Genomic DNA, 57,671 nt, shown 5'->3' with positions numbered 1-57,671 from the left:
CAGAACTGCTAATCCTGAATAATAATCGGCTATTATCAACAATTTCTATTCAGATGCCCTGTTCCAATTCTGCTGCCGATAATACCTCTTCCCCACGACGGCACACGCATCGTTTGAGTAAATTTATAGATATAAATATACACGCAAACACAAAAAAACCGTCAGTTCTACTGGAGATGATGATCCTCCTTATTCAACCAAGGTCGTCATCGACACTTCGTTCCATAAAGAGAATATCAAATGCAGTAAAACTCACGGTATAATTTACTTATTATCCCACTTAAATAGATAGTAGAAGGGTAATAATAATCAGAGATCAACAGCTGTGAACATAGCCTCCGAATAGAACATTATTCCCACAACGGCAGCAATCGGTTAACAACCAATTCTTCCCCTGTTATAACGGTCTAATGCCGATTACGTGCCTCTCAATCCCAGCCAAGTCTTGAACAATTCGGATCTTCTCCGTGTAGCCGGCCTGTTCAACTAGTGCAGCCACTTCAGGTGCCTGTCCCTGCCCAAGCTCAAAAGCAAGCATGCGGGGACGTTCACTTAGATGCGATAACATTCCCATAATGCGGCGATAAGGATCCAAGCCGTCCGCCCCCCCTACAAGAGCAGTATGCGGTTCAAAGTCACGAACTTCACGTTGAAGCTCCAGCATATCGGCCTCAGGAATATATGGAGGATTTGAAATCAAAATATCGACAGGCAGCCTCCCCTGTAGCGGCATAATCAAGTCACCCTCAAGCCACTCAATTCGTTCATCAACATGCAGCATCGCTGCATTATGACGTGCCATCTGCAATGCCCCTGGTGATATATCCACTGCAACCAGCTGCCATTCCGGACGCTCGTATGCAAGCGTACAGGCGATTGCACCGCTGCCTGTTCCAATATCGGCGGCTGTCAACGAAGCCAAGTCACCATACAGCAGCTTTGTTTCTTCCAGCACTGCTTCCACAAGCAGTTCCGTCTCTGGACGCGGGATCAATACGTCCGCCGACACTTCAAACCGAAGCCCATAAAAATAGGCTTCGCCCATAATATATTGCGTCGGCTCCCCAAGCGCTCGCCGCGCAATCATGGCTCCGTACGCTGCTGCCGCAGCTTCCGGAAGCTGCTCCTGTAAGCGGCTCAAGTAAGCCGCTCGCTCCCAGCCAAGCGCATGCCGGAGCAGCAGCTCGGCATGATGCTGACCATCCGCCACGCCGCTTGCAGATAAACAAGAAGAAGCCTGTAACCAGGCTTCCCTTATTGTGAGCGGCAGCTCAAGGCGGAACTCGTGTTGAGTTCCATCTCCGTTACCGCTATTGATCATAATTGATTCTCCCGCTCCAGAAGTTCTGCCTGTTCGGTAATCGTTAACGCTTGAACGATATCTTCCATATCACCGTTCAGTACTTGATCCAGCCTATGCAGAGTCAGACCAATACGATGGTCCGTTACACGGCTCTGTGGAAAATTGTACGTCCGAATCCGCTCACTGCGATCTCCCGTTCCGACCTTGCTTTTACGTTCAGCCGCAGACTTTGCTTCTTCTTCCTGACGTTTTATATCATAGATACGTGCACGCAACACTTGCAGCGCCTTGGCCTTATTGTCGTTCTGAGACTTGCCGTCCTGACATGTCGCGATGATACCTGTCGGAACGTGAGTGACACGAACCGCAGATTTCGTCGTATTAACGGACTGTCCACCAGCACCGGAGGAACAGAACGTATCTACTCGAATGTCTTTGTCCAGAATCTCTACTTCAAAGTCTTCGATCTCAGGCATTACACCGACTGTCGACGTTGATGTATGAATACGTCCGCCAGATTCCGTTACTGGAATACGTTGTACCCGATGAGCACCGCTCTCGTACTTCATCTTGCTGTATGCGCCTTTACCGCTAATCATGAAGATAACTTCTTTAAAGCCGCCCAGATCATTAATGTTCGCTTCCATAAGCTCCGTGCGCCAGCCTTGTGTATCTGCATATCGCGTGTACATCCGGTACAGATCTGCAGCAAACAAGGCTGCTTCGTCTCCACCCGCAGCTCCACGGATCTCGACAATCACGTTCTTATCATCGTTAGGATCTTTAGGCAGCAGCAGCACACGAATGCGCTCTTCCAATTCTTTCTGACGTCCGCTCAAGTCTTCAATTTCCATTTTGACCATGTCACGCATCTCGTCGTCCAACTTCTCTTGCATCATGGCTTTTGCCGCTTCAAGCTCACTCATGACATTCTTATATTCCATATAAGCTTCATATGCGCCTTGCAGATCGGATTGCTCTTTGGAATAATCACGCAGCTTCTTCGGGTCGCTGGCGACATCCGGGTCACAGAGCAATTCGCTTAGCTTCTCGTAGCGGTCAGCCAATGCTTGCAAACGATCTAACATCATACGGGGTCACCTCACTTTATATTCTACAGTATACCTACACGAAACGTGCCTGCGCACGCTCTGTCGGTTCCAAGCTATATTTAACACCTACCCTATTAAGTAAGCCGTTAAAATTCAGATCTAACAACCGCGACTGTATCGCTAGACGTTAAATCTGAAATGCATGACGTCGCCGTCTTGAACCACATATTCTTTTCCTTCCAAGCGGAGCTTGCCCTGCTCCTTCACCACGTTCATCGAGCCGCCCGCAACTAGATCGTCAAAAGAAACCACTTCCGCACGGATAAATCCACGTTCAAAGTCTGTATGAATAACCCCCGCTGCTTGCGGTGCTTTCATGCCTTTGCGAATCGTCCATGCGCGTACTTCTTGCACGCCAGCTGTAAAGTACGTGTAAAGACCAAGCAGGCGATAAGCAGCTTTGATCAAACGGTTCAAACCGGATTCTTCAAGACCAAGCTCCTCTAGGAACATGGTACGATCTTCTCCTTCAAGCTCTGCAATCTCGGCCTCTACCTTTGCACTGATCGGCACTACTTCCGCGCCCTCTTCAGCAGCAAATTCACGGACTTTGGCTACATAAGGATTGTTATCCGCAGTTGCCACTTCATCCTCACTCACATTGGCTGCATACAGAATAGGCTTGCTAGTCAACAAATGCAGCTCGCGAACAGCCGCTTTCTCATCTTCTGTAAGATCCACGCTGCGAACCGGTTTATCATCGTATAAAGCATCTTTCAGCTTCTCCAGCACAGAAGCCTCAAGAGCATATTTCTTGTCGCCGCTCTTCATATTTTTCTTCGTACGATCAAGACGCTTCTCGACGGACTCCAGGTCAGCCAGAATTAACTCCAGGTTAATCGTCTGAATATCACTGATTGGATCTACTTTGCCGTCGACGTGTGTAATGTTCTCGTCTTCAAAACAGCGTACCACATGCACAATCGCGTCTACTTCGCGAATATGAGCAAGGAACTTATTGCCTAGTCCTTCCCCTTTGCTTGCGCCGCGAACAAGTCCCGCAATATCAACAAATTCGAATGCTGTCGGAACCGTACGATTGGGAACTACAAGTTCCGTCAATTTGTCCAGACGCTCATCCGGTACTTCAACTACACCTACGTTTGGATCAATCGTACAAAATGGATAGTTTGCAGATTCTGCACCCGCTTGTGTTATTGCGTTAAACAAAGTCGATTTCCCGACGTTAGGCAAGCCTACGATTCCTGCTTTTAATGCCATTTCCCATCCCACTCCTCAGCTGCGTATATGATATCTCCATACATTCGTTATCCATCTCACGGTTATGAGTGTTTACGAAGTGAATTTTTACGATTTCTTTAACAACGTATCCAGACGTTTCCTACTAGCTACAAAAAAAATTCCTTAACCATTATAACCAACCACATAAAAAAAACCTAGCCATTGACTAGATGTATTACTTTCTATGCAAAATGAAATTCTTCACTCTTTCTTTATTATATCAGAATCAGCGGAGATTGCCCATACTTTCACTTTAATGAACCGTTGTATGCAAATCCGCGTTTCCACCAAAGCCATAAACCTGTACCTGGTATCTTTATCAACAAAAGAACGCATAGTTTAATCCTGCTCATCCCACACTACAGTTAAGCGAGCCTAGGATGGCTTTGGCTTAATCAGTCAAGAAAGGACTTGAACTATGGAAAACAAGACCCATCAAGGCAATTACGTCGGCTCAACCAATATGAAAGCAAAGAACCAAGACATGGCATTTGTCAACGATACGTTAGAACAGGCTAAGACAGCCGTCCCTTTTAAGCAAAAGCCAAAAAAAACAGATTAATTCTGAGACAAAGAAGAAACTCCCATGTGGACAGCCACATTGGGAGTTTGTTATGGACAAGTGCTTCACCATTTAGATCTTAAAATTCAATGGGTACAGCAAATGCTTCACACCATACTTCGAAGCGTTAGGTGATTCGATTTGCTGATGAGCAAGTACCTTTAGTGCTTCACGCACTGCTGTACATTGCTCGTTAAATGCACCAACCGCTTCTCCGTCCATAAACAGCGATTGCAGCATATTGTCCGCAATAAGCATCGGCCCATTCCAATTCCATTGCAGCCATTCTTCATCCCACTGCACTTCAGCTTGACCGCATTCCCATGTAATCGTCCGCGACCTCATACGATGAGCCTTGACGGTCTCACTCAAGCACTCTTTCCACCACCAAGCGCGCTGATCCCGTTCCCAACCCATTCGAGACATCGCAATACGTGCCGCCTGTGCACAACAAGCTGCTGGCGAACCGTCTGCCCAAGGGAAGGTCATCCGATCAATTCTTGGCAGTTCAACACCTCTGAGCAGGTGCGACCAATCATGTGCTCTTACTTGCTGCCCCGCTGTCAAGCACATACAGACCGCTCGCATCGCTTCATACAGCGCATCGCTGTGCGCCTGACCGAAAGCAATCGCCGGATTATACGGCTTCCCGGCTCTGCGGCGCCAGTCGGTCAGAGCTAGCAGCCCGTTCAACCGGATTCTTGCCGATTTTGTATGCAAGGTTGTCTCAAGTAGTCCAGCCTCAACACGTTCATCCTCACTTTGCAGCAGGTGAAGCGCGTAGATCGTCTGGACAGCAGTTGCCTCGTCTTCCTCCAGAAGCTGCAGCAGATCGCCCAACCGTTCAATCATAGCTGTACGCCATACTTGATAGCGGCAGCTTGACTGTTGACTGGCAGCCGCTATGGACGGCGTCACTCCAAAATCGGGATATACGTCCATATCCTGTACCATCAATCCTGTCATTCGGTTAAGCACATATGCTTTGGCAACGGACTTATTACGGACACATAGCAGGTCAAGCAGCGGATGAATCAAGTAAGTAGCCTTACTTTCGCTAGCTTCCTCCATACTCAAAAAATCAAAACATTCTTGGGCCGCTTCTGATGATTGTTCCCACGTACCATTTTCCATCACACAGAGCAGTTCCTGCAGATTAACCGCGGAATCGAATGTAAAGTACATATCGACTCGACTTGTTATGCCCATCAGTTCTAATCCTCCAGATGACGCGCCACCATGGCGTCGTGGTTTTATCACCCATTATAGCATGTGAATATAGACGGTTCGCAATTCGATTCGAACATTTTTTGTATATTATGTTGCCAAACGGATTCAATTTAGCAAATGGAGGTAAAAAGAATAGCATGACAGCCCCATTATTTCATTAATAACAGTAAAAACAACCCCAACCGTTACTGTCCGAACGGCTGGGGTTGTCTAATCTCACTTCTATTATGGCTGAACTACTACAAGTACCGCGTTGCTTATTGCCGGGATTGATCTGGTTGTCATCAAGGAATGGAAACCTACCACCTTAACACCTTTTGTAAGATCGCTTGTTTTAAGCTCTTGTCCATATACATCTACGATCTTTGTATCTCCTGTAATGTTCAAAATGATATCGTTCTCCAGCTTGTCGTCAGCCTTTACGTCAATATGAACGCGGCTAGTGTCGCTTTCTTGCTTCGCAGATTCGGCTACCACACCTTCCACACGAGCCGTCTCGCCCAATACAACGATGCTTTTAGCACCACTCATTGGAGGCATGCTCATCGTCATAATTGGACCGTACTCTGCTTCAATGCGCGTGTTGGATTTCAGCGCGCTTTTATCCAATTTGTTACCATTGACGTCTGTAATGACAGTCTCATCGGTTACGGTAAGAATGACAGGACTAGTACCAACTACAACAAGGCGGTTATCCTTTGCTTCAGCAATGACGCCTGTTGATTTAATAGCTTTTAATTCCTCTACACGCTCGATAACAAACTTTGTAGCTGATGCTTGTGGCGGGAGGCTCTTTGTCATTGCCGGCCCATACTTCGCTGTTACCTTCCAACCCTTCTCCAATGCTTCGAACAAGTCAGCCTTCTTGCTGTCCTGGTCGACAACCAATGTGTTCTTTGTAAAGTTCAGACGAATCAAGTCCTCGCCTTGCTTGGCTTCCTTACCCTCAAACATCATATATGCACCATTTTTAGTGTAAACGATTTGTTGGATCGTTCCTGTCTTACTTATTTCCTTAACCAGCTCTACCGTTTCAGCCGGCTTCGAGGAAATAGGCTTTACCGCCTGAGCACCTGCCGTTAACGGTATTGCTACCATAGCTACTAGGCCAGTTGTTACGATAAATTTAGTCCATGTTTTCATTGTTGTCTCCTCCTGTGTGTTGAATAAATAGTGAATATAATGGTAATCCTCCGCATTCTTCTGCAGTAGAAAGGGAAGATAGATAGCTTGGTCCAGCTTTACACCACCCTAGACGCCAACTCCCAGCAAAAAGTTGCACCCCTCGACATCTTTTTGAGAACCACTTCATATTTATACACTTATTCAACATATTAAAATCCCCACCATACATAAGTATGATGGGGTCTATTGGACTGAGAAATGGTGAGCTATACTCGTTAGCCTTTTATACCGGAATGCATAAAACTGCTAATAAACTGACGCTGGAAGAGCAGGAAGAAAACAAGCAGCGGAGCGACGACAATCAAGGTGGCCGCACTGACCTCCGACCATTGAGCACCGGTTTCAAACGACTGGGCAAATATAGCCAAGCCAACCGTTAGTGGGCGGTTTTCTACCGAGTTGGTGACAATAAGTGGCCAGAGGAAGTTGTTCCACTGGTAGCTGACCGATACAACGGCAAAGGAGACGTAGATCGGTCGCGTTAATGGTACGTAGATGCGCCACAGAATACCAAGACGTGAGCTTCCTTCCACTACGGCTGCCTCTTCAAGTTCATATGGAACTTGCTTAAAAGCTTGCCGGAGTAGAAAGATTCCAAAAGCAGAAGCAAAATAAGGTAGCATAATACCAAGCTTTGTATCGAGCAGACCAAACTCTTTTAACACGTGGTAATTAGAGAAAATAAGAACATCTGCTGGTACCATAATTTGCACCAGAAACAGCATAAACAATACTTCTTTCCCAAAGAAGCGCAGTCTGGCAAATGCATACGCCGCTAGTGTCAGCGTCACCAGTTGAACAAGCAGCACGCCGCCTGAGATCGTTAACGTGTTCATATAATATTGGGCGAAAGGGGCCCCATTCCATACTTTTATAAAATGATCAAACGTCCATTGCCAGGACAACACATTGCTAATGATTGCTTCCTTCGGCCGGAACGCCGTCCACAGCACCCATATAAATGGGATTAGCCAGAACACGCCAACCACCATCATAATGAACGTCCACAATGCTTTTAAAGCTTTGCTGCGAATACGTTCGTTACGAAGCTCACGTTCGGAGCGTATCATACGCGGCTCGGGCCGGTTATGCCAAGGGACATCTATCGGTTGAGTCATGCAGCACCCTCCTATTGATAATGGATTTTTTTGTCCCATCCGAAAAATTGCAAAGAAGACAGCACAAGCAGCAGTACAATCATTACGACAGTCATAGCAGCACCCATGCCTTGATCATAGAAACTGAATGCCGTGTCATAAATGTGATACAACAGCAAACTGCTTGCATTATCAGGGCCACCTTTGGTCATAATCCACAGATGATCTACAAGTTTAAAGGCGTTGGTTAACGCAACTATAGCCACAAAAAGTGTCGTCGGCATCGTTAACGGAATTGTGATCCTGCGCAGCACCGTCCATATGCCAACCCCGTCTACTGCAGCCGATTCGTAAAGATCCTTCGGAATATTCTGTAGGCCTGCCAGATAGAAGATCATAAAATAACCTGCCTCTTTCCAGATCAACATGACAACTAACGCACCCATAACCGTATCAGGATGGCCAAGCAGACTCAGATCGGATTGACCGAACCAGGAGGCAAATCTCGCAAGCAAGCCATACTGCGGTGTATAAATAAACAACCATATATTCGCTACTGCTATCATCGGAATCATATTCGGATAAAAGTATGCAAAGCGTACGAATCCGCGGCCGCGCATTGCCTTGTCAGCAAACAGCGCCATTACAAACGCAAGTGCCATTGAAGTGGGCACCGTGCCGATGGCAAACCATATATTGTTCGTGAACACTTTTTGGAACACTGCGTCCTGGAACATCGTTATATAGTTATCAAAGCCGATAAACACCGGCTTTGGAGTAGCCAAGTCCGATTGATGCAAGCTGAGCCATACAGTCTTCAGCATTGGATAATAAGTAAACAAGCCAAGAAATATGAGCGAAGGCAGAAGGAGCGCCCAAGCAAATCCATTACGCTTTAACTGCTCGCTCCACTTAGCAGTCATCATCAATATCGCCCCTTTACAACATACAAAGTATACGACTATTTAACAGTCTAATTTAAGAATATCGACCTTTTCCGATCCCCGAGGTGAGCGATCTTTCCTGATCCCTCCACATATACAAACCGGCAGAACGACCTGTGTCGCTCTGCCGGTTCGTCATGACCTCACTCACCCGCAGCCGTCATAATCTGTTAGGCATGTGAGGTTGTTACTTTTACTTATTAAATGGAGCCAATGCTTTGTCTGCATCCTCTTGCGCTTTCTTCAGCGCAGCTGCAGGATCTGTCGTACCTGTTAAAGCGGCTTGAATCTGGTCCGTCAGCGCCTTGGATACTTTGCCGTTATTGTGCGTTGACAGCTCTGCGTGTGCATGCTGCAATTGGTCACGTGCGACGAGCGCCTGCGGGAACTCGGCAGCATACTTTTTCATAAGCTCAGTTTCATAAGCAGACTTGCGTACGCCTACGTATCCTGTATCTATGCTCCATTGTGCAGCCATCTCTGGCTCTGTCATAAACTTGATAAATTCCCATGCTGCTGCTTGTTTTTTCGGATCGATATCTTTAAAGATATAGAAGTTTCCGCCGCCAGTAGGGGAACCGTACTGTTTGCTCATTGGCAGGAACGCAACGCCGAAATCAAACTTGGCGTTATTTTTGACGTTAGTCAAGTTGCCAGTTGTATGAATCATCATGGCCGTCTTGCCTTCGATAAAGTCTGTTGGCACCGTTGCCCACTCAATCACACCTTCTGGCATAACTTTATGTTTCTTAGACAAGTCAACCCAATATTGAAGAGCCTCGACATTCTCCGGTGTATTAAAGAATGCTTTTTTGCCATCTTCCGACATCAAATTCTGATTAACATCCTTCGCATTTTGCAAAGCGAACAACTGGAACATCCAATAGGCGAATCCAGAGCCTGGGATCTCAATGCCTTGGCGTCCGTCTTTCTTCAGCTTACTAGCGTACTGAGCAAGCTCTTCCCAAGTTGTAGGCGGCTTCTCCGGATCTAAGCCAGCTTCTTTAAAAGCAGCTTTGTTATAATAAAGAACGATTGTGCTGCGTTGGAATGGAATGCTGTATGTCTTGCCTTCTACCTGAGAATTCGCCATAAATGCCGGATAAATATCCTCTTTATTAAACGAGCTATCTTTTGCAATAAAGTCGTCCAGCGGAATAACTGCGTTCGTATCCAGCATACTGAACAGCTCTGTCGACAGCATTACGGCCACATCTGGAGGCTGCTGCGCTTGAATACCAGCTTGAATCTTCGTTGTCGTATCCGCATAACTGCCTGTGTATACCGAATTCACCTTAATATTTGGGTGTTTTTGGGTAAATTTAGCCGTCATGTCCTCAATAACCTTTGTTAACGGACCACCAACCGCAATCGGATAATAAAATTGAAGCTCAATTGGCTCTTCTGCTGCAGGTGTAGTCTGGGCCTTTTCAGGCTCTTTGTTTGCACTTGCTGACGTGTCTGCTGTCTGTGACTTTGCACATCCGAGCAGCATCGTAAAGCACAAAACAACAAGCAGCATCCATTTTGCACGCATTTGCATCTGTTCTTATCTCCCCTTCTGAACTTCCGGTTCAATGATCTGCGGGCTTGTTCGCCCTACCGTTCCAATGTAACGCCCAATTAACATCGTCATGTTATCGGGAGATGAAGGTTTCGTTAAGGTGAAACCTGAACTTCCACAGGCGCACTTATGAATTGCCATGTTCCACCCGCCGCAGTACCAGTTACCGCCGCCATGACAATCGCCTTTCCTGGGCTGCTGGCCACGAGCTCGGACAAACCGGTCTTGGGATTCACCTGTTGAATCAATGAGTTGACAGGCTGCACTACAACCCACTTTACCGAGGGCGCCTCTACAACGACCTTTCTTCCGTCCCTAGTAATCCGTTCAATAACAGGTTGGAACGCATGGCCAATCTTTAGCTCCAACTGATCGGTCCGCAATTGGACGCGTACGGTATCATCCTTTAGTTGGTGCATGAGATCCGTAATAATTCCGTGAACACCAAGACTAATCAATTGTTTCATTTTGTTCAGATCATTAACTGTCCATGTCCAGAACGTAAGACCACGGCTGCCACCATATGCAGCTAATTCTGGATACATGCTCCCAAAGCTTGGCGCCGACATGGATTGAAGCGCCGTATAATATTGCTGCTGCTTCATCGCCTTATCTAATGCAGCACTTAAAGGGGGTGTCTGTGACTCTAGCAAACCTCTGCCATAAGCTGGTTCTATATCACGTGAATGACGCAAATGCTGATCATTAAAGCTTTGAATCAAGACCTGAGACTCTACGCCTTCCTCCTTAATGATCTGAATAATCTGAGCTTCCAAACCGTCTTCCTTTGGTTCAGCCAGCATGATAACAGGACGTCCCTTTAACTGCCGCAGCGCCTCACGTAATGTAGGAATACGCTCCCCCTTAAATGACGGTCCGAACCAACTTCCTGCATCCAGCTTCTTTACTTCCTGCAAAGTCATATTTCGCAGAAAACCCGTTCCATTCGTTGTACGGTGCACGGTCTCGTCGTGAAGGAGCACCAATTCACCATCTGCGGTGCGCCTGATATCGTTCTCCATCACTTCGCTGCCGAGCTGTATTGCCTTTTCATACGAAGCCAGAGTATCTTCAGGGGCAACCTGAGGCGCACCACGATGGGCGATCAGGATCGGTCGATGAAGCAGCGTGACCTTCGGGTACACGTTCCAAGCGCCCCTAACCTTCGCAGGCTGAGAAGTAACAATCCCTCTCGCCCCAGATACCAATGCGGCGTGTATTCCTAAGTCGCTGTTATCCGTGAGCACCCAGGATGCCAGGCCTCGTACAGCCAAGTAGTGCACGTTCTCCTGCGTGGATACAGCCTGTGGCAGTACAACGATGTTCGCGCCAACCGAATGCGCATCCATGCTTATCCTGCCAAGCTGACCTTCTGTTAACAGAGAGGTTGCTGTAACGGTATAAGCGCGGCGCAGCTTCAGATCTTTTTGTCGTATGCTGCGTAGTAATTCAAGATCAGAGCTTGCGAGATGGGCATCTTGGATTCCTTCCTCTTGGAGCAGCTTTCCGATTGCTTGTGCTTCATTTGTGTGAGCCGGCTCCAGCATAGGGATAAAGTTCCCTTTTAGCTTGTGCAGCACATCAGATAACAGCCCGATCCGATAGTTTCCGCTATACGCTTCGAGCTGCCCATCATTATTCTGCTTTATTTTCAGCCATACGGTAGTTGTGCCTTGGTTTGCAAGCTTCATAAGCTGCTCCAGAGATTCAACCTCGGTAACTGCCAGATCGGGGGTAAATACTAGATTAGTGTTAGGCTTGATCGGCTGATAGGCCTTGGCTTTAGAAGTAATGGGGGGTAGCAACGGGGGATTCAAAGTAACCTTTACATTGTCAAAACGAACTTGGACGCCGTTCGCCTGAAATCCTAAGCGGCCATCGGCATGTTCGCCTGCACGGTCCGTATCAAGCAGCAACTCGCCGTCTACATATTGACGCACTCGCTCGCGAGAGGCCACCACTTTCATGTGATAGGTTTGATTTATAGCAAATGACGTACTGTGCGATGTCTTCTCCCGCACGTCCCAGCTGTTCTGCGGTGTACGGTACGCGAACTCAATACCGTTTGCTGCGGTTGCGCCTTGACGAAAAGCAAACTGATAATAAGGATAATGCCCTTTTTCCTGCATCGACTGTATCCGGTACATAAGAGAGGCCCAACGGCTAGGCTCAACCACACTCAGAAACGTCATATCCGTTTCAAATATCACGTTGCCGTCTCCTTCGATACCGGGCGGCAGCAAAATTCGAGCAGGACTTACGCTCGCAAGCGAACGGCCAACTAGCGCTCCGCTGCGAACTTGAAAGTCACCTTCTATTTTCTCCCAGCCTATTGGGAGTTGACCATCGGGTATGTTGTCAAACGTCTCCTCCATGAGGGTTGAAGGAGAAGTGGTTAACACCGACTCGGACTGCTCCTCGTCAGCCCCCTCCGGACCATACGTAGTTTCCCTCACCGTAAAATGCCTATCTTGGTTTGCCGCCAAACTCACGCCTGCTCCCAGCAGCCCTTGACTCGAAGCATGGGGTACATCCGCTGCCTCCGCCATGGACAGCCCACTCGTGGCATCATGAAATACGGTTAGGAGTACAGCCATCAACAACCCCAAGATCAACTTACGTCTCATGTGACACAACGTCATTTTAAACAATATTATTCCTCCTTCAACCGATTGATTAAGCAGATCCGATGCCGACGATTGCTGTTTTGAGCAGCACAAATTACACCCATTCGTGCGCATTCGGAACAAGCCTGCGATAACTGCAGGCCTTATATTCCCGATACACGCAAGAAGGGTGTTCTCCTCTTCTCAACCCGTCTGCGACATCACAATAAACCTTTGATCTGCCAATACATCCACGTTATCACACAAAATCAAGATTCGTATCAAGTAGAGTTAAATAGGATGTAAATCAAAAAAAGACCACACCCTGTCAGGCTGAACAACAGTGAGATGGCCAAAATCCTCAAATGATTTTTTTTGGCCTATCAGCTATCGTTCGCAAGAACAGAACATGGTCTACTTTAGGGTTAAACAGACGTAAATGGATACCAGAATGTACCGAAACCGCTAATGCGCACGGTAATTGCAGCCACCATCACGATGACACAGATCACGGCGATCCAATAATCCGCTCGCTGCCATGCCGTCGCTGAGAACCAGGTCCGACGCCGATGGCGGCCAAACCCACGCAAATCCATCGCATTGGAAACGGTCTCGATGCGATGTAAGGAGGATTGCACAAGCGGAATTGCAATCGACACAAAGTGCTTAAAGCGTTCCTTATAGGAACCTTCACCTTTGCCAAATCCCATGCCACGAGCTTGCATTGCATTAGAGATGTTACGGAATTCCGTCTGAAGATCTGGTACATATCGAAAAGCAATACTGAATGCAAAGGCAATCTTGTAGGGTACACCGATTCGGTTCAAACTGCTCGCAAACCGAGTTGGATGTGTTGTAAAGATAAACAATAATGTAATCGGCATCATCGACATGTACTTTAGGGTTAGCGTCAACACATAAAAAACCGATTCCAGTGTCAGCACGTTGTAGCCCAAATTCAAGATGACGGTCGTCGTTCCCCACACTTTACTACCATAAGCAGGTGTAATAAGTAAGGTTAACACGCAATTCATCAAGTTAAATACAATCATCAACCACAAGAAGAAACGAATTCGTTTATAAGGCAGCTTCGCTGCAATTAGCAGTCCGATCCCAAATAGGAAAAGCGGCACGAAGATACGAATATCCTGAAACAGAAAGACAAATACCGTCCAAACAGCAAACATAAACAGCTTTGCCGCGCCGTCCATACGGTGAAATAACGAGTTGCCCTCAATGTACAAAGTTCCGGACTTACTCATCGCGCTTCACCTTCTTCTCATGCTGAATAAAATGCTGAACGAACCGTTCCGGCTGCGCGACTCCCGTACTGCGGGCAAGCTTGCCAAGCGATGTCTCTTTGAGATTGGCCTGTGCAATTGCCTCGATATTCGTAAGCACCTGTGAGGTCGTTCCCTGTGCGATGCATCGCCCGTCATGAAGCACCGCGGCACGATCGGTATACTCCAGTGCCAAATGCATGTCGTGGGTAATAAATAAGAATGACGTCCCTTGGTCTGACAAGGATACGATAAAATCCATAAACTCCGTATAATGCTTGTAATCCTGCCCTGCAGTTGGTTCGTCCAGAATCATAATCTCCGGCTGCAGTGCCAAGATAGATGCGATCGTTACCCGTTTCTTCTGTCCATAACTCAATGCAGAGATTGGCCAGTTCCGATAACCGTACAATCCACATGTGCGCAGCGTCTCTTCCACGCGTGCTGTTACCGCGTCTGCAGGCATTCCTCTCATGCGCAGACCGAGACTAACTTCATCCGCTATCATCTGCTGCGTAATCATATGATTTGGATTCTGCATTACATAGCCGATATGTTGACCGCGCTTTCGTATAGACCATTCATTAATACGTTCCCCACCGTAAAGCACGTTGCCTGACGAAGGTTTAGCAATCCCAGTAAATAAGTGAGAGAGTGTAGACTTTCCAGCGCCGTTGTTCCCGAGCAAGGCCACACGTTCACCACGTCCGATATGAAGCGATACCCCTTTTATTATGTCACGTTCACCATCGTAGGAGAACTTCACGTCCTGTAAGGCTAGGATGGGTTCGGATGGGCTTTTATCGGCTGCATCCAACTCTTCTCCTAACCATATACTTAGACGTTCACGTACTTCGCCACGTGAACTTAACCGCTCCAGTGAAGAGGGATGATCTTCCTTATCCAATTCCACACCAGCATATTTGAGCGCGGCAACGTATAATGGTTCGCGCAAGCCATGGGCCTGCAGCATACTGGAGGCTAACAATTCATCCGGCGTCCCAATCGCGACAATTTCACCTTCGGCCATCACTACGATACGATCGATAGGCTGCTCGAGCACGTCTTCCACACGGTGTTCGATAATAATCATCGTCTTGTTGGACTTCTGGTGAATATCCTCCATTAGCTCGATCGCCCTTTTCCCACTGGCTGGATCCAAATTGGCAAGCGGTTCATCAAACAGCAGAACCTCTGTGTCCATGGAAATGACGCCCGCCAGGGATACACGCTGTTTCTGGCCGCCCGACAAATCATGCGGGCTCTGGTTGATAAGTGGAAGCATATCAACCACCTGCAGCGCCTGCTCCACTAGCGGGCGCATCTCAGATTGGGGCATGCATTCGTTTTCAAATGCAAAAGCAACATCTTCACCGACCGACAGGCCAATAAATTGCCCGTCCTGATCCTGCAATATCGTGCCAACTGTCTGGCTAATCTCAAATATGCTCAGATCGGCAGGACGTTTCCCCTGAAGCGTGTAGTCGCCTGTAATAGTGCCACCATATGTAAAAGGAATGAGCCCATTGATACAATGGGCTAAAGTAGACTTGCCAGAACCACTTGGACCAGCGATTAATATTTTCTCCCCCGGATAAATATCGAGGTTGATTCCTTTAAGCGTGGGTTCAGACAAGCTGCGATATTGAAAACTAAAATCTCGAAAAGAGATAATTGGTTGGTTCATCTATTCAATAACTCCTGTCGTTGTCATGCTGTGGCAGATGCCTATTTCATTACTTTAAGGTTGGAATTGCGACGGTTCAGCTTTAACAAGCCGAGCACAGCCGGAACACCTAATACCAAATGAACAATAACGTTAGAAATCGTAGCAAAACCATATTGTGCCCACATCTTATCAGGCGCTTCTCCGTACAAGTACACGTCGAGCACACTGGACACACCAAAACCTACGGCAAGCGCTAAGCTGCCTGCTACAGCTAGCGTCACGATATGTGATGTGCTGGAGCTACCTTCATTTACATTAAAGGAACGGCTCATAGATACAAGTCCCATTCCCAGACCCGTAACAGCAGAACCCACTACCCATGTCCACCAGATCTGGCCGCCGCCCCACGTTAAGTCTGTGATGATGTGACCGATAAAGCCGCTAAGCAAACCTACCACGGGTCCGAACATGGCACCAAAAATGGTCAAAATCGCAATAGCCGGCCGCAGTGCCGTCTGGGCAATAAGAGGGATAGAAATATTACCGAGCAAGCCGTATAAAGCCGCTCCGATACCGATAGCAACCACCGTCTTGGTGCTGAAGTTGAAAACTGATTGTTTCATCCCGACAACCTTCCTTCTATAAGTAAGTATGTATCGACGCTCGCTCGTTCGGTATCGATGCATGACCAAATAACAAATGATAATTCCGAACGTTAGATTGTGATTTCAAACCTAATATAAAGGATTTTCCATTGTATGGGTACAGGTTTTATTTCCCAAAATTAAATAAATATTTACTTTTTTCACGCTTAATGGTCAAATTCAAGCGTTTTCAACACTTTTCGGCACAAAAATAGTAACTCTGTTTGACCATAAAATACACCGTTAGCAAAATGCGAACTAGAATAAGCGAACAATCGCCTGAAGTGGTCATGATGACCCGACTTTAAAAGTATCCGCTGCTTACAGCGTACTACTTAAGACAGAGGCATCCACAAATCTTTCAGGTTAATAAAATGTACTGCAAAGCCACTATTACGCACAGCCATCAGCCTTTAGCTAACCTGGTCGTCCCTCGCAGCTCTAATAACGATGCTGCACCGATGCCAAACATCGCTATTTTGAGTTCCAATTCGACCTGTTCCAGCATCTCGTATACAGCTTCATCGGTTTCAACCGCAGACGCTAGCAGCGAGCGGCCATAACCGGCGAAGTTTGCACCCAAGGCTAATGCTTTGGCGGCGTCCACACCATGATTCAGTCCCCCGCTGGCAACGAGTGCCATGCCTGGCAGCGCATCGCGCACTTGAATTACGCTATCTGCCGTCGGGATGCCCCAATCTGCAAACACATCGGCTGCACGGCGACGCACACCTACCTTTGAACGCAGCTTCTCCACCTGGCTCCAGGATGTGCCGCCAGCTCCGGCTACATCGATAAAGGATACGCCAGCTTCTGCAAGCAGGCAAGCTGTGTCAGCAGCTATGCCCCATCCCACTTCCTTTACACCGACTGGTACGCCTAATTGACTGCACAGCGCTTCAATCTTAGGCAGTAGACGGGAGAAGTTAACATCGCCCTCCGGCTGAAATACTTCTTGCATCGCATTTAGATGCAGGACAAGCGCATCCGCCTCTACAATGTCAACTGCACGACGGCAATGGTCAACGCTCATCCCCATGTTAAGCTGTACAGCACCTATGTTAGCCAGCAGTGGAATCGTCGGTGCCACATCACGCAATCGGAACGTCTCAGCGACCGTCTCATCTTCAACCGCCGCACGCACAGACCCCACGCCCATGGCCCAGCCCCTAGCTTCGGCTGCAGCAGCCAAGCGGCGATTGATTGCACCCGTTCCATGACTGCCCCCAGTCATCGAGCTGATCAGAAACGGGGCTGCCATCGATTTGCCAAACCACTCTGTACAGATATTAATATCATTAAAGTCAATCTCAGGCAGCGCCTGATGGACAAAACGATACTGTTCGAGGCCAGTCGTGATCCCCACGCCATTCACCTGTTCTTCTAAGCAAATGCGCACGTGCTCCGCTTTACGCTGCGCGGTCACACTTTCTTGCTGATTTCCCTGCACTATATGTAGATCCTGCTTAGACATATCAAGTTGCTGCCCCTTTCGAGGTTCTATGTTTGCTGCTTGCTTATAAAGGATTGCTGATTGTCTTGTTCGCTTTCACACACACAACCTATTTCTATCTGCTCTTGTATACTCTGCTTATTGTGTACTTTAACTTATACTAATGCGTTAGGGTGTATTATGTGCAATCCACACCTGATCTATAGTAACGAACATGGACTGTAGTTGTAAACGGAACAGGCCAAAAATTTAATAATAGATAAGAACTACTTCGACTAAAACAACAAAATAACCTTTGCCTAAGTTCAACTGAACAGGACAAAGGTTATTTTATCGTTCTTTATGGCTTTTGGGAATCTGCATCGCCAAATATCTCTTGCTTCAGCCGCTTGCCTGTAGGTGTTGCGGCAAGCCCGCCCAACGCAGTCTCCCGCAGTGCAGTCGGCATCGTCTGCCCGATGCGGAACATCGCCTCGATCACCTCGTCGCACGGGATCGTGCTCGTGATGCCAGCAAGCGACATATCTGCGGCTACCATAGCCACAGCCGCCCCCATTGCGTTGCGCTTTACGCATGGCACCTCGACAAGGCCCGCAACCGGGTCACAGACGAGGCCAAGCAAGTTCTTAAGCGCAATTGCCATACCTGTCGCGGACTGCTGCGGTGTACCGCCAGCAAGCGCCACGATCGATGCCGCGGCCATACCTGCGGCAGAGCCAACTTCGGCTTGGCAGCCACCTGCTGCGCCGCTGATCGACGCGTTATTCGCCACTACCATGCCAAAGGCGCCGGAAGTGAACAAAAAGTCGATCATCTGCTCACGAGTCGGATTCAGCTTGTCACGAAGCGCAAATAATACGCCTGGCACAACACCAGCGGAGCCCGCAGTCGGCGTTGCACAAATAAGACCCATAGCTGCGTTGACTTCATTGGTTGCAACTGCCTTGCTAACAGCGTCGAGAATGGTGTGTCCGCTCAAACCTTTACCGCTGGCTATATAGTGATGCATCTTGACCGCGTCCCCACCAGTCAATCCCGAATGGGACTGCACGCCGTTTAATCCGCGTTCCACAGCCTGCTCCATCACGTCCAAATTGCGGCCCATCTGCTCGCGAACCTGCTCGAGGCTGCGACCTGATACCCTTACTTCTTGCTCAATCATAATATCGGCAATTGAGCACGAACGCTCTTCAGCCAAGGCAACTAATTCAGCTACGTTACGAAACATGTAAGCGTTACCTCCTTTTTCGTTACTCCATCCGTTCACTCTAGTCCCAGAGCGTATACACAGTAATTCCGTATATACTCAGCATTCGCTGCCCTGATTACGGATCAAATTCGTTGTTAAGATCTGCATCGGAACTTGATCTAATCCTCCATGCGGAGAACTCGGCTCACACCTGGAAGCTTGCGGATTTCATCTATAATCACTTCATTCATCATCTCATCCGTTTCAATGACCATTAGAGCCATCTTCCCTTTTTCCTTACGTGACACCTTCATATTGCCAATATTCACTTGTTGCTGGCTTAATATGTTCGTCACACCAGCAATGACGCCGAAACGGTCATGGTTCACAACCAGTATAGCTGGGCTCTGCCCAGACAAATTCAACTGAAACCCATTCAGCTCGCAGATCTCCACCTTGCCGCCGCCGATCGAGATTCCTACGACCTCCATCTCATCCTGGTCGTCTTTCATCAAGATACGCGCTGTGTTCGGGTGCTCTGGAACGGCCTCTTCAGTCGTAATGTTAACTTCAACGCCTGCTTCCTCTGCGTATTTCGGAGCCTCAGGCAAACGTGGATCATTGGTATCATAATCCAGCAAGCCAGCTATTAAAGCGACGTCTGTCGCATGCCCTTTAAACGTTTCGGCAAACGACCCATACAATGAAATGTGAACTTGTCGGGGCTGGCGCCCGAAGATGCTGCGAGCCAATCTGCCGATCTTCGCTGCTCCCGCCGTATGGGAGCTCGAAGGGCCAACCATAATCGGACCAATAATGTCAAAGACACTGCGGTATTTCATACCGTTCCTCCTCCATCTGAATAACCCGAGTACAGCTTATTACCCTAGTGTATGCAGATATTGTCCTCTTACCAAAGACATTTTCAAGAAAAGCGTACGTGTTAATTAACAGGTTGTCAATAAATAAACGCCTGTTTGCAGCAAAAAAAGCCATCTTGCATACCAGGATGCAGGAGATGGCTTCACCGTACCAATATCACTTCATCTTTCCTTATACAGCGCCTACCAATTGTGGAGCATCACACTGCTCCAACAATTCACAATTAGCAGGGCACATCCGCCCCTTGCCACGCGGTACACACATCGGTGTGCCAAATAGCGGATCAGAGCAGATTACACATTCCATATGGAATACATCTTTTACCAGCTGCGGTGTCAAGATGCTCTCCGGCGCGCCTTGATTATAAATCCCTTTGTCACGTACAGCAATAATATGGTCCGCATAACGACAAGCCAGGTTCAAGTCATGTAGAACCATCGCAATCGTACGACCTTCCTTGCGATTCAATTCATACAACAGATCAAGGATCTCGATCTGGTGGCTCATATCCAAGTATGTAGTCGGCTCATCCAGCAAAATAATGTCCGTGTTCTGTGCCAATGTCATCGCAATCCATGCTCGCTGACGTTGTCCACCTGACAGCGCATCAACAGAACGATCTGCAAAAGGCTCCATATTAGTCACCTTAAGCGCGTAACTTACCAGCTTCTCATCCTCTTCAGACCACTGCTTCAGCCATGTCTGGTAAGGATATCGTCCCTGCTTAACCAACTGATGTACAGTTAACCCTTCCGGTGCAACGGGGCCTTGGGGCAGGATCGCCATCTTGCGAGCAACTTCCTTCGTGGCCGACTGGTGGATATCACGTCCATCCAGCAACACAGATCCTTGGTTAGGCTTCATAAGCCGAGCAAGCGAGCGGAGCAGTGTAGACTTGCCGCAGCCATTGCTTCCAATAAGCACCGTAATCTTACCTTCTGGAATTTGCACGGATAAATCTTCTATTATGTTGGTATCCCCGTAAGACAACGTTAACGACTGCGTCTGCAATACTCCCATTGTCGTTCCTCCTTGCGCTTGAACGCCACTATACTTGAATTCTATAATCAATAAGCTAAATACACATACGTAAAATCCTAATTCAGCAGCAGCGTTATTACGCTAGCCGAACTAACCGAAGATGATAATCGTTCTCAAAAATAATTATCTCTTATGATGCCACAAAGATTACCATCCGTCAATCCATACGGCCTTGATCGTTATGCAGGAGTACCCGCCGCTATAAAAGCGGCGAGAACAAGCGGGCCACCGATTCCAAAAATCGTGTTGCCATACGTCTGCGTAAAAACTGTTCTTCCCGAATTCGCGTTGCCGACTGCAAGTCTCGTTCAAAGTCGCTCACCAAACGCTGAACACTCTCGGTACGCAGCAGTAACGCATTCACTTCAAAGTTCAAGTAGAAGCTGCGCATATCCATATTGGTCGTGCCGATCGTAGCCAGCTCGCCATCTACAATAATAAGTTTAGAGTGCAGGAAACCTTTTTCATATTCATATATACGTGCCCCAGCTTCGATTAATCCAGTAAAGTATGAATGAGACGCTAAAAAAGGAAGCCACTTATCAGGCTTGCTGGGAAACAGCAGCTTTACTTCGATGCCAGATAATGCAGCCACTTTGAGTGCCGTAAAAATATCTTCATCCGGTATAAAATAAGGCGTCGCAATCCATATCGATCGTTTGGCAGACGTTAGCATGGAGAAGAATACATTTTTCATCGTCTGGAATTCCTGATCGGGGCCACTGGCTATTATTTGAACCGCCCCTTGCTCCTCAACACCGGAAGAGCACGCCACGAAATACTGCGCCCCTGTAATATGCTGCTCCGTCATATGTCGCCAATCCTGAAGAAAGATTACTTGCAGCGTCTGCACCGCTTCTCCTCTTACGATCATGTGAGTGTCTCGCCAGAACCCATAGGTTTTGTTGCGGCTTAAATATTCATCACCAACGTTGAGCCCGCCAATAAAGCCGACATTGCCATCTACAATGACAATTTTACGATGATTGCGATAATTTACTTTACTTGAGAAGACACGCAGCTTCACAGGGCCAAAAGCAGCAACCTCAACCCCAGCACGACGCATCTCCTCGACAAAAGGTTTCTTCAAATATAAGCTGCCTACCGCATCGTACATAAAGCGAACTTCTACGCCTTGCCTCGCCTTTTCCATCAATATCTGCTTAATCTCGCGGCCAATCTCGTCATCTCTATAGATGTAATACTCCATATGAATATGATGACTTGCTTTTTTTAATTCTGTAATGAGTGAGGCAAACGTCTCCTCGCCATTCGTTAACACTTCCGTGTGAGAAGAAAATGTAACGGGACTTTTGCTCATACGATTCGTTAATTGCAGCATCAGACGCTGGTCTGGCGTGAATTCCGCATATCGCGGGTGTCTGGCCATTTGCTCTTTATCAAGAAAGCCGTAGCTGTGCTTATCCCGTTTTGCCTTCTGTGAATACTTTCTTCGTTTGCGATAATTTTGACCGAATAACAAATAAAAAAAGAACCCGACAACAGGTACGAGCGCAAGCATCAGTATCCATGCCACCGTGCTGGAAGGATGACGATTTTCCATAAAAATAGTAATCACCAACGTGATAACCGCCAATGTGGTCAGCAAGCTGAGTGCCCAAGCAATCGTTTTGCCAAATGTATCGTTCACATAATATCCGAGCGTAAGCAGCATGATTATAAAAATAATAACTTGAAACGTCCTTCTCATCGTGTACCCCCTCCCCGAACTAACCCATCTCCATATTACGTACCCGACAGCTGCGGGTTCGAATAAATGAGCCTCGAAGCGCTGAATATATATGTATGCTGTGCTTTCATTATGCCCAATGAACGATTTAATTGCTATACCAATATCATTTTGACGTCTTCATAATTGACACGTCCTTCATCCTGTGAAATAATAACTAACGAACGGTAGGAAGGAAATTAAAATTATTATCGGAGGTAAAAATGGTAACGGCTAATCGTATTCATCAAGTCGCTTTAGCTCACTTTGCCGAATACGGCTATGACGGGGCTTCTATGGCTAAGATCGCTGAAGAGGTTGGGATTAAGAAACCTTCTATTTATGCACATTATAAGAGCAAGGAAGATCTATTTCTGCACGTTCTTCAAGGCGTGTTTCAGGAGGAACTCGATTACGTCGGTGCTCTATTACGAAGGAATGAGCAAACTGCTCTTCACGATCAGCTCAAGCAGGTGCTCACCTTGTATAAAGAAAGCTATGCAAAGAAACCTGAATTGAAATTTATGCTGAGGATGTCATTTTTTCCGCCTGCCTCTCTCCATGAACAGGTAATGGGACAGTTATATGCGTTTCTTGATCGTCTTGAAAGTGGGCTCGTACCGCTCATGGCCCAAGGTATACGTACACGGGAGATTGGAGCTGTGCACCCAGAACAGGCTGCGACGGCATTTATGTGCATTCTGGATGGATTGTTTGTAGAACTGCTGTACGGAGGTCCTGAGCGCTTTGAGCGCAAGCTGGAAGCCTCCTGGGCCTTGTTTTGGAGAGGGTTAACTTGTGAGTCTAATGGGGGTATACAACGTGAACAACAACAATAAGCACTGGCTCCTTGTCGTCCTCGCTGGCGTCATTGAAGTTATTTGGGTAACGGGGCTAAAGCATTCCACCCTCTGGTGGGAATGGCTCATTACGGTCATTGCAATTATAATCAGCTTTAAAGTATTGATTGATGCTGCCAAGCATCTGCCGCTCGGTACGGTGTATGCGGTATTCACAGGACTAGGTACTGCAGGTACTGTATTAACAGAGATGCTTGTGTTTGGTGAACCCGTCAAATTATTAAAATTGTTATTTATCGCCACATTAGCAGCCGGGGTCATCGGCTTGAAGCTAGTCACCACGTCACACACAAAGGAGAGTGAGGTCTAATGGCTTGGATCGCCCTTATCGTGGCTGGTCTATGTGAGGTTGCTGGTGTGCTTGCCATTAAGCGTGCGACTACGAACCCTCACTGGACCTCTTATGTATACATGGCGTTAACATTTGGCGTTAGCTTTTCCATGCTGTCATATGCCATGGAGAGCATTTCCATGGGGACCGCTTACGCCATCTGGACCGGTATCGGAACAGCAGGCAGCACTCTGCTTGGCATGTTTGTCTTTGGTGAGCAGAAGTCTGCCGTCAGAGTAGGATGTATTGCCTTAATTGTAGGTTCTGTAGTTGGATTAAAATTGATTGCCTAGTGCCTTATTTCTTAGCTATCAATAACCATCTTGCTCTTATGCGCAGCATAACCAATTCTTTCATTAAAGGATCAACAAAAAAGACGGGTTCCCTAGATAACGGGTCCCGTCTTCTTGTATGTGCATGCGTCGCTTATAAGGCGACGCACTGAGTTGTCCTTCATGCCAAGCTAGTCTGCTAGTTGGCAGCCCAAGCGGCTTCTTTCGCCAAGAAATCCTGCAGCATAATGCCAACTGCGACATATACAGGATGCTTCGAATGCTGTTCCAGATCCTCCCCGAAACGAGCGGCCCAACGTTGCAAGTGCTCTCTAACAAATTCGCGTTGTCCATTCATATAACGATCATAACGCTCTGCTGTCATAACCGTGTTCAGCATCTTCTCAATGATAACGGCCATAAATTCCAATTCGATTGCGATATGATCATCGGGTTCGCCATGCATCTTCTTAAAGTACAGGCTAAAATCGGCGTAAGTCTCGCGTACTTCTTGGGCGTAGGACTTCGGCAGCATCTGTTCTGAAGCGCGGTACATGGACTCGCATGGGGTAACTGGCAATTCGCCACCCCGGCTAAACAATCGCACGTACTCGTCGCGCATCGAAGAGAATACCGCATACAACTCGCTCAGCGACATCGACTTCAACCGTTCGCACAGCAGGCGAGCCCCCTCGGATATTTCAGACAATCGAGATAGTTCCGGATGATTCTGCCAAGACACAATCACTTCAAGCGTCGGTTGTTCTCCTAGAAAATCGACCAATAGTTGATAAGCAGCTTTCCGAGTTTCCAATCTTTCAACGGCCTGTTCATTCCAGTGGGCTGGCTGTTCCGTCGTCGTTAGCATCGTCCTTCCCCTCCGTAAAGTAAATCCTTTTTTCTTCCTTGCACTTCCATTTTCCCATATGTAAAGAGGGAAAACTGTGACAATTTGCAGACATTATGACCCCAGTGTGACATTGCTGTGAATCCCAGATCAACTTTAGATTATACTGTTCTCAAAGTGATAAAAGTTCACCACTAAAACGATGTAAAAACAAGCTGCAACCTTTCTACAGGTTGCTTCATCCGGGCCATAACTATTCCAGATCGTCCAGTCCAGAAATAATCCCTGTCCATCTTGTTGCCGTTAAACCATTAGATCACCCGAAAACAATACAGTCTAATCTTACAAATTACCATACAAGTTGCCTATTACAAGTTACATATTATAAGACTGAGTGCTTCCAATATTACACTTCAGGTACAATCGCTTTCACGCAGGAAGATAATAACGATACAATAGAAACAATAGAAGCTGCGTTCATCCATGTGTACAGCAAGCAGCTGAAAGGCAGGCGTTAATATGAATACCCAGACCGTCTCCGCTTTTAAACGAGCCAATACGATCTTGAACCGAGCCACTGTGCAGCTATCCGGACCCGGCATTCGGTTAAAAGTACTTTACTGGGGTTTTATGCCAGAGCATTATGACAATACACCACACCGCCATTCCTTCTTTGAAGCCTGTTATGTCATGGAGGGACAAGGTATATATATGGAAGACGATCGAGAATATGAATTACTGGCAGGTACAGTGTTTCTGTCTCGACCGGGAAAATGGCATCAGATACGGAGCAAAAATGGCATGGCACTCTGTTATGCAGCATTTGAGCTAATTGAGGAAGGAAGCACCTCCTCCTATATTCAAGCCTATCGCCATTTAGCTGAAAAAGGGGTGCCCGTCTTGCAGGATGCTGCCGCGAGTCCCACAGCCAATCTGTGGTCGACTATTGTCTCTATGTTCAAGGAGACGTCATCATTCCCTGCACTGGCTGTGCACCATACCGCATTAACTCTTCTGATTTCACTGCTACCGCTCCATGGCGGCGGTCAGGATACGTTAAGCGAGACAACACAAGTAAAAAATGAGGGAAATCCTCTTTTTCGCCAAGCCAAGCTATTTATAGATGACAATATAAGTGAAAACCTAACGCTTCAACTGGTCGCTCAACATTTGCACATTTCATCGCGGCATTTAACACGCCTGTTTGCACAGGAGATGAATCAGACCTTTGTCCATTATATACAAGAACGGCGCGTGCAGTTGGCCGCAGAGATGCTGCTGCAGGAGGAACTAGAGATCAAAGACATCGCCTCCCGCTGCGGATTTGAATCCGTGCACTATTTTACCCGAGTATTTTCACGCAAGCTCGGTGTGGCACCTGCCCGTTTTCGTCGTGCCCAGTTCACGGAAGGGAGATCAGGCTCTCAGCACTTTCCAGCACCGCCATCAAACCCCACCTCAACATAAAGAGGTCCTGATCGTACAAAAGGCATACTTGTTTGTGTAAATACGCCTCTGTATCCGCTGTTTACAATAAGAGCATAACAACATGCGCTTGGCGGAAATGGAGGCGTTCACCGTGCCAGCAGCCTATCAAGGACAGTTACCAACACGTCCCTTTCAGACCTATCCCTTTAACATCGTACACCTAAGTCAGTATAATTCGGCATGCCAACAAGGCGAAAAAGAGACTAATGCCACCTTTCATTCCGGTCATAACTCGAAATGCATAACTGTAGGCTATCAGGAATGGGCCGAATCTGTCGTTCAATCCTTTAATACTGAATCCGTCATCCAAGCGACAACTGCATACAACCATCACAGCACCTCTACGCAGTCAGAGAGCAATGACAACCGCTCAAGCCGCTGTAGACTCATTATGGATGGTACTCATGGAGCTGATTTTGATGCGGCTCTAAATGCCTTGTATGAGGTTAGCACGCATCGCGGCATTTCCGTGGTTACTTTCTGTACGTACGACTATATGAAGAGCTCGAGTCAACTGAAGCGTCAATTCAAGCGATATCTGACAGACAACCGCGCATTTGGATATATGGCTGCAGACGTCTCAGTCCATGATTATTTTCGTGATACGGCCCGAAACGAATGGCAGTCCGATGTAGATGCCAAATTACAAACCCACAACACATGTGCACTAGATTCTGTTAAATGTACGGGACTAGCTGCCCCAGAACATCAGGCCGATAATGCAGCCCCAAATACACTGCTTGTTATTTACGGCCCAGGCGCACTTTGGCTGCAGGCAGAATCTTGTACCGCGACAGCGACCAACTTGGCCTGTTATTTAGATTTATCCCGAGAGAATCAGCAACTGCTGCATAAGCAAGGCATGGGCAGTCTTGGTATAGACGGTTCAGTAGACTCTGTCACTACCTACAAGGAAGCACTTTTTCTGGAGTGGCCAGTATGGGAGCGATACCGCAAAGAGCATCTTGCTGCATTTCATACTTATGTAGACATGAATGATCGCACAGCCCCTGTTGCTGTCCCTACTCCTATGCTAATGGCAATGCTGCACGAGGCTGCACGGCAGCCATTTAGAGTGAAGCCGTTTTTTGCCCCCGGTATATGGGGCGGGCAATATTTAAAAGAGCTGTGCGGTCTACCAAAGGAGTGGCCAAACTGTGCATGGAGTTTTGAGCCGATTGCACCGGAAAATACACTCCTGCTTAGGTATGGTGATTATACAATTGAAGTACCGTTTACACTTATGCTGCAAGCAGAAGCTTTGGCTGTATTGGGACCTAGAAATGTAGAATTGTTCGGTGATTACTTCCCGATTCGATTCGACTACTTGGATACCATTGACGGTGACAGCTTGTCCTTGCAAGTTCACCCAAAGCAGCATTACGTAGAATCTGAATTTAACGAGACTATGACGCAGCAAGAATCCTACTACATGATGGAACAGAAGCCCGACTCCACACCAAAGGTTATACTTGGCCTGAAAGAAGGTGTCACGGGAGAACAACTGCTGAGGGCAGTAGATGCAGCGCATGCCACTCAGGTGCCACTGGGACTGGAAGATTACGTAAATGAGTGGGCAGCCACAAAAGGGGATCTGTTCCTGATCCCGCCTGGCGCTGTGCACAGCTCGGGCCGGGATAATCTGGTGTTGGAGATTTCATCAACGACGTGGTGGTTCACGTTTAAGATATATGATTATTTGCGGTTGGACAAGGATGGTCTACCACGGCCGATTAATCGCGAACATGCTGCTTGTAATATCGACGATAGCATAAATACGACGATGGCACGCCAAGAGCTGATTGCTAAGCCTGTCGTACATCGCACACAAGGGGCCAATGTAGAAGAGCTGCTCGCTGAACGCGACGATTTGCTGTTTCAGGTGCGGCGGCTGAAGCTCGCCGATACATGGAACGACGACACAGAGGATGCATTTGTGATGCTAAATCTCGTAGAAGGCGAACGTGTCCGCTTAATACCGGAAGCGGATGCATCGAAGACTGTGGAGTGGGGTTATGCCGAGGCTTATATCGTACCAGCCAGTGTTGGACGTTATCGTTTGGAAAATGCAGGTGAGACGCCATGTACACTCATCCGTGCGCAAGTGGCTCCAAGTTGGCGCACGCCGCTGCTTCCTCACGGCTGGCACCATGGCCATGAGGTAAGGGAATGACCGCGTCTTTGCATCAAGCCTCGCCTGTGCGTACAGTCACGCTGGCTCTTGATGCTGGAGGCACAACACTTAAGGCAGCATTGCTCGAAGAAGGCCGCTTGCTGCCTCATTTGCGAATCGTACAGCCATCCCGTTCAGAGCGGGAAACACATGTAATAATAGCAAGTCTTGCCAACGCATGCATCGAACTACTGGGGTCGTATGAGGCGACACGTCATACCTCACGCGCCAGCTCTACACACGATGAGGCTGACGTTGCAGCTGCCGAGCGGGCTCCAATTAGCGCACGTCAGAAAGCCCCTAGCCGAACAAGCGACAGTGCTTCCGCTAGACCATGCAGATCTTACGATCAAACCAAAGCTTGTAGCATACTCCGCGAAGCCCCGTTACGGCCCGCGGCGCCAAGCTATAAGGTACGTATCGGCTTTGCCTTTCCTGGGCCGTTCGATTACGAGAACGGCGTCGCCTTGCTGCAAGGCGTAAGCAAGTATGAGCGCCTATACGGAATGAACGTCGGCGAGCTGCTGCAACGTGAACTTCGACGGCGCGCTTCTCTGCGAGCTGCACCAGCGTGGATGCGGAGGCTGGCTGAAGCGGACATCCGCTTCGCGAACGATGCCTCGCTGTTCGCGCTTGGCGTGAGCCGCCTATACCCGTCCGAGCGGCTTATCTGCCTGACGCTTGGCACGGGGATAGGCTCTGGATTTGTCGACCACGGCAAGCTGGTGGCCGGCCGCGACGGAGTGCCGCCAAGCGGCATGCTGTATGCAGAGCGCTACCGCAATGCCGCGGTTGACGAGCAGTTCGGCCGACGCGGCATAATCGCGCTCGCCGACATGTACGGCGCACGTCATGCGCAGCAGGACGTGCATGAGCTTGCATCGGCAGCACGCATCGGCGACAAGCGGGCTGCCGATGCGTGGGCCGAGTATGGATTCCACCTCGGCCGCATGCTTGCGCCGTATGCGGCGCGCTTTAAGCCAAACCGCCTCATACTGGGCGGGCAGATTGCCAAGAGCTGCGACCTGTGGCTTCCATATCTGGAAGTCAGCCTTGGCAATCAGGGTACTGTCGTTACGCATCAAGGTGACCTGATGGAGCATGTTTTTGAGGGTATAGAGCTCCTATTCCCATAACCGGACTTTTAGTCGCAAGCTTAATTCTAAATGGGGACGATTTTGATTCCTAGACCGCACGCTACTGTACACTACAGCACAAAGCTGAACTAACCCTAAATGAAAAGGAGTGCATCACCATGGACTTAATACAGCAAATTAAACAAACATCTATCCAGCAACCATCACGCCCTTGGACGATATATGCTATTCATCATTCTCATACTGATATCGGGTATACCGAACGCCAAGAAAAGATCGAACAATATCATGTCGACTTTATTCGTCAAGCACTTCGTGTGGCTACCTCTGCCCACGATGGAAGCAAGCCAGAGTGGAAAGGTTTCCGTTGGACTTGCGAAACATTCTGGGCCGTCGAACGCTTCCTAGAAGAAGCATCACCCGCAGAACAGCAAAGCTTTGCTGATGCTGTATTACGGGGAGACATTGAGCTCTCCGGCACTTATTTGAACATGACGGAACTGCCTGATTATGACTTATTGCAGCGCATACACAGCAAGGCCCAAGCATATGCCGCATCCATCGGGCACACGATTGATAGTGCCATGACAGCCGATATCAACGGATATAGCTGGGGCTACGCACAGAGTCTGCTGGATAATGGGATCCAGCACTTATTCTCCTGTATTCATACGCATCACGGCATGTATGCGCTTGGCCGTAAGCAGCAGCCGTTCTGGTGGGAAACCGCTGCAGGCGATAAGCTGCTCGTCTGGAACGGCGAGCATTATATGTTTGGTAATGAGCTTGGCCTCTGCCCGGATGCGCTTGGCAAATACATGATTCAAGATGAATTCCAGCATCAGCTCTATGAAAATAAAGACACGCACGACCAATTGGCCCGTATCCGCCTTAACCGTTACGTGTGTCAGCTTGAGGCCGAACAATATCCTTTCTCCTTCGTGCCTGTGATGTTGTCAGGACTGGCGACGGATAATGGTGCCCCTAACTCTGCGATAGCGGACTGGATCTCGGAATGGAATACACAATACGGTGATTCAATTCGCATCGAAATGACAACGTTATCTGCCTTCTTCGCTCGCTTGAAGCAGGAGAACTTAACCCAATTGCCAGTGCATCGCGGAGACTGGCCCGATTGGTGGTCGGATGGCGTCAGCTCTACTGCCATGCACACACAAATATACCGTGATGCGCAAAGAACACTGCGCAAAGTTAAACGTCTAGACCCTGACCGTGCAGCTGTTACCGATCAAGAAATCGGAGCAGCGGAGCAGGCACTTATCATGTACGCCGAACATACCTGGGGCTATCACTCGTCCATCTATGAACCTTGGCATCCAAATGTCCAACTGCTAGAAGTCCGCAAGCAGACCAACGCCGCTGAGGCCAGTCGATTAGCATACCGTGCGTTGGACAAGGCTCTGTTGGCCCAAGGGACGTCAACACTGTACCCCAATCGTCCTTACCGCTATCGTGTCGTGAATTTGGCGGATACTACAGCAAGAGATATGATTACGTTGTCACTGGATGGCTGGGAACCTGCTCATTTCCCGCACGGTCTGGAGGTTGTATGTGAGGAAACTGGCAAGGTATTGCCGCATCAAGCCCCTCACCAACAGTCCATTATAGTGGACATTGAGCTGCAGGCAAAAGGAGAATGCACGCTAACTTTGCGAGCAAGGCAGGACAGCAGCAAACCCGTAGGATCAATGACGTCCAATACTCGTTTAATGGGCAGTGATCGAGTCTACGACATGGAGGATATGTTCCCAAAAGTGACGGCAGCAGACGCAGCGCTGCCTATCCATGTGACACAGCATGGTGTGGAATCTCCCTATATACACATAAAGTGGCAAGAAGGTACAGGCATTATGTCTTGGTACAACAAAGAGACAGAGCAAGAAATGCTGCGATCTGACCGGAATTACAATGCCTTTACGCCCATTTACGAGGTAACACCACCCGACAACGAAGTGGACCCCTCACAAGTCTGGGCAGTCCGGAGTCAAATGGGACGCAATCGCAAAGGTATAAATGTGAAGCGGTCAGTCGGACAATTAGTCCGCATACGCACCTTGGAGAACGGACCTCTTTACGCAACGGTTGAACTACTGTACAAAGTAGAGGGCATGAGCTATTATGCGTTGTTCCTTAAAGTACATGCGTGTTCCAATCGTGTGGATGTCTCCATAAGACTGCACAAAGATAGCGTATGGAATCCGGAGAACGTCTATGTGGCGCTCCCATTCACGAGCGGTAACGCAGCTGAAGACACCGTGTATGCTGACAAGGCAGGCGTACTTGTACGCCCATGGATCGATCAGCTGCCAGGCACTTGTCTTGACTACTCGTGCATTCAAGAGGGTATCGCTTGGCAGGATGCATCCAACACACTGCTGCTGGGAACACCCGATACACCTCTCATACAATGGGGATCGTTGGAGTATGGTCGCCGGCTCGTCCATTCCCAACAGCCTGCAAATGCGAAGCCGGAAACTTATGCGTGGCTGATGACCAACTATTGGGAAACAAACTTTAAGGCTACGCTCGGCGGATTCTATGAATTCCGCTACCTGGTATCTTCAAGGATCGGCTTAGAGACGTCTAATATCAAGCCAATGCTTGATTCCTTAACGAGCGGAATTCTCGTATCACGCGTCCATTAAGGCAGCCCTGCTGCTAACAAATAGACCGCCCTTCTTACCTGCTAGAGATAAGAAGAGCGGTCTGTCTTTTATTTAAGAATTAAGCATGAATTACAGAATCATGATCATCACAATTCTATAAACCTGAAGTCTGATGATCAGGCAAATTCAGCTTATTTTTTTAATAAGCGAACGATTTTCTCTTTTACGTTGTCTGCTGTAAAACCGTATTGCGGAAGCAATACGGACGCAGGGGCTGATGCTCCAAACGTATCAATTCCAAGCACATCGCCATCCAGCCCGACGTACTTGTGCCAGCCAAAGGTTGCACCCATTTCAATAGCAAGACGAGCTCTGCAGTCATTAGGCAGCACAGACTCTTTATATTCCGCAGATTGTGCATCAAACAGTTCTTGAGAAGGCATGCTGACTACACGTACATCGATGCCTTCGATGATCAACGCGTCTTTTGCTTGCATTGCCAAGTTCACCTCGGACCCCGAAGCAATCAAAATAGCGTCAAGACGTTTGGATTCTGCTCCAATAACATAGGCACCGCGGCTTACCAGCTCCAAGCTGGACGTCTCCATCACTTCTAATGGCTGACGTGTCAATACGATTGAAGTAGGCGTACTCTTAGACTCCATCGCCAGCTTCCAAGCCCCTTGTGTCTCGCGAGCATCTGCAGGGCGAACCACGTTCATATTCGGAAGGGCACGCAAACCAGCCAACTGCTCGATCGGCTCGTGTGTAGGGCCGTCTTCGCCAACCGCAATACTATCATGTGTAAGTACGTAAGTCACTGGCACACTCATCAATGAGGATAAACGCATAGCCGCTTTTAAATAATCGCTGAACACGAAGAATGTGCTTCCAAATACACGCAAGCCTTTGTGAACCCCCATACCATTCAGCATCGCACCCATCGCGAACTCACGCACGCCATATTGCACGTTGCGGTTACCTGGTTCTGCTGGTGTCAGCAATCCTTCCCCTTTAATCGTGGTCATGTTGGAATGAGCCAAGTCAGCGGAGCCTCCAAGGAAGTAATTCACTTTAGACGCAATTGCGTTAATCGCATCATGGCTCGAGTTACGAGTCGCTTGTTGATAACCTGCTTCATGTGCAGGAAGGCTGTCAAAAGCATCCGCTGGAAGCTCGGACTGGATTGCCATCTGCAATTCGTTGTACAGCTCAGGATAAGCCGCTTGGTACTGTTCCATCATCGTTGTCCAAGCTGCCATTGCTGCTTGTCCACGTGCTGCCACTTGGTCTGCATAATGTGCGTACACGTCTTGTGGTACTGCAAAAGGCTCTTCTGTCCAATTATAAGCAGCCTTCGTTAACGCCGCTTCTTCAGCACCCAGCGGAGCTCCGTGCACAGCATTCGTACCTGCCTTGTTTGGAGCGCCAAAGCCGATTACCGTCTTCACTTCGATCAACGTTGGACGTGTCGTGTCGCGCTTAGCTTCTTCAATAGCTGCATGCAGCGCATCGATGTCGTTGCCGTTCTCAACGAGGATCGTCTGCCAACCGTATGCTTCATACCGTTGACGTGTCTGTTCGGAGTACGCTTCAGACAAATCGCCATCCAAGCAAATATCATTGGAATCATACAGCATAATGAGCTTGCCCAATTGCTGATGCCCTGCGAAAGAGCTCGCTTCCGCTGATACCCCTTCCATCAAGTCGCCATCTCCGCAAATAACATAGGTGTAGTGATCCACGATTGACAGTTGATCACGGTTGTACTTCGCTGCAAGATGCTGTTCAGCAAGTGCCATACCAATTGCCATTGCTACACCTTGGCCAAGCGGGCCTGTAGTAGCATCTACACCAGCCGTATGACCGAATTCAGGATGGCCTGGTGTCTTGGAGCCGTCTTGGCGGAACGCCTTGAGATCATCAATGGAAAGATCAAAGCCTGAAAGGTGAAGCAGTGAATACAAGAGCATAGAACCATGTCCTGCGGACAACACAAAGCGATCGCGGTTAAACCATTCTGGCGCTTGTGGATTCACTTGCAAATGCTTTGTCCACAACGTATATGCCATCGGCGCTGCACCCATAACGATACCCGGATGGCCCGATTTGGATTTCTCTATAGCATCAATTCCTAATGTACGGATGCTGTGAATAGCTTGTTCTTGGATTGTACTCATAAAGTCGATTTCCCCCAATTTCTAACTTCACTCATTTGGCCTTGCTTATTTTTGTACACGTAGCTGCTGCAAGAAGCTTTCGCCAATGCCCGGTGCTGTCACACCGAAGTTCTCAGCGATAGTCGCTGCCAGATCGGCAAATGTTGAACGTGTGCCGATAGACGCGGCTTCCTTGGCAAGCAGCGGGTTATAGATCAGCACCGGTACATACTCGCGAGTATGATCGGTACCTGGATGTATAGGGTCATTGCCGTGGTCTGCAGTAATAATCAGCAGATCCTCTTCTCCCGTTCGTTCCATTAATTCCGGAATATATTGATCGAACTCCTCTAGACATGCTGCGTATCCTTGAGGATCACGACGATGTCCGTATAAGGAATCAAAATCAACCAAATTCGTAAAGAGCAATCCGTTAAAAGGCTGCTCCAACAAGCGGATATTCGTCTGAATACCGTCCAAGTTGCTCTTTGTCGGATGAGAAGCCGTAATACCTTGACCTGTAAAAATGTCATTAATCTTACCGATCGATATGACATCGTGTCCTGCCTCTTTTAAATGAGTCAGCACAGTATCACCAAATGGATCCAACGCATAATCATGTCGGTTTGGCGTACGTTTAAATGCGCCTGGCTCCCCTACATATGGTCTTGCGATAATACGTCCAACCACATATGGATCGTGCAAAGTCATTTCTCTCGCAATCTCGCATGCACGATACAACTCTTCCAAGGGGATAATGTCCTCATGGGCTGCAAGCTGGAAGACGCTGTCCGCAGATGTATAAACGATCCATGCCCCTGTCTTCATTTGCTCCTCGCCATACTCATCGAGAATGACAGTACCTGAGGACGGTTTGTTTCCGATAACTTTGCGTCCTGTCAACTCTTCAAACTTGCTGATCAATTCTTCCGGGAATCCGTCAGGGTACACTTGGAATGGAACTTCGACCTTCAGTCCCATCAGCTCCCAATGGCCAGTCATCGTATCTTTACCTACCGATACTTCAGCCATCTTGCCATAGCTTGCTTGCGGATGTTCTACTGCAGGAACAGCAGATAAAGGCGCAATGTTACCAAGACCCAACGCTGTCAAATTAGGCAGCTTTATTGTCGGCACCTGCTCACAAATATGTCCAAGCGTATGGCTGCCTGTATCTCCAAAGTCAGGAGCATCCGGGAGCTCGCCAATTCCGACACTATCCATCACAATGACATTAATCCGTTTGAATTTCATATAACATATCCCTCCGTTTGATAGAGTGAAATCTAAAAAATAAGCCAGCTTGGTGTACGCCATTGATTTGAGACTATTTATTTTATACTAGAATGATAAAAAAATCGCGGACAAGTGTCCTGTTATCGCTTACATAAATGAAGTCGCAAAGCGCCTTCATGAAGGCCAGCATGGCTCCACTATATCAGCAATTTCTTTATTTCTCAGTTATCCCTCTCACGCTTATTTTGTTAACTGTTTCACATAAATCGAGCTTATCTCCTTACATGAAAAATGGACCAACGCCTAAATGTTCCACGGGGAACGTGAAACATTTGGAAATTTCCCTCCCCCTTTCTAAGATTTTGGAGCATCGTATCGCCTTATATCCTAACACTAATTTCTTCTTTGAGTTTAGATGATGATCTGTTGTCTAAATCCCTGCCAGTATCCCAAACCTGAGCTATTGGGATAGTGACGCTAAGATAGAACAAAACGGGAACTAGACGAGAACTAGAAGGCAGAAGATTAAATCGGCATCAAGGTAAGCGTTCCTCCATAAGTCTCCAACACGTACGGACAACTCCAAAATAACTACTTTCTACTGTCATCACCGACTGGAGCATGCTCAGCTATTCGCATTTTGTGAGTGAACATGGTATCTTCGAATTATTGTACATAAGCCAGCCGTTACATTTCACGCAGAAAGGATGAATCAAATGAGTCATACGTTAAATACGCTGATTGCCACGATGGAGGCCGAGCATTGGGACGCGATTCTAGTCACAGACCCGAAGCATGTTTACTACATTACTGGCTTCGCCTGTGATCCACATGAGCGCTTCCTTGGAATCGTGTTGGCAAAAGGACAAGAGCCTGTATTAATAGTACCCGCGCTTGATGCCGACAAAGCAGCAGCTATATCATCCATCACACGTATTGCCACGCATTTGGATACAGATAACCCTTATGACATTTTAAAGCAGCAATTGCCCGACACGATAAAAACATTCGGCTTGGAGAAAGCCCACATGACCGTACAGCGGTATGAATCGCTTCAAGCTGTCGTGCAAGCTGAACAGTATGCGGACATTGGGGCAGTATTGCAGTCGCTGCGTGTCATTAAGTCAGAGGAAGAGATCGAGCGGCTGCAAGCCGCAGTGGATTGCATTGAGACGGTGCTTGACAATGTCGTCCGCCGAGTCCGTATCGGAATGACGGAGGCAGAAGTAGTAGCGGATCTGGAATATGAGATGAAGAAACAAGGTGCGGAAGGCCCTTCTTTCTCTACCATGGTGCTGGCAGGAGATAATTCTGCCTTGCCGCATGGCGTACCTGGGCAGCGTGTCATTCAAGCGGGCGACCTGCTATTGTTTGACTTGGGCGTGTACTTGAATGGCTATGCCTCTGATATTACACGGACTTTTGCCGTTGGGGAGATTAGTGATGAGCTGAAGGAAATATATAATACGGTGCTGGCTGCCAATGAAGCGGCAATTGCCGCGGTGCGCCCAGGCATCACGTACGCCTCGCTTGACCAGACAGCCCGGCAGGTTATTACGGATAAAGGCTACGGCCCTTATTTTAGTCACCGTCTCGGCCACGGGCTCGGCATCGATGTCCACGAATACCCATCTATTCATGATCAGAATGAAGCTTTATTGGAACCGGGACATGTATTTACTATTGAACCTGGGGTCTATGTTCAAGGAAAAGGCGGAGTTCGAATCGAGGATGACGTTGTCGTCACCAAAGAAGGTGTACGAGTACTCACGTCCTATCCCAAGCAATTAACCATCATCGGATAATCACTGTTAGTTCATGTCACTCTTATATGTATAAAGTGGTGTGCTCCTCGTATGTACTGTGGGTAGATTTAGCTACAGTACAATTACGATGAAGCACACCATTTTGTTTTAATTCCGTCCTGCTTCGACTAATTTACGGGCAACAAGTTCTGGGTCATTATGAAACGGTGTCATATGGTCGCCATGCGCCGTGATGAGTCGGAACAAGCCGAGACGGCTTGACATGTGTGGATGCCACCCATACTGCTCTCCTTGAGGCAGGGCGATGTCATCCGTGAGATACAAATAGCTGCGTGGCGTGGTCAGTTGATAGAACTTGGCAAGATTCAGCTTCTCGAAGACAGGACCTGCTGGCTCAGGCGTCACCGTCTTATATACAGCTTGGGCAAGCCCTAGGTCAGCGTTGTTCATAAACGTCTCTCTCCAGACCGGAAATGGAAGCATCACGGTGTTATCCTTTGAGGCGGCAGCAGCGTCTGCCCACTGCTTTTTCACCTGAAGTGGAGCTTCATCTGCTGCACTGTAACCATCTCGAACAACAAATGCATCCATAAAGACCATTCGCCGCAGGCGATCAGGTATTTGCTCCGCTGCTTTGGCGATGACAGTCCCACCAAAACTGTGACCAACAAGGACGATGTTCTTCAAGTTATTCCGCTTGATGGGGTCCAATACAGCCTTTACGTAATCAGCGTGAGTAACGTTCTTATTAGCATCTTTGCCATGGCCAGGCAAATTCGGCGTATAGACGGTATGTCCCAGCTTACGCAGCTCGGCAGCTGTTTTATCCCAATAGCTGGAGTCGCCCCAAGCCCCATGTACTAGGACAAAAGTTAAAGGTTCCTGCTTCGTATCAAGCACAAGCTGATGAGCACCTGCATAATTCAGCGCTTGTACATGTAACGGACACACAGGGAGCAGCAGCATACCCAGAATCAGCAAGCTCATGACTGTGACAGCAGATCGCATTTTGTTCATGTAAATTCCTCCTTAACCTGTAACTGCATCACCTATAAATTGCACAACTTCTCGGTTTTTACTCCTATGCCCCATTATTCCTGACATTAAGCCCACACATCGTTTGGCAAAATACAAAAAGACCGCTCCCGGCAGCTATGCCGCCAAGAGCAGTCTTGTTATTGAAATGGGCCAAGTTATGCCTATTTCTTATTGTTTTTTGACGCCCACCGTAAAGATTTCAGCCGAGCCAAGATCAACAGATACTTCTTGCGAACTGTTCGTATACAGTGCCTCGCCCAATACTTCCATCACGTTACTACGATAGAAACGTCTAACGCGTTCAGGCAATTTCACAGACAGCTTACGCGGCTCATGTGCCATGTTGTACCAACGAGCTACCATATCGCCTGTTTCTTCTGCCATCTTCAATGAGGAAAACGCCACTTGCTCGCCTTCCCATGCGATAAAGGCATACTCAGCCGGGAATTGACCAGCATGAACATCCGTCTGACGAGTCAGGAATGGTACAGGGAAGCTGTACGCCTCTGAAAATGCACCTGATGTAACCACATCAGCCTCGTGCGGAATGATCGCATATTCGGCCGTATTGATACCTAAGCACTGGGCTTCTGGTGTTGGGAAGTAACCCCAGTCACCAAGCTCGCCCGATGAACGAAGCAGTGTAACTGCAATCGTATTTTTGTTGTCCTGTGACACTTCGTATTCACAGAGACCTTTGTTAGCAACTGTTAAGCCAAGCTTGCCATCACTTACGCTGACAAATGCTTGCTGATGCTGGTCGTTGCTAGGGTTCTGCCACTCCTTCGCTGGAACGTTGCTACGGCTAGCCACTTCGAAGATCGAATCGGCTACATGCGTCTCCGCTTGGAAGCCGGTCGGGAACAATGCGCGTACGCGATGATCCTTCGATTTGTTATCCATCGTTACATGTACATCCACACGTTTTGCACCGCGGTCCAGCGTATAACGAGTCACGATATGGAACGGTACCAACTCCGTTGAGCGCTGCGCTTTACGAGTAGGGAAATCCACGATATCGATTTGTTCTTGCTGCAGCGTCTCATCTGCTGAAACCGGGATGCTCCAATTATGCGTAACTTCGATCACAGCACGGAACGGTGAGTTCTCAACTACTTTACGTTCAGCTTTCACATCTGCTGTCGTAAGCGGAGTAGATCCCTCTGGCATACGGAACATATACTCGTTACCGATATCCCCGGCATCTTCGTACACGTTAATGCCTTCATATACATGACCTGTCTGTTTGTCCGTCATGCGAATGGATCCGTTCTCAAGCACTTCGGCCTTCAAACGTTCGTTTTCCAGCGCAAAGTCTTCTGTCGCCAAGTTAGCCACTGCCTGCTTCGCTGCTCCTGGAACCCATGCCAACGTCTGGTAACCAAATGCCGGTACGTCAGATGCTTGCACACGTACTTTAATAATACGTGCCATGTACGGTTGACGGAATTTGTCTTTCGGCAAGTCATAGCCAAACATTACACCCGCATCTTCCCATTCACAATCGAGCACATTACCAGCTGCGTCAACCACAGCGCCTGCCTCAACTGGCTCTACCTTCATTTCTTTTGCCAACACAGTAGGGTGAGCTTCGCTGAAATAACGACGCTTCAATTCAAGCGTAACTTCGACTACACCATTGCGGTTATATCCCGCTGTATTAAATACCGTGAACGGAATAGCTTGCTTACCATCAAATACGCTTGTATCAATGGTAGGCATTAACGCATCCAAAGACTCGTTAATTATCATTTCCGTCATATGCTTTGACTTTTCAAAACGAGTCACCATCTCGCGATGAACTTCGTCAACCGAACAGCCACAAATGCTGTCATGCGGGTGGTTCTGCATCAAAGTCTTCCACGCATACACAAACAGGTGATGCGGGTAAGGCTTGCCCACTTGGTGTGCGATTGTCGCTAGCGGCTCTGCCACTTTCTCCAGCAGCGTCTGGTTCTCGGCGTTCATCTGCTTCAAATACACACGGGAAGAAGCAGTGTTCACCAGTGTGTACCAGCCATCTGTACGTTGGCTGCGCAGTTCGCCTTCCACTGTCTGCAAGTTCTCAGGAAGCTCCTTAAACACGTCATCCACGTATTCATTAAAGCTGGAATGAACAAAGTCCGTATCTGGGAACAATTTCTTTGCAACCTCAATTGCCTTGGACAAATCTGTTTGAATCGGCTGATGGTCGCATCCATTCATAAACAACAGATGGTTTGTAGAAGCAAATTTCTCCGCATCTGGAATTCGTTTCTCCCAATAAGCGAGCGCCTGCGGCTCGTCAACCGGCACTTCCATCCCGTTACAATACCAGTTCGCGAACAGAATACCTACAACGCGGGAACCATCTGGCGATTGCCATACCATCTCAGAATATGGAGATTCGTAAGAAGCATCATCAGACACTTGGTTGTTGAAGCCTGTCGGTTTTACTCCGCGACCGAATACAGCCACATCAATGTTAGCTTGCTTCAAGATTTGCGGCGCTTGTCCCATATTGCCGAAGGAATCTGGGAAATAACCAACCTTGGAGATCAAGCCGCCATATTGCTTCGCGTCTCGGTGACCGATTTGCAAGTTGCGGATGTTGGACTCACTGCTTGTCAGGAACTCATCTTGCAGGATGTACCAAGGTCCAATCTGAATGCGTCCCTCACGAATATAATGCTCAACTTTGTCTTTCATTTCTGGTCTAACTTGGAAGTAATCCTCCAATATGATCGTCTGTCCATCCAAATGGAAGCTTTTGAAATCCGGATCACGATCAAGCGTCTCCAGCAAAGTGTCCATCAACTCAATTAGAAGTGCATGATGATACTCATAAGGCATATACCATTCGCGGTCCCAGTGGGTGTGCGATATAATGTGTGCTGTCTTTTTAGCCATTGTTATAACTCTCCCTTCTGCTCATGAAACCTATATCAATCGAATTAGTTGTTCAACCAGTATGTGCGGTAAATCAATTCTGAAAACAAGCTGTTGGACCATGCAAACCATTCGCGTGTAAATACTTTGGCATCATCCGCATGGAAACCTTCATGCATATATCCTGTATCAGCGTCAGTTGTTGTCAGCAGCTTGATCAATCCTTCAACCTCATCCTGCTTATCTGCCGTCAAGCCTTGCATAGACAAAGCAATATGCCAGATATGGCGATCAGGAGTATGCGGGCTTCCGATTCCTTGTGCCTGCTCTCCACTGAAATAATAAGGATTGTCTTCGCTCAGAATAAAGCGGCGTGTATTTTGATAAATCGGATCATCCGCTGTTGTATAGCCCAAATAAGGAATCGCGAGCAAGCTCGGCACGTTAGCATCGTCCATCAGGTTGTAATTGCCGAAACCATCTGTCTCGTATGCATATATTTTGCCGTATTTCGGGTGGTGGAAGATACCATAAGTTTGAATGCCTTCCTCAATCTCATCCTTCAGACGACGTGCTTTATCCGCAAATGGACCATCCTCATAAATCTCAGTTGCAATTTCTTCGAGGTAGCGCAGTATGACAACGGCAAACATGTTTGCTGGAATCAAATATCCAAACGTACATGCATCATCACTAGGACGGAATGCAGACCATGTCATGCCTGTGTAGTTAACCGGCATACCCATGCCGTTATTTTTGAGTGTATCTGTCTTGCGGCAGTCCATCCGGCTGAAACGGTAAGGAGACTGTTCAAAGTGATGCTGCTCCGTCGTCCACAGATTCATAATGATCGTCGCAACCGTCTTGAATTCACCTGTGAAGAGAGACGTATCACCTGTTGTCTTCCAATACAAGTAAGCCAGTTGGATCGGATAACAAAGCGAATCAATCTCATATTTGCGTTCCCATACCCAACCATTCAGCTCCGTGTTATCACGGTGATGAATCTCATCTAGTGCAACAGGCGTTTCATTAAACGCATTTGCATAAGGGTCGATTTGGATGTATTTCATTTGCTTGCGTACCAATCCTGCAATGATACGGCGAATATCAGCATCATCTTTTGCAAGCGGCAAGTATTGACGTACTTGTGCACTGGAATCGCGCAGCCACATTGCTGGAATATCACCAGTAAATACGTAAGAAGTATCATCATCATGCAGCTTTGTAGTCGTTTGCAGCGTATTAGGGAAGCAATTAAGGAACAATTGCTTTAATTTCGGATTATCAGACAATTTCGTATTGGCTTCTTCCATCACACGAAGCACGGCTTGGGGTAGACGTTCCATGTCGGCTCTCTCCTTATCTCTAACCATATCAATATTAATCTATTAGAGTATATGCTCATTTCTACTCTTGAAAATGAAACACAATCAGGTGAAGCGAATGCTCCACCTGATTGCACGGGATATTCATTTCGCTTTTGGCATATTGTTCATTCCTGTTGTCAAATCTGCAAAGGTGAAATGAATGCCGTTATGCTAGCCTGCTAATTATTTCTTGGTTGCTTTCCAAGCATCCAATTGTGTTTGCATTTCAGCTTGAACTTTATCAAGACCAGCAGCTTTGAATTTCTCAACTGCTTTAGAAATGTAAACCTTAGGATCAACAGAACCAGTATATAAGGATGCAAAGAACTCTTCTTTAACGTTTTGCAGAGCAGCAAGCTCTGTTTTTACGTTATCTGCATTAAAGTAGAATCCGAGTAATGGGGCATTTTTTGCAGCATCATTAAATTTAGCAAATTGCTCCCACTTGTCTTTCGGGTCAGTAGGCAACTTGTCTAGAATAAAGAAGTTACCTAATGTAAATCCAGGCAAATCGTAGCCTTCAGTTTTTGCTGGCAAGTATTCAACAGTTGAATCATCGATACGTTTGTAATGCTCTCCTTCAATACCGTTGTTAACTAGATTGCGGAGGTATTTGTCAGAGTTAAGCAAGTTAAGGAATTTCATTGCTTGCTCAGGGTATTTGGAATTAGCAGAAATCGCATGCATGGAACCTGTTACAGACCAGTTGTAAACATATGGTTCTGTGTAAGGTACAGAGACAACTGGGTAACCCAATGTTTGGGACCATTGATTGTCAGCAAATGGTTGTGTATCAGGCATGTCAACAAGCCATTTACCTGTTTTCATCTCATCGCCATTTTGCGCTGTAGCTGCATCTTTCTTTACATAACCTTTTTTATAATAATCGTGCATTGTCTCAAAACTCTTCATCATATCTGGTTGTTCAAGAACATTAACGATCTTTAAATCTTGAGTATCAGATAAAGAAACACCAAGTGGCAAGTTTTCATTTACCAAATCATAAGGTACGCCAAACTTAAATTGTTTATCAGCTGAGAGTGGGTACAAACCTGGTTCACCAGCTTTTACTTTTTCAAGCAATGGCTCAAGATCTTGTAATGTTTTTACGCTGTTAATGTCAAGATTGTACTTGTCGACAAATTTTTTGTTAAAACGGAATACTTTTTGTGCTGGAAGCTCTTTATTAACTGGAATGGCAAAGGTTTTACCCTCCACTTTAGCTCCTTCAAGGAAAGATGGATGCACAAGTTTCTTAATGTCTTGGCCATATTTATCCAACAGCTCATCCATTTGATAGAAAGCGCCTTTTTTAGAGTTGGATACATAGTCGAATGCCCAAGATGACGTGAAAGCGATATCATAAGGTTCACCAGAAGCAGCGATTACGCCCATCTTTTGGTTGTAATCACCCCAGTCGAACATTTTCATTTTGATCGTAACACCAATTTTTTCTTTTGTGTACTCGCTGACTTTTTCCATAACTTTGTCTACGTCTTTTTGCGGAGTACCTATTGAGTACCAAATCAGTTCAACCGGTTTTTCCGGTGTACCTACTTCCGCACCAGATCCTGCTTCATTTTTGTTGCCTCCGCATCCAGTAAGAACGAGTGAAGCGACCATAACGAGGCAAAAAGTCATCATAAGCCATTTTTTTGCTTTTGCCATTTTGTTTCATCCCCTTTTGTAAAATGAGCATGCTGTTGATGATTTATTATTTCCGGAGGCTGCCTTCATTAGACAGCCTGCCGGCTATAACCATAACAATTATTCTTTTACAGCACCAATCGTTAAACCTTGTACGAAATAACGTTGGAAGAACGGATATGCACATGCAATTGGCACGGTGGCCAACACAACGAGTGCCATTCGTGTAGCTTCCTGCGGCAGTGTACGTAACAGTTCAAGCGATTGGCCCGAAGTACTGAGTTGTGCATTGCTAAGCAAGAACTGCATACTGTTTTCGATCCGCATTAACATGGATTGAAGCGGTACGAGCGCTGGATTGTCGATATACAGCAAGGCATTAAACCAGTCATTCCAGAAGCCGAGTGTTGCAAACAATCCAATCGTTGCAATACCTGGCAGCGAGATCGGAAGAACAATGGTAAAGAAAGCTCGAAGCTCGCCTGCACCGTCAATCTTAGCTGATTCGATAATAGCATCTGGCACCGTTGTGTTATAAAACGTTCTCAGGATGAGGACATAGAACGCATTCATGATCAACGGCAATATCAAAGCCCATACCGTGTCTTTTAAGTGCAGTACTTGTGTAACAACCATGTAGGTTGGAACAAGACCGCCATTAAACAACATCGTAAAGAACGCGATAAAGGAGAAGAAATTCCGATACGTAAAGTTCTTACGAGATATTGCATAGGCATATAGAGCAATAACGATCAAACTGATTAGTGTACCTACAATTGTAATCATGATGGTAACGCCATATGATCGAAGCAATTGGTCGCCAGCTTTGAAGATGTATTCATAAGCGGCGAAGCTCCATTCTTCAGGCCAGAAGGCGTAACCATTCTTATTCAGCGATGCTTCGCTTGTCAGCGAGATGATAATAACAAAGATGAATGGAAACACACACAGGAGTGCAAAGCCACCTGCTATGATATTAAACAGTACATTCAACCCTGGTGAGAGATGGTGAGCGTCGCGATGTTTTTTTGTGCGCAAGGTCAGTCCCCCCTAATTTAGAACAACGCGTTGTCTTTGTTGAATTTGCGTACAATCCAGTTCGATGTCATAACGAGAACGAATCCTACAAGCGATTGATACAAACCAGCCGCCGTACTCATTGAAATCTCGCCAGTTGCTTTCAAACCGCGATATACATAAGTGTCGATAACGTTGGTAACCGCGTACAACGGTCCAGAATCACGTGGAATTTGGTAGAAGAGACCAAAGTCCGCATAGAAGATACGGCCGATTGCCAGCAGCGTCAGAATCGTAATCAACGGTGTGATAAATGGAAGTGTAATGTTGCGAATCTGCTGCCATTTGTTAGCGCCGTCAATCATTGCTGCTTCGTAGTACGTTTTATCGATACCAACGATCGCCGCCAAGTAGACAACGCTGGAGTAACCGATACCCTTCCACATGTTCAGGAAGACGAGAATGTAAGGCCAGTAAGTCGTATCCGAATACCATGACACCGGATCTTTGCCCATCCAAGTAAGTACCTGGTTCATAACGCCTTTATCCACGCTCAAGAAGCTGAATGTGAAGTAACCGACGATTACCCAGGACAAGAAGTAAGGTAAGAACATCCCGGTTTGATACACTTTTGCAAGTCGTTTGTTAACGATCTCACTTAAGATAATGGCCATCCCTACAGCAAAGATCAGGCCTAGCACGATAAACACAACGTTGTACAAGATCGTGTTCCTTGTAATGACATAAGCGTCATTCGTGCTGAATAAATATTCAAAGTTCTTAAATCCTACCCACTCGCTCTGCTGGAGACTCGCCAAGAAGCCGTCACGGCTAAAGCGGTAGTCCTTGAAAGCGATAACAGTACCGAACATCGGAAGGTAAGAGAAGAACAAAAACCATAATGCCCCTGGCAGAACCATAATCAAGAAGATTCGGTTTTGGTTGATGTTCCTTAAGATGTTCTTGATGGTTTGCATCCGATCATCCCCCGTTGCTTTGTTTGCAATTGTTTGCTTGGTGTACTCTTAGAGTATCCGAAATAAATCGCTTTCAACAGTCAATAAACTTTAGATTTGGTGTACAAAATAAAGAAAGGGCTTACACACGGTGCATTTGGTAGATGCAGACCATGGAAGCCCTTTACTATATTGGACAACTAACGGAAAATTATACCCTGTTAATGTATTTCCCGGTATTCCTTGGGAGATATGCCGACGTACTTCTTAAATTGCTTATAGAAATAACTTTTGTCCCAATATCCTACCTTTTCAGCAATGTCGGTCATCCGATAATTGGTTTCAATCAACATTTGCTTAGCCATCTTGATACGGGTCTTATTCAAATAATCCGAAAACGTGCACTGCACTTCTTTCTGGAACAGTTGGCCCAAATAAACCGGGTTAATATTGTACACCTGGCTTAACGTCTTGAGCGATAATTCTTCCGCATAACGGTCATCGATATGCTGAAGCACCTGTTTAACGACCGGTGACATATCCTGCGGCTGATTAAGCAGGTCTATCAGCTTCACAGCTGCTTGCTCTAGATGCTCCTTCAGTGCCTGAATGGACTGAATCCGGTATACAGCATCAAACCAATCCTGCTCCCCCTCGGATGCGTGCAAGGCTTCATCATTTATCGACTGCTTCCATGCAATGAGCAGCTCTACCGCAAAGTTGCGAATGTCGCGCGGCTCAGCGCCTTCAACCACGCGCAAACGTTCAAAGTCGTCATCCAGCAGCCGATGAATGCCTTCTTTGTCCTTCGCGTATAACAGCTTCACATACGGATTAATGTCCGGCTGCACCGAAGAAGGACGTGAAGAACGGTAATTTAACGTTTCTTCATAATCAATGATGCTATCCTCATCTTTAACCAGATGGTAAGGCTGGACCTGTTTGGCATGGGAGTAGCTGACGGATGCCAGTGCATAACCCGATTGGACGCTGCCAGTTGTCACCTGCAGCGCTGTATCGTGCTGTTTCTCCATATCCAACTTCCAGAGAATTAATCGTTCTGCAATCAAAGTCTTGTCAGCAAGCTGATTTAGACCTATGACTAAGGCGATCTCGCCGTCCCATTCCCGAATACAATACCCCTCGGCGAACTCTTTTACAAACGCTTGCGCACCCTTAGCCAGCTTCTCCTGCTGCTTGAGATCCATATCCAATTCCAAGCCGTTATCGCTTTCCGTTCGAATCAGGATCGTCCAATAATAAGGATGGACAAAGCGGATGCCAAGCAATTCTGCCCGCTGCTGCAGCTCTTCCAAATGAATCTGGTCTCTTATCCAGCGATAAAGGACATTATCGCGCAAAATGTCACGATTATGCTGCTCCGCTTGCTTATGCGAAAGCGTCTGATCCAGTTTCTGTACTGTCGTTTCCAACGTAGAGCAGAATTCCTCCAAATTGATCGGCTTTAGCAAATAATTTTCAACACCGAGCTTGATGCCTTCCTTAACGTATACAAACTCATTGTAACCACTCAATATTATAAATCTGGTCTGTGGATGCAATCCCTTTACCTTCTCGATTAATTGAAGACCCGTCATCTTCGGCATCATAATATCTGTAACAACCAGATCCACGGGCCTCTCCTGAAGCTGCTTCCACGCTTCTTCCCCATTTTCGGCTTGTCCGACAATGGTAAGACCATAATCATTCCACTCTAGAATAGACTGCAATCCCTCTATAATGAACGGTTCATCATCCACTAGAAACACATCATACATATCGTATCCCCCCATCGTTGGTGCCTTCCGCCTCCGACATCAGTCTTATTGAAGCGGTACGCGCAGCGTAACGACAGTGCCCGAATTCACGACGCTGTCAATGGTCAAGCCTGCTTGTTCTCCATATAATATTTTAAGACGATCATGCACATTTTTTAATCCTAAAGAACCATGATCGGTTAATTCAGGATGATTCAGATCGTTTTGAATCTGCTGCAAGCGTTCAGGCGGTATGCCTTTCCCGTTGTCTGACACGGAGATGACGAGACAATTGTCTGCTTTTACCGCCTCAATCAGTATGTGGTTGTCCGTCCTTTCCAGACCAAGGCCATGTACCAAATAGTTTTCAATGATAGGCTGAACAGATAACTTCATAATATTGTAGCCGCCCAGATGTTCATCCATCCGAATGGTGTATTGCAGCTTATCTCGGTATCGCAAACGTGTTAGTTCCAGATAACGCTTACTATTTTCAATTTCTTCATACAGTAAAATCATCGTTTTGTCCTTGACCATGTGTCTGAAAATAGAGGCCAAATTGTATATCATGTCCCCTACATCGTGTGCTCCCTTAGACACAGCCCGCATCCGAATAACTTCAAGTGTATTATACAGAAAATGCGGCTTGATTTGTGCTTGCAGCGCAATCAACTCAGCATGCTTCTGTTTCAGCTCTGACTTGTAAAAACGATTAATGTACTGCTTTAAGTCCTCACACATCCGGTTAAAGCTCTGAGCGATAAGTCCCAACTCATCTTCTTGGTTGACAGGTATCCTCGTTTCCAGATTGCCATCCTGTACTTTCTTCATTGCCATGACAATGGACTGTGTCCGGCGGGAAAGATGGATGACAGAAAAATAGGTCAAGGACACAACCGCAATAATGATAAGCGCTGTCACAAACATGATGGTGTTACGCAGCCCTGACAGATGAGAGGTAATACTCTCTTGCGGAAGCAAGGCGATCACCGTCAAGCCCAACTTGTTCATTTGAGACATGTTTACATATGTTGTACCATACCCATCAAGCTTAATGGGTTCAGAATTGTTGCGGTCTTTAGCAAATACTTTGCCGGCGTTCTGTTCAAAACGCTTCATGTCCCACGTCTTTGAATAGTAGATCATCTGGCCATCACCATTCATCACCGCGTATTGAGCTTCCCGCTGCTCGTAGTCGATGTTACGCTCAATACCGCTCGTATTAAAATCGATACTAATCTCACCGGCGGTCATAAGTGTCTCTTTGTTATTTATACGGTTATTGATCGTTACAAATGTGCGTTCAGAGGTTACCGCTACCCCACCTGTATCACTTATCTTGTTATTACTTATGCTTTCCTCTACAGTAGCATACCCTCTCAAATCAAACACATTGCTCGGGGTATCGGTTAAGGTGTTTGGCTGTTTAATTGGAGACTTTCCAATTCCCACGTACCTGTCAACGATAAATTCAGGTGTCTCCTGACCAGGCCCTTTCCACTCATACAACTTCGGATCCCCTTTACCACTAAACATATAAGCAAAATGCTGTTTTTGACTATACAATATGATGTTGCGGATGTCGGAATCTTTCAAAAATTGGTTGGCATAAAAATCCCTGAAATCCCTTGTATAAAAACTGTTACTCTTGCTATATGCGTCTAGACGAAATTTCAAATAATTCTCATAGCTGTGCTCCAGTAAATAGATCGTATCTTCAATCAGTGTATTATCCTGGTACAACTGCTGCATCATGGCTTGCATGATCTCACTCTTCTGATCGAAGTAACGATTAATGGTATCAACTGTACGCTGTTGTTCCATGACTGCCGTGTTGATATCTTTACGCGCATAAAATTGATAAGCAAACACTGACAAGGTCACTAGCGATACAACCGCAATTAAAGAATAAATAACAATAAGCTTATTAAATAGTTTGCGCTTGAAGTACCTTTGATAGAAATGTCTGAACATGATCCTTTTCCTTTCATTTACTGCATTCAGATACCTTTTCTATTGTAAACGTAATCTATATCTTCGTATAGGTTCGCAACCTCGATAATATTACATTCCTTATTTTACCTTATATTATGAATACAGTGCTCCTTACATATAAAAGAGGCAGGTGCCGAAACGATATCGGTCTGCCTCTCCCTAGTATATCCCAATTATGCGAGTTCCCCTCTTCTATTGAAGAACCCATCATACAATATTAATACGCCTTAATAATATGCCAACCTACACAAGGTAAAGCTCTTTATCCTTGCTCACATTTTCCCCTATCCTATCTTGATGCTGACGCGGCACCTGCGGTGAAGAAGTCTGATCTACAAATCGAATGTTAATCTCTGAACTGACGGTACGCAGCAGCTTGCTGCCATACCGGACGGCTTGAAACATCTCAACACGCGCAGCATAGGCAATACCTTCTGTACGTAAATAAAAGGTCAGTTGCTGAATATGATTGTATTCATCCAAAGCATCCTCTACTTCAATACCAAGATGCTGAATGGTCCATCCCTGTTTATCTGCGTATTGTTGAATGGAGCGCCCTAGACAGGAAGCAAGTCCTAGCATCCATAGTTCTGAAGGACGAAATCCAGCATCATCATCTTCGCTGACCGTTCTTTGATCGATCATGATACTGTGTGTATGCGCCACTCCCAGATGCTGATCAAGCTTGACTCTTCTAAGTGATACTTGCATGGCAATATGCCTCCCTGTTCATCGATTATAACGATTTCCAGTGTTCAGATAGTTTAAGCGCCACTATCAAGGCTTATTACCCATCGCACCAAGGAAACAAACGTAAAACAGGCCCTTATCCATAAGGATAGTGACTCTGTTCACAAATCTGTCTTATATCGGCGCGAAATACGTATCGTCCTCATCCTAGAACAGCTGAAGGAATACATTTCCTATGCCTAATCCTTTGACAAGGTTACAACTTTGTAAGATAATTTTTATAAATTACAATTCTGTCATAAATGGTTCTCCCAGACTATTGGTAGATTTACCATTGATATGGTAGGATCGTGTATGTCGACAGAACGTCGCACACTACATAACACAGATGGCAGACAACTATTAGGAGGCGATGTTTTGAAGGTTGCAGTACGAGCTGCTCTTATTGCGAGCGCTGTTTTTGGATGCATGCTCTTGTCAGACGGCGCGCTCGGCACAAAAGCTTATGCGGATACAAGCGCAAAAAATATTTCGATGACAATCAATAATAATACGGTTCAGTTTTCTGGAACAGTTCCAATTCTGGAAGGCGGGGAGAACCTTTATGTTCCCCTTCGTGCATTTGCGGATCAAATGAATTATGACCTGGAATGGTCTACTATAGATGAGGATCACTTGGAGATTACGATTACCGACGGCAGTAAGAAGCTTCGCTTTCGTACCGGCGACAGCCAAGTATTAGTGGATGGACAAGCTGTCCAAATGGGAGATGGACCGTGGTCTTACCAGAACAATACGTATATTCCGTTTCGTTTTCTAATTGATCAGATGAATCTGCAATATAAGTGGGACTCTTCTTTAACGAAGTCCCTTCCATCTGTAAGTCGTTACAAGGAGGTGCCTGAAGTTACAACAAGTTCAGTGGCGCCTACTACTAAAACGAATAAAATCCTAAATTCAGCATACAGCTATCTCGGTGTACCTTATGTATGGGGCGGTACTTCACCTAACGGTTTCGATTGTTCTGGATTCGTTAATTACGTATTCCGCAAGAATGGCACAGCATTACCACGCACGGCGCATGATATTTATAAATCATTAGGCACATTGATGAAGAATCCACAAAAAGGAGATCTTGTCTTCTTCTCTTCTGGAGGAAGTCGGATCACTCACGTTGGAATCTATGTCGGCGACAATAAGTTCATTGAAGCAAATTCGGGTTCTGCTCGAAGTGTCAAAGTATCCAGCATGGGTTCCAGTTGGGCGCAGAAAACATACGTTGGCGCCAAGCGTGCTTAGTAATTAGAAGAAGGACTGATGGACTGATCTTTGTCAGCCAGTTCTATTCGGTCATCATCATGAAAATCCACACATCCTACCCGCAACATGACATCGTATGATTCCACTATGAATCGTTACCCGAATATCTTACCCTATAAACAACGCCGTAGCCCTCAGCTACGGCGTTGTTGGTGTATGAGCAAATTGCGTCTTCTCCATCGTATAATGCGTTGGCTGCGAGCGATAGACAGAGTTGTGCAGCTTCTCTCTCGCAACCGCAATCCCGTTAACCAATTTAATTCGATAGGTTTCAAGGACATAACCAGCACGTCCCTTTTGTAAGACATGGGTTTGCTTTTCTTTTGTAACGTCCTTGAACTCATATACTGAAGCAGGCTCCGTTTCCTTCACGAGTCTCGTTTCTATTTGATACGTCGTGCCAGGCTCTTTCTGTCCGTAAAGCCGGATCGTAAGCTTATGATCCTCCACTCGACTGACCCAGACGACGTCGCCTTCTGTATTGTTACGCACCACAAGATCGGGGCCATTGTCCGAATACGTCGCATCCAGCCCCAAGGGAACATAGCCGACTGGGAGCGAATGGGATTGACGCTCCACAATCTGAAGCCCACTCTTCAGCGCCGCATTGTACATCGTCGTGGACGTCTGGCACAAACCACCGCCAATGCCTTCTATGAGTTTGCCCTTCTCAATGACTGGGGCTTCCTGCAACCCATATTTCTGCTCCGTCTTATCCGCAATATCTTGATACCTTACACGCTGACCGGGACGGAGAACTAGTCCATTCAATACTTTAGCACTCGCCTCAATGTTATGATAATGTCCCTTGCCGCTATCCGCGATTCGGGTCGTATATTCTGCGAGAAGTGCATTCGGCTTGCGCGCCTGTAATGTACTCAGCGTAACGTTTGCAGGTACTGTAATTAGCGGCATCCGCAGCATCAACAATCTAGCTTGCTCCTGTTTGTTTAATACATATTTGGATACCTGCTCCGTCAACTGCTGTTTTAATTGAAAAGCATCCAGCTCAATGCCATCCTTTTCCTTCACATAACTGGGATTCAAAGGTGCATCATACCTGACTTCAGCATCCTTCGGCTTACGATTAATCACTTCGCCATAAGTATGGCTCATCGTCTGCCATAGCTGTTCCTGATCTACAGTTATAGAACCGCTAACATTCTGAGTGGGCAGTTCGCCCTTCAACTGCAGCCGCTTCCACAAGCCTCCGTTGCTCCAATCCTCAAGCTGCTGCTCCACTTTCTCGCTGCTGAATGAGATGCCTAACTCCTTTAATGTAAGCGAATGTGAGGCCAAGTTGTTCAGTGTAGCGTCTGTTCGATCTGGAATAAACACGATCTTCGTTTGTTCCCAAGATTGAATCCGCCGCTGCATCCGTTCCCGCAATTGCTCGGGCTTCATCCCTTTTGCATCAAGGCCAAACACACGGTATCCGGCAGGAAGAATGGTATCGTTCATCGTGTTCCATATAAACCATCCACCGCTTACAACTAAGATCAATAGGATACTCGCTGCTGATAAAATATAAATCGTATACTTCTTCCATATATGATGTAAATAAGACACGATATGAGGCTTGGTCTGCTCCTCATCGGTCTCAACAGATTCATTCTTGTTCGCTTGTTCTTCATCAAGCATGGAATGCCATACCTCCCCTCCTGTTATCACTATAACGAAAAATAGAGCTGATGTGGTTACAAGGCGTTTACCGAATTGGTTATCTTTCCTTATCGTGTCAAGATTAAGGTCATTACATACAAAACATGCTGCGAATATATAGAAAAGTCAGCCTGAGGGCGTTATATTGAGATCAAGGCAATAATCCCCATGTAAACGGTATCATTTTGCTTGCAGATGAGCTTTGTTCTGTTGCTTATTATCTGCTACGCTCGAATGTATGATGTGACATATTGTATAAATAGGTTCCGAAGGAGGTTCAACTATGAACATATCGATTGGCGGGTTTTCTTTTAACAATTTACGCGTGGAAGGGAAAATGGATGTCTTCTCTTATATAGAGACGGTTCATACGCAATTCGGACTTCAGGCAATCGATCTCTGGAATGCCTTCTTCGCTGATACGTCGCGGCCGCTCTGGGCGGTGGCAGATGACGATACGATACAACGAATTGCACAGGCTCTCAAGGAACGTGAGATGACACTGGCCAATATTGCAGTGGATACTGCCCATCTATGGGACCCAGACCCAGAGGTGCGCGAAGCGCTGCACCAGAACGCGTTGTCCCATCTCAGAGCCGCCGAGATGCTTGGCGCCAAGTCTGTCCGCATTGATGCGGTTATGCATGGCTCCGATGTCATGTCCGACGAAGCTCTCACGTACATTGCCATGCGGTACCGTGAATATGCTGCGCGGGCTGCTGAAGGCGGTTATTGGGTTGGTCCCGAGAACCATACCGGCTTCGCCTTAAACCCCACTTCTATCGTCAACATCGCTGAAGCAGTCAGCCATCCGAACTTTGGTGTATTGCTGCACCTTGGAAGATGGCAGCACACCGTGCCATCTTATGCTCGCGGCAACAGATCCTCGGAGGACAGTCGGCAATTTGCGCTTGCAAGCGATGCGCAGGTTACCCCTTGGACCAAGCATGTGCATGTCGATCTGAAGACGCTGCAAGCCGATAATGCGCCAGCCCTGCTCAGCCCGCTCTTTCAAGCCGGCTATGAAGGATACTGGGCGGTCGAGTACAATGCCCCGCAGGACCAACGTGCAGCTATCGCTCTTGCGCTTCAACAACTGCAGAGTCATCTAGAGGCAGCTGTTTCAGCGGCGTCCTCATCTACGGAGTAAAACGGAGTAAAAGAGTAAACTTACTGTCTCTACAAGATAGGCCCGTCAAGGAACGGCTGCATATCTGCATATATAATCACTCACACGTCAAGCAAGGAGGGCTTCAATTTGACAGCCAAGAGAATAGCCGTTATCGGAGTGGGCCAAATCGGCAAGCATCACCTTGATCAATATTCCAATATAAAGGATGCGGAGCTTGTTGCTGTATGTGATACGAATCTGGCTGAGGCAGAACGTGTAGCCGCTCATTACAGCATTCCTGATTGTACAAGCGATTTCCGCGAACTGCTGCAGCGTGACGACATTGATGCCATCGACGTCTGCCTGCATAACAACCTCCATGCGCCCATTGCGATCGAAGCGCTGCAGGCCGGAAAGCACGTCTACTGTGAAAAGCCGATCGCAGGCTCCTATCGTGACGCGATTACGATGGTCGAAGCAGCGGAAACTTCTGGTAAGCTGCTGCACATACAACTTGGCAATCTATACGCCAAAGAAACCAAGGCTGCAAAGGCCATCATTGATGGGGGGAAGCTGGGCAGATTGTACCATGCACGCTCGACAGGCTATCGGCGCCGCGGTCGACCTTACGTGGATGGTTACGGCACGCCTGCCTTTACCCGCAAAACTACCGCCTCGGGCGGAGCCATGTATGACATGGGCGTATACCACATCTCCCAGATGTTATATTTACTTGGGCTTCCCAAGCCTGTGCGGATTAGCGGGCAAACCTATCAAGAAATGGATATGCTCGCCGAACGACGCCATATTAGCCAGTTCGATGTAGAAGAACTCGGTGTAGGCCTTGTAAAGTTTGAAGGCGGTATCACTCTGGATATTATTGAAGCTTGGTCCATTCATATGGGAGCTTTTGAAGGAAGCAGCATCATGGGTTCCACAGGGGGGATTCGTTTGCCGGCTGCCAAGGGAACCGAGGGATTGAGTTATCATTACACAGACTGCGACATCGATTTCGATGCAACGATAGATCTCGAAGCGATGGACCGCCGTTGGCATATGCTGCGGGATACGGAGTGGGCATACGATTCCTCACAGCATCATTGGATTGCTGCGCTTCAGGGTATTGTTCCGCTGCTGCCAACTGCCCAACTCGCCCTTGATACGATGCTCATTAGCGAGGGGATCTACCTCTCCAGCAAGCTTGGGCGCGAAGTGACAGCCGACGAGATAGCTGATTTATCCGTATCGACAGCTCTTCAATTGTAGCGTCGTTTGCCTTGTCATTAATCTAGGCTCCTAATCGAAAAATAGTGTGGCAAATCGAGCTGCGGCACTCCATTCTGCGGCAAAAAAGAAGTGCCTGATCAATACAAGCTGTGGCAACGATTGGACTACGTGGTGACTGTATCACACATCAAAAGAAGCGTCCTTGAAACGAAGACGCTTCTTTTGATGTAGACATATTCAGGTTCTCGACACTCCTCCCTCGAATAGAAAATGTAGTCTACGAAGGAGTGAATCGTTATTAGGGTTCTAGAAGATGCAGCCCTACATTTTACGCAGCGTTCGGTATTGGTTACAATTAGAGATAAGCTATAGCAAGCTCTCACTGCAGCTCCACCACCACAACGTCCAATATACAAACTAACAATTAGGTGTCTATAATCGGGCTGCATCTATTAGACATAAGATTGGAGACAGAATGAATATGACACTACATGACTTATCTACATCTGAACCGACGCATGAACAACCGATGCGGGTTCTTCCTTTAAAAGGCGGAAGTAATTTCCGTGACCTGGGAGGCTATAAGACAACAGACGGACGTACTGTCAAATGGGGTATGCTGTACCGCTCCGCCGAACTCTCCGGACTTACATCAGAGGATATTGCTGTTATCGAACGAATCGGCGTACGTACGATATGCGACCTTCGTGATCAGGATGAGATCACTGCGATGCCAACACCACCGTTTGCCGCATCGGTTAACATCCACGTCCCGCTAATACCAGAACATGCAGGCCCTGTTATCCGTCAAGCGCACGATCTAGGAAACAGGACAGAGATTGCCCACTTGTTTAGCAAGCCAGATATGCTGCTGGTAACATTAAATCAGTCCCTTGTACAATCAACCGCTGCAATTCGCCGCATCTTTGAATTGTTACTGCAAACAGACGGCACACCACTGCTATTCCACTGCACCGCAGGCAAAGACCGCACGGGACTAATTGCGGCGTTGATTCTGCTTGCACTTGACGTGCCTCGCGAGACGGTACTTGACGATTATTTGCTCACTAATGAATATTTGGATATGCAGCACATTGCAAATAAAACGAGGGCGCAAATGTCCAGCTATGGTGACGTATCGGATCATATGTTGCAGGCAGTTATCGAAGCACGTCCGTCTTACCTGAATGCTGCATTAGATCTGATCTTTGAGCAGCACGACAGCGTGCATCATTATCTCGTTACAGCGGTAGGACTAAAAGAAGAAGACTTGCGTACATTAAAAACCGTCCTGACTGCATAAATTGGAGCCACAACACCCTTTCATTTTCACATACTGAAGGTGTTACAACTAGTTCCCGTCCCTGCTCATGCTGGAGATGGGCTTTTTGTGCTGTGCTGTCATGAAGTCCTAATAAGATGCGT

Annotated in this window: 44 protein-coding genes; 14 read left to right on the top strand and 30 right to left on the bottom strand. The window is 47.1% G+C overall.

Features of this window, described 5'->3' with window-relative positions; genetic code table 11:
* Positions 1-397 precede the first annotated feature (397 nt).
* The 3 genes from prmC to ychF all read right to left on the bottom strand — a co-directional run bounded on the left by prmC (position 398) and on the right by ychF (position 3,636).
* Positions 398-1,321 carry a peptide chain release factor N(5)-glutamine methyltransferase gene (prmC, locus tag QP775_RS11940; protein ID WP_285106242.1) on the bottom strand — a complete coding sequence of 308 codons (924 nt, stop codon included), beginning with the start codon at positions 1,319-1,321 and terminating at the stop codon, positions 398-400.
* Positions 1,318-2,391 carry a peptide chain release factor 1 gene (prfA, locus tag QP775_RS11935; protein WP_239328859.1) on the bottom strand — a complete coding sequence of 358 codons (1,074 nt, stop codon included), beginning with the start codon at positions 2,389-2,391 and terminating at the stop codon, positions 1,318-1,320. Before prfA ends, prmC begins: the two co-directional genes overlap by 4 nt.
* Before the next feature lie 144 nt (positions 2,392-2,535).
* Positions 2,536-3,636 (bottom strand): redox-regulated ATPase YchF, encoded by a 1,101-nt coding sequence (gene ychF / locus QP775_RS11930; protein ID WP_239328860.1) that lies wholly within the window; start codon positions 3,634-3,636, stop codon positions 2,536-2,538.
* A gap of 439 nt (positions 3,637-4,075) precedes the next feature.
* On the opposite strand from ychF, the gene QP775_RS11925 reads away from it, so the two are divergent.
* Positions 4,076-4,219 (top strand): hypothetical protein, encoded by a 144-nt coding sequence (locus tag QP775_RS11925; RefSeq protein WP_239328861.1) that lies wholly within the window; start codon positions 4,076-4,078, stop codon positions 4,217-4,219.
* Positions 4,220-4,291: 72 nt separating this feature from the next.
* Here QP775_RS11925 and QP775_RS11920 read toward each other — a convergent pair whose 3' ends face one another.
* The 14 genes from QP775_RS11920 to cls form a co-directional block, all read right to left on the bottom strand.
* On the bottom strand, positions 4,292-5,428 hold the full coding sequence (locus QP775_RS11920; protein WP_239328862.1) for a hypothetical protein: 1,137 nt from the start codon (positions 5,426-5,428) through the stop codon (positions 4,292-4,294).
* 246 nt (positions 5,429-5,674) lie between these two features.
* A complete protein-coding gene (locus tag QP775_RS11915) occupies positions 5,675-6,592 on the bottom strand; it encodes a hypothetical protein (RefSeq protein WP_285106237.1) in 918 nt (305 codons plus the stop codon).
* A 257-nt stretch (positions 6,593-6,849) separates the two neighbouring features.
* Positions 6,850-7,629 (bottom strand): carbohydrate ABC transporter permease, encoded by a 780-nt coding sequence (locus QP775_RS11910; protein WP_239329205.1) that lies wholly within the window; start codon positions 7,627-7,629, stop codon positions 6,850-6,852.
* A gap of 134 nt (positions 7,630-7,763) precedes the next feature.
* A complete protein-coding gene (locus QP775_RS11905) occupies positions 7,764-8,654 on the bottom strand; it encodes a carbohydrate ABC transporter permease (protein WP_285106451.1) in 891 nt (296 codons plus the stop codon).
* A gap of 214 nt (positions 8,655-8,868) precedes the next feature.
* Positions 8,869-10,218, bottom strand: coding sequence for an ABC transporter substrate-binding protein (locus QP775_RS11900; protein ID WP_239328864.1), 1,350 nt, complete (start codon positions 10,216-10,218; stop codon positions 8,869-8,871).
* Positions 10,219-10,334: 116 nt separating this feature from the next.
* Positions 10,335-12,881 carry a glycerophosphodiester phosphodiesterase family protein gene (locus tag QP775_RS11895; RefSeq protein ID WP_285106449.1) on the bottom strand — a complete coding sequence of 849 codons (2,547 nt, stop codon included), beginning with the start codon at positions 12,879-12,881 and terminating at the stop codon, positions 10,335-10,337.
* A gap of 389 nt (positions 12,882-13,270) precedes the next feature.
* A complete protein-coding gene (locus tag QP775_RS11890; RefSeq protein WP_239328865.1) occupies positions 13,271-14,107 on the bottom strand; it encodes an energy-coupling factor transporter transmembrane component T family protein in 837 nt (278 codons plus the stop codon).
* Entirely contained in the window at positions 14,100-15,812 is a 1,713-nt protein-coding gene (locus tag QP775_RS11885; RefSeq protein ID WP_285106235.1) for an ABC transporter ATP-binding protein, read from the bottom strand. The genes QP775_RS11890 and QP775_RS11885 overlap by 8 nt, the downstream gene beginning before the upstream one ends.
* 41 nt (positions 15,813-15,853) lie before the next feature.
* Positions 15,854-16,417 (bottom strand): ECF-type riboflavin transporter substrate-binding protein, encoded by a 564-nt coding sequence (locus QP775_RS11880; protein ID WP_239328867.1) that lies wholly within the window; start codon positions 16,415-16,417, stop codon positions 15,854-15,856.
* A 427-nt stretch (positions 16,418-16,844) separates the two neighbouring features.
* Positions 16,845-17,912 (bottom strand): type 2 isopentenyl-diphosphate Delta-isomerase, encoded by a 1,068-nt coding sequence (gene fni / locus QP775_RS11875; protein ID WP_285106233.1) that lies wholly within the window; start codon positions 17,910-17,912, stop codon positions 16,845-16,847.
* 319 nt (positions 17,913-18,231) lie between these two features.
* On the bottom strand, positions 18,232-19,119 hold the full coding sequence (gene sdaAA, locus QP775_RS11870) for an L-serine ammonia-lyase, iron-sulfur-dependent, subunit alpha (protein ID WP_239328869.1): 888 nt from the start codon (positions 19,117-19,119) through the stop codon (positions 18,232-18,234).
* 140 nt (positions 19,120-19,259) lie between these two features.
* Complete coding sequence (gene sdaAB, locus QP775_RS11865) at positions 19,260-19,922, bottom strand: L-serine ammonia-lyase, iron-sulfur-dependent subunit beta (RefSeq protein WP_239328870.1); 663 nt, start codon at positions 19,920-19,922, stop codon at positions 19,260-19,262.
* 211 nt (positions 19,923-20,133) lie between these two features.
* Entirely contained in the window at positions 20,134-20,982 is an 849-nt protein-coding gene (locus QP775_RS11860; RefSeq protein ID WP_239328871.1) for an ABC transporter ATP-binding protein, read from the bottom strand.
* A gap of 220 nt (positions 20,983-21,202) precedes the next feature.
* Complete coding sequence (gene cls, locus QP775_RS11855) at positions 21,203-22,714, bottom strand: cardiolipin synthase (RefSeq protein ID WP_285106229.1); 1,512 nt, start codon at positions 22,712-22,714, stop codon at positions 21,203-21,205.
* Positions 22,715-22,956: 242 nt separating this feature from the next.
* Between cls and QP775_RS11850 the strand changes: the two genes are divergently transcribed.
* The 3 genes from QP775_RS11850 to QP775_RS11840 are packed head-to-tail and all read left to right on the top strand — an operon-like array spanning position 22,957 to position 24,216.
* Complete coding sequence (locus QP775_RS11850) at positions 22,957-23,571, top strand: TetR/AcrR family transcriptional regulator (RefSeq protein WP_285106227.1); 615 nt, start codon at positions 22,957-22,959, stop codon at positions 23,569-23,571.
* Positions 23,555-23,902: a DMT family transporter gene (locus QP775_RS11845; protein WP_285106225.1), complete on the top strand. Its 348-nt coding sequence runs from the start codon at positions 23,555-23,557 to the stop codon at positions 23,900-23,902. The genes QP775_RS11850 and QP775_RS11845 overlap by 17 nt, the downstream gene beginning before the upstream one ends.
* Positions 23,902-24,216 carry a DMT family transporter gene (locus tag QP775_RS11840; RefSeq protein WP_239328875.1) on the top strand — a complete coding sequence of 105 codons (315 nt, stop codon included), beginning with the start codon at positions 23,902-23,904 and terminating at the stop codon, positions 24,214-24,216. The genes QP775_RS11845 and QP775_RS11840 overlap by 1 nt, the downstream gene beginning before the upstream one ends.
* Positions 24,217-24,394: 178 nt before the next feature.
* Here the strand turns inward: QP775_RS11840 and QP775_RS11835 are convergent, their stop codons facing one another.
* On the bottom strand, positions 24,395-25,063 hold the full coding sequence (locus QP775_RS11835) for a TorD/DmsD family molecular chaperone (protein WP_239328876.1): 669 nt from the start codon (positions 25,061-25,063) through the stop codon (positions 24,395-24,397).
* 498 nt (positions 25,064-25,561) lie between these two features.
* Here QP775_RS11835 and QP775_RS11830 point away from each other — a divergent pair, with 498 nt between their 5' ends.
* The 5 genes from QP775_RS11830 (at position 25,562) to QP775_RS11810 (ending at position 32,466) form a co-directional block, all read left to right on the top strand.
* Entirely contained in the window at positions 25,562-26,509 is a 948-nt protein-coding gene (locus QP775_RS11830; protein ID WP_285106221.1) for an AraC family transcriptional regulator, read from the top strand.
* A gap of 82 nt (positions 26,510-26,591) precedes the next feature.
* The gene (locus QP775_RS11825) at positions 26,592-28,703 is read left to right on the top strand and encodes a class I mannose-6-phosphate isomerase (RefSeq protein ID WP_285106219.1); all 2,112 of its coding nucleotides are present in this window, start codon (positions 26,592-26,594) and stop codon (positions 28,701-28,703) included.
* Between the two features lie 243 nt (positions 28,704-28,946).
* Positions 28,947-29,186: a hypothetical protein gene (locus tag QP775_RS11820; protein WP_285106218.1), complete on the top strand. Its 240-nt coding sequence runs from the start codon at positions 28,947-28,949 to the stop codon at positions 29,184-29,186.
* A 23-nt stretch (positions 29,187-29,209) separates the two neighbouring features.
* Positions 29,210-29,839 carry an ROK family protein gene (locus QP775_RS11815; RefSeq protein ID WP_239328881.1) on the top strand — a complete coding sequence of 210 codons (630 nt, stop codon included), beginning with the start codon at positions 29,210-29,212 and terminating at the stop codon, positions 29,837-29,839.
* 119 nt (positions 29,840-29,958) lie between these two features.
* Positions 29,959-32,466: a glycoside hydrolase family 38 N-terminal domain-containing protein gene (locus tag QP775_RS11810; RefSeq protein ID WP_285106215.1), complete on the top strand. Its 2,508-nt coding sequence runs from the start codon at positions 29,959-29,961 to the stop codon at positions 32,464-32,466.
* Between the two features lie 152 nt (positions 32,467-32,618).
* Here the strand turns inward: QP775_RS11810 and tkt are convergent, their stop codons facing one another.
* Together tkt and deoB are read right to left on the bottom strand one after the other, a co-directional pair.
* Positions 32,619-34,607, bottom strand: coding sequence for a transketolase (gene tkt, locus QP775_RS11805; protein ID WP_285106213.1), 1,989 nt, complete (start codon positions 34,605-34,607; stop codon positions 32,619-32,621).
* 45 nt (positions 34,608-34,652) lie between these two features.
* Positions 34,653-35,840, bottom strand: coding sequence for a phosphopentomutase (gene deoB, locus QP775_RS11800; protein WP_285106211.1), 1,188 nt, complete (start codon positions 35,838-35,840; stop codon positions 34,653-34,655).
* 698 nt (positions 35,841-36,538) lie between these two features.
* On the opposite strand from deoB, the gene QP775_RS11795 reads away from it, so the two are divergent.
* Complete coding sequence (locus QP775_RS11795; protein WP_285106209.1) at positions 36,539-37,627, top strand: M24 family metallopeptidase; 1,089 nt, start codon at positions 36,539-36,541, stop codon at positions 37,625-37,627.
* 108 nt (positions 37,628-37,735) lie between these two features.
* On the opposite strand, the gene QP775_RS11790 is transcribed toward QP775_RS11795, so the two are convergent.
* The 9 genes from QP775_RS11790 to QP775_RS11750 form a co-directional block, all read right to left on the bottom strand.
* Positions 37,736-38,605, bottom strand: coding sequence for an alpha/beta fold hydrolase (locus QP775_RS11790; protein WP_285106207.1), 870 nt, complete (start codon positions 38,603-38,605; stop codon positions 37,736-37,738).
* A 189-nt stretch (positions 38,606-38,794) separates the two neighbouring features.
* Positions 38,795-41,515, bottom strand: coding sequence for an alpha-mannosidase (locus QP775_RS11785; protein ID WP_285106205.1), 2,721 nt, complete (start codon positions 41,513-41,515; stop codon positions 38,795-38,797).
* 44 nt (positions 41,516-41,559) lie between these two features.
* On the bottom strand, positions 41,560-42,843 hold the full coding sequence (locus tag QP775_RS11780) for a glycoside hydrolase family 125 protein (RefSeq protein WP_239328888.1): 1,284 nt from the start codon (positions 42,841-42,843) through the stop codon (positions 41,560-41,562).
* 204 nt (positions 42,844-43,047) lie between these two features.
* A complete protein-coding gene (locus tag QP775_RS11775; RefSeq protein ID WP_285106203.1) occupies positions 43,048-44,532 on the bottom strand; it encodes an ABC transporter substrate-binding protein in 1,485 nt (494 codons plus the stop codon).
* Positions 44,533-44,631: 99 nt separating this feature from the next.
* Positions 44,632-45,549 carry a carbohydrate ABC transporter permease gene (locus tag QP775_RS11770; protein ID WP_239328890.1) on the bottom strand — a complete coding sequence of 306 codons (918 nt, stop codon included), beginning with the start codon at positions 45,547-45,549 and terminating at the stop codon, positions 44,632-44,634.
* A 17-nt stretch (positions 45,550-45,566) separates the two neighbouring features.
* Entirely contained in the window at positions 45,567-46,505 is a 939-nt protein-coding gene (locus QP775_RS11765) for an ABC transporter permease (protein ID WP_239328891.1), read from the bottom strand.
* Between the two features lie 200 nt (positions 46,506-46,705).
* On the bottom strand, positions 46,706-48,277 hold the full coding sequence (locus QP775_RS11760) for a response regulator transcription factor (RefSeq protein ID WP_239328892.1): 1,572 nt from the start codon (positions 48,275-48,277) through the stop codon (positions 46,706-46,708).
* Between the two features lie 30 nt (positions 48,278-48,307).
* Positions 48,308-50,215 (bottom strand): sensor histidine kinase, encoded by a 1,908-nt coding sequence (locus QP775_RS11755; protein ID WP_239328893.1) that lies wholly within the window; start codon positions 50,213-50,215, stop codon positions 48,308-48,310.
* A 264-nt stretch (positions 50,216-50,479) separates the two neighbouring features.
* The gene (locus QP775_RS11750; protein ID WP_239328894.1) at positions 50,480-50,947 is read right to left on the bottom strand and encodes an OsmC family protein; all 468 of its coding nucleotides are present in this window, start codon (positions 50,945-50,947) and stop codon (positions 50,480-50,482) included.
* A 396-nt stretch (positions 50,948-51,343) separates the two neighbouring features.
* Between QP775_RS11750 and QP775_RS11745 the strand changes: the two genes are divergently transcribed.
* Positions 51,344-52,225: a C40 family peptidase gene (locus tag QP775_RS11745; RefSeq protein WP_285106199.1), complete on the top strand. Its 882-nt coding sequence runs from the start codon at positions 51,344-51,346 to the stop codon at positions 52,223-52,225.
* Between the two features lie 159 nt (positions 52,226-52,384).
* Here QP775_RS11745 and QP775_RS11740 read toward each other — a convergent pair whose 3' ends face one another.
* Positions 52,385-53,887 carry a VanW family protein gene (locus QP775_RS11740; RefSeq protein WP_239328896.1) on the bottom strand — a complete coding sequence of 501 codons (1,503 nt, stop codon included), beginning with the start codon at positions 53,885-53,887 and terminating at the stop codon, positions 52,385-52,387.
* A gap of 304 nt (positions 53,888-54,191) precedes the next feature.
* Between QP775_RS11740 and QP775_RS11735 the strand changes: the two genes are divergently transcribed.
* The 3 genes from QP775_RS11735 to QP775_RS11725 all read left to right on the top strand — a co-directional run bounded on the left by QP775_RS11735 (position 54,192) and on the right by QP775_RS11725 (position 57,549).
* Positions 54,192-55,058, top strand: coding sequence for a sugar phosphate isomerase/epimerase family protein (locus QP775_RS11735; protein ID WP_239328897.1), 867 nt, complete (start codon positions 54,192-54,194; stop codon positions 55,056-55,058).
* Between the two features lie 108 nt (positions 55,059-55,166).
* Positions 55,167-56,285 carry a Gfo/Idh/MocA family protein gene (locus QP775_RS11730; RefSeq protein WP_239328898.1) on the top strand — a complete coding sequence of 373 codons (1,119 nt, stop codon included), beginning with the start codon at positions 55,167-55,169 and terminating at the stop codon, positions 56,283-56,285.
* 436 nt (positions 56,286-56,721) lie between these two features.
* Positions 56,722-57,549 carry a tyrosine-protein phosphatase gene (locus tag QP775_RS11725; RefSeq protein ID WP_285106195.1) on the top strand — a complete coding sequence of 276 codons (828 nt, stop codon included), beginning with the start codon at positions 56,722-56,724 and terminating at the stop codon, positions 57,547-57,549.
* Positions 57,550-57,671 lie beyond the last annotated feature (122 nt).

Origin of the sequence: Paenibacillus sp. UMB4589-SE434 (assembly GCF_030226685.1) — a bacterium.
GTDB lineage: Bacteria > Bacillota > Bacilli > Paenibacillales > Paenibacillaceae > Paenibacillus_B.
The sequence above is the reverse complement of the archived record's forward strand: the minus strand, read 5'-3'. Positions and strand labels throughout refer to the sequence as shown.

What these genes read in the sequence shown, in the direction of transcription:
- QP775_RS11815 (WP_239328881.1), top strand. Translation starts at nt 29,210, where the DNA reads ATGAACGTCGGCGAGCTGCTGCAACGTGAACTTCGACGGCGCGCTTCT.
- fni (WP_285106233.1), bottom strand. Translation starts at nt 17,912, where the DNA reads ATGTCTAAGCAGGATCTACATATAGTGCAGGGAAATCAGCAAGAAAGT.
- QP775_RS11760 (WP_239328892.1), bottom strand. Translation starts at nt 48,277, where the DNA reads ATGGGGGGATACGATATGTATGATGTGTTTCTAGTGGATGATGAACCG.
- QP775_RS11885 (WP_285106235.1), bottom strand. Translation starts at nt 15,812, where the DNA reads ATGAACCAACCAATTATCTCTTTTCGAGATTTTAGTTTTCAATATCGC.
- QP775_RS11880 (WP_239328867.1), bottom strand. Translation starts at nt 16,417, where the DNA reads ATGAAACAATCAGTTTTCAACTTCAGCACCAAGACGGTGGTTGCTATC.
- QP775_RS11860 (WP_239328871.1), bottom strand. Translation starts at nt 20,982, where the DNA reads ATGGGAGTATTGCAGACGCAGTCGTTAACGTTGTCTTACGGGGATACC.
- cls (WP_285106229.1), bottom strand. Translation starts at nt 22,714, where the DNA reads ATGAGAAGGACGTTTCAAGTTATTATTTTTATAATCATGCTGCTTACG.
- QP775_RS11895 (WP_285106449.1), bottom strand. Translation starts at nt 12,881, where the DNA reads ATGACGTTGTGTCACATGAGACGTAAGTTGATCTTGGGGTTGTTGATG.
- QP775_RS11835 (WP_239328876.1), bottom strand. Translation starts at nt 25,063, where the DNA reads ATGCTAACGACGACGGAACAGCCAGCCCACTGGAATGAACAGGCCGTT.
- QP775_RS11915 (WP_285106237.1), bottom strand. Translation starts at nt 6,592, where the DNA reads ATGAAAACATGGACTAAATTTATCGTAACAACTGGCCTAGTAGCTATG.
- QP775_RS11820 (WP_285106218.1), top strand. Translation starts at nt 28,947, where the DNA reads ATGAGGCTGACGTTGCAGCTGCCGAGCGGGCTCCAATTAGCGCACGTC.
- tkt (WP_285106213.1), bottom strand. Translation starts at nt 34,607, where the DNA reads ATGAGTACAATCCAAGAACAAGCTATTCACAGCATCCGTACATTAGGA.
- QP775_RS11890 (WP_239328865.1), bottom strand. Translation starts at nt 14,107, where the DNA reads ATGAGTAAGTCCGGAACTTTGTACATTGAGGGCAACTCGTTATTTCAC.
- QP775_RS11775 (WP_285106203.1), bottom strand. Translation starts at nt 44,532, where the DNA reads ATGGCAAAAGCAAAAAAATGGCTTATGATGACTTTTTGCCTCGTTATG.
- QP775_RS11850 (WP_285106227.1), top strand. Translation starts at nt 22,957, where the DNA reads ATGGTAACGGCTAATCGTATTCATCAAGTCGCTTTAGCTCACTTTGCC.
- QP775_RS11840 (WP_239328875.1), top strand. Translation starts at nt 23,902, where the DNA reads ATGGCTTGGATCGCCCTTATCGTGGCTGGTCTATGTGAGGTTGCTGGT.
- QP775_RS11780 (WP_239328888.1), bottom strand. Translation starts at nt 42,843, where the DNA reads ATGGAACGTCTACCCCAAGCCGTGCTTCGTGTGATGGAAGAAGCCAAT.
- QP775_RS11900 (WP_239328864.1), bottom strand. Translation starts at nt 10,218, where the DNA reads ATGCAAATGCGTGCAAAATGGATGCTGCTTGTTGTTTTGTGCTTTACG.
- QP775_RS11905 (WP_285106451.1), bottom strand. Translation starts at nt 8,654, where the DNA reads ATGACTGCTAAGTGGAGCGAGCAGTTAAAGCGTAATGGATTTGCTTGG.
- QP775_RS11920 (WP_239328862.1), bottom strand. Translation starts at nt 5,428, where the DNA reads ATGGGCATAACAAGTCGAGTCGATATGTACTTTACATTCGATTCCGCG.
- QP775_RS11790 (WP_285106207.1), bottom strand. Translation starts at nt 38,605, where the DNA reads ATGAACAAAATGCGATCTGCTGTCACAGTCATGAGCTTGCTGATTCTG.
- QP775_RS11785 (WP_285106205.1), bottom strand. Translation starts at nt 41,515, where the DNA reads ATGGCTAAAAAGACAGCACACATTATATCGCACACCCACTGGGACCGC.
- sdaAB (WP_239328870.1), bottom strand. Translation starts at nt 19,922, where the DNA reads ATGAAATACCGCAGTGTCTTTGACATTATTGGTCCGATTATGGTTGGC.
- QP775_RS11765 (WP_239328891.1), bottom strand. Translation starts at nt 46,505, where the DNA reads ATGCAAACCATCAAGAACATCTTAAGGAACATCAACCAAAACCGAATC.
- ychF (WP_239328860.1), bottom strand. Translation starts at nt 3,636, where the DNA reads ATGGCATTAAAAGCAGGAATCGTAGGCTTGCCTAACGTCGGGAAATCG.
- QP775_RS11925 (WP_239328861.1), top strand. Translation starts at nt 4,076, where the DNA reads ATGGAAAACAAGACCCATCAAGGCAATTACGTCGGCTCAACCAATATG.
- QP775_RS11740 (WP_239328896.1), bottom strand. Translation starts at nt 53,887, where the DNA reads ATGCTTGATGAAGAACAAGCGAACAAGAATGAATCTGTTGAGACCGAT.
- QP775_RS11725 (WP_285106195.1), top strand. Translation starts at nt 56,722, where the DNA reads ATGAATATGACACTACATGACTTATCTACATCTGAACCGACGCATGAA.
- sdaAA (WP_239328869.1), bottom strand. Translation starts at nt 19,119, where the DNA reads ATGTTTCGTAACGTAGCTGAATTAGTTGCCTTGGCTGAAGAGCGTTCG.
- QP775_RS11810 (WP_285106215.1), top strand. Translation starts at nt 29,959, where the DNA reads ATGGACTTAATACAGCAAATTAAACAAACATCTATCCAGCAACCATCA.
- prmC (WP_285106242.1), bottom strand. Translation starts at nt 1,321, where the DNA reads ATGATCAATAGCGGTAACGGAGATGGAACTCAACACGAGTTCCGCCTT.
- deoB (WP_285106211.1), bottom strand. Translation starts at nt 35,840, where the DNA reads ATGAAATTCAAACGGATTAATGTCATTGTGATGGATAGTGTCGGAATT.
- prfA (WP_239328859.1), bottom strand. Translation starts at nt 2,391, where the DNA reads ATGTTAGATCGTTTGCAAGCATTGGCTGACCGCTACGAGAAGCTAAGC.
- QP775_RS11735 (WP_239328897.1), top strand. Translation starts at nt 54,192, where the DNA reads ATGAACATATCGATTGGCGGGTTTTCTTTTAACAATTTACGCGTGGAA.
- QP775_RS11910 (WP_239329205.1), bottom strand. Translation starts at nt 7,629, where the DNA reads ATGATGGTGGTTGGCGTGTTCTGGCTAATCCCATTTATATGGGTGCTG.
- QP775_RS11755 (WP_239328893.1), bottom strand. Translation starts at nt 50,215, where the DNA reads ATGTTCAGACATTTCTATCAAAGGTACTTCAAGCGCAAACTATTTAAT.
- QP775_RS11830 (WP_285106221.1), top strand. Translation starts at nt 25,562, where the DNA reads ATGAATACCCAGACCGTCTCCGCTTTTAAACGAGCCAATACGATCTTG.
- QP775_RS11750 (WP_239328894.1), bottom strand. Translation starts at nt 50,947, where the DNA reads ATGCAAGTATCACTTAGAAGAGTCAAGCTTGATCAGCATCTGGGAGTG.
- QP775_RS11795 (WP_285106209.1), top strand. Translation starts at nt 36,539, where the DNA reads ATGAGTCATACGTTAAATACGCTGATTGCCACGATGGAGGCCGAGCAT.
- QP775_RS11825 (WP_285106219.1), top strand. Translation starts at nt 26,592, where the DNA reads ATGCGCTTGGCGGAAATGGAGGCGTTCACCGTGCCAGCAGCCTATCAA.